This is a genomic window from Paenibacillus sp. IHBB 3054 (assembly GCF_051594305.1).
In the GTDB taxonomy this organism is placed as follows: domain Bacteria; phylum Bacillota; class Bacilli; order Paenibacillales; family Paenibacillaceae; genus Paenibacillus_AQ.
This window is the reverse complement of record NZ_JBOFBG010000002.1, coordinates 57,019-114,689: the sequence shown is the minus strand read 5'-3', so window position 1 is coordinate 114,689 and position 57,671 is coordinate 57,019. Positions and strand designations below refer to the sequence as shown.

Genomic DNA, 57,671 nt, shown 5'->3' with positions numbered 1-57,671 from the left:
GCTTCGCGCATGAAGGATGCAGTCATCATCAGAGCCAGAACGCAATCGCATCCATGGCGGACCCTGCGGGTTGCCCGTTTTCCTTATGAGTCCGGTGTACAAGCGGGACCCTTCGTCTGTGCTCCTACAAGGGCGGGATTAAAGGTTGTCTTTACACGCTGGATAACCACGGGTCCCGATAAAGATGTACATACGGATCCCCCGCTGCTCTAATCCTGCTGCATATTTTTTGAACTCCCAGCCATCCTATAGTTAACAGGATCTAAGAATACTTGGCTTAGGGGGTATCGGATATGAAGCGCTATATTGCGGGATGGCTTGCTGCTGTTTGGACTGTAGGGAGTATGCTGACAGGCACTAACCAGCCTTCACAACATGATGCAGATCAATCATTCACCATCCGGGCAGAGCTGAGAGGCAATACTCCGGACGTATATGGAGCGGTCGCTCCAGGAGAAACGTCTGTGACAGAATCAGAAACGGGCAACAAAGCCGGAATTCCAATTGTGTATACCTCGATGGATAAAGAGAGGGGCAAATATTCTAAAAAGGTAAAAGCGTTCTTTAACGGACTTTGGGGACATATGGGTGCCCATTGAATCTGTGGTGAAATGCAATAAACCTCAAACTGAGGAAGATCCCGCAACGCATAGAAACAGGCCAGCCCGATTCCCGGCTGGCCTGTTTTTATCTGTATTTCTTGTGGTATAAGGTGAGCTAAATCCTTATCCACGTGTAATGCTGCGATAGTATCAAAATAAAGTCCAGTTGCCTTTCATTCTGGCATGTCTTTCTGCCCGGTGCAGCGTGTAGCGGGTGCAGCCGATCAGCGCGAGGCTGCCGATAATCAGGATGACGAGCGACCACCACCAGCCTGTGCCGATGTCGTTATATAGTGCCCCGCGCACCAGAATCAAGCTGTAGGTGACCGGGAACAGTGCAGATAATCCTGTAGCCCAGGCCGGAAAGACCGCAGGCGGTATGCGCACGCCCCCGAACAGCTGCATCGGTGCCTGGAAGATATAGTACAGAAACGAAGATTCCCTGGAGAACAAGGATACCGCGCAGAGCAAGGCTCCCCAGACTATGGCCGCTGCCAGCGTTACCAGGAGGACCATCAGCAGCGCGAGCCAGTTTACAGAGGACATATCCGCTACAAAGATGAAGGTGAGCAGTGAAAAGGAGGCGAACATCCAGATGCCGTGAAGCAGAGAATACAGAGAACGCCCGTACAGAAAACCCATCTTCGAGGACGGGGTCAGGAAGACGGTCTCCACCGTTCCGCCTTTGCGCTCCAATTCGAACAGCCATGCCGATTCTACAGCTGTCCAGAACAGCTGAAAGACCAGATAGCCGCTCAGCAAAAAAAGGGGGATTCTGCCGTCAGGGATAACCTGCGAGAGCATGGAGCCCTCTCCGCTGCGATAAGGCTTCATCGAATAATAGGAAGTCAAGAAGGCGAGCGCCGGCCAAAACAGCAGGGAGAAAAACACAGTCAGGCCCTTCGTACGGTTCTGGTGCTGCTTGCGCAGCTCGGCTGCAACCGTCAGCCTTAAACCGCCGGGCCTCATGACACCCGTCCTTCCGAGAGCAAAATGATCGCATCCTCCAGATTGGGCTTGTCGCAGGAAAAACCGGTGATCACCAGACCGTTTGCTGCGGTCCAGGGCAGCAGCTCCGTAATCAGCCTGTCGGCGGAAGGGGTCTGCACGGAGATGCGGTAGAAGGCATCGCTCCCAAATGAGGATTCATCGCTTCGGCAGCTGCCCGCCAGCTCTGCCGGATGGCCCAGCTGGCCCAGATGCTCCAGCAGTTGCGGGCGCAAGGCTTCATCCCAACCGGTGACATCGAGATGGGCGGTCTGCGATCCGGCAACCTGCCGGACAATCGCCTCCGGCTTGTCGCACAGCAGCAGCTCGCCGCGATTCAGTACATACACCCGGTCACAGAGCTCTTCAACCTCCTGCAAATAATGGCTGGTCAGGAGGATGCCTTTGCCTTGCTCTTTGGCGAGCTGCCGCACAGTGCCGCGCAGCTGCCTGGCAATAGGCGCATCCAGCCCGAGTGTCGGCTCATCGAGAAATAAATATTGCGGGTCATTGATTAGACCGCGGGCAATCTGCAGGCGCTGCTTCATTCCTTTGGAATATTGCTCCACAGGCTGGTCTGCGGCTTCAGTCAGGCCGACTTCAGCAAGCAGTCGATCACTTTCCACACGAATTTTGGAAGCACTGAGACCGTATAATTTGCCGAAATATTGCAGGTTTTCTCTTCCTGTGAGTCTCCAGTAGAGCATCCGTTCTCCACCGGCTATCATGTTGACCTTCTGCTGCACATCACGCCGGTTTCCGGCTAAAGAAACGCCGTCAATCTGAATATCCCCTGAGGTGGGATCAAGCAGGGTGGATAACATACGGATGGTTGTCGTTTTGCCGGCACCATTCAGGCCCAGCAATCCGACAATTTCCCCTTTATCAATGTTCAGCGACAGGTTTTTAACGGCAGTCACTCTCTTTAGCTCGGAGCGGAATAAGCCGGTTCTGTTCCTCGTTTCGTACGTTTTGGTAACCTCATTCATTTGAATCATTTGCTATTCACTCCTTCACTGGCTAAAATCGCTCAAACATTCCACGCTCCACTCGCCGGTTGCACCATAAGCCTACTGCGATGTAAAGGAGCGACAGCAGCAGGACCAGGGGAACATCACGCAGTCCAACTTCCTCCCCGGTAAGCAGACTGCTGCGCAGAAGCTCAAGTGCAGAGGTTAGCGGAAAAATCTCGGCTGCCTGCTGCAGATAACCGGGCAAATATTGCCGCGGGAACTGAAATCCGCAGAGCAGCGTAGTTACCGCGAAAAAAGTGTTTTGTACGATGTATGTATCTCTTGTGTACAGCATGATGCTTCCCAGCACCAGAGCCATCGCATAGCAGGACAGCAAGAAAAGCAGTCCGCTGGTCAATACCGACAACAGATGGGGGGGGGGGAGCCGAAGGCCTGCCAGATATCCGAACAACAGGATCGTGATCAGTTCAAAACCGCTGCGGTACAGCTGCTGGGCGGCGTTGCCCAGAAAATATCCGTTCCGCCTGGAGGGGGAGAGCAGCAGCGCTTCCAGGGTTCCTTCCCGCCATTCTGTCATCAGCGCCCGGGAGACATTCATGATCATGCTGGTGGAGAAAATGCTTAGTGCCCCTCCGATGATTACATAGGCCAGGTAGTTGCTGCTGCCTGCAAAAACAGAGAACTGCGCATCCAGTTCGCCCCGGATCAAATAGTAATACGAGAAATAAGAAATTAGGACAAGATAGCCTCCTTCAATAATATGACCGAAGGTAAAGGTCCAGGGGTAAGCTCTCAGATTGGATTTCTGGTTCCTGACTGCGGTTGCGATTGCGGTTTGCCACACAAAGAAACAACTCCTTTTTCAGTAATCGACGTTATTGTTCGAAAAACTGCCTTTGCAAGTTGATTAGACTGTCAAAGGCTTCCTTGTTGCAGAAGTAGAACAAGTAATTGCCTTTCCGCTCGGAACCCGCCAGTCCGGCCTCAACCAGTTGCTTCAACTGCTTCGATACAGCCGCTTCTGAGATGCCGAGAAGCGGGGCCAGTTGTTTCGTGCAATGCGGAGCCTGCCACAGCAGCTTTAGAATTCGCAGACGGCTTCCATCGCCGAGCGCCTTCAACTGGCGCAGCAGATCCTCCGGAGGTTCTTCACTGTAAGGCAGACCGGGAATATCCACGGCCAGCGGAAGGGTCAGTGTATCCTCGCTCCAGTCCATTAGCAGATGCGGGTGGATGTAGGTTGAAGGCAATACATACACCTGCTGCAGACGATCATAGGGAAAATAGTAGGTGACTGCCTTCTGGGCGGTAACGGTTCCGCTCCCGGCGTGCAGGCGCGGGTGCAGCGAATTCAGTGCCTTTTCGGCCGAGCGGAATACATCTGCCTGAAACTGTGCGGCGGCTGTGCTGATCCACGGGGCGATGTAATCCCATTCCTTGCGGAAATACTCCCTCTCGTAGGTTTCCAGCACAGCAAGCAGCAGGTGGCGGACGTCTTTGAGATTCTTCAGCAGATACAGTCCGGCTTCATCCGGCTGTTCTCCGTGAGGGTTTGCTAACTTGCCCTGCTGCCATTCAAGAATCGTTCCAAGCGAGACCTTGCTGTTCAGCAAAAGGTGCATAAACTCTGCATCGGGCAGACCCTTGAGCAGTGCGATGCCTTCGGAGCATGTCAAGGAGGAGCCGGGACGATCTGGTGTCATCAGAGACAGCCATCCGCCCGATATCCGCCCGATAGTCTGAATCTCCTCGTACAACGAGTGCGGCATTTGCGCTGTAACTTCCCTGGCCCAATGCAGCCGTTTCGGATGATGCTGAGGCTGATGCAGTACATGCAGACTGCACAGCAGTTCATGATACGGACTGATGACGGTTTTGATCTTGCGTTGCAAGATTAAGAGTGAGCTCATCTCGTTCCTTTCCGATTAACCATTTGGTTAATCAAAAACCACTTTCGCGTAAAGTGTTCAATAGTATAAATTTCACAGCCCCGGTTGTCAACGGATTTTTCCACAGCTAAAAAAGGCGAAAGAACACCGCGTGAATAAAGTACACGCATTTGTTCTTTCGCCTTTGAGGGCAGCATTATTGTGATTTGGAAGATCTGTCATCTCTTCTTGCCACGCATGGAGCCGGAGATAGTGCACATCTCATCTCAGACAGAGTAAGTGTAAATATGCTGGGGATTGTTCATTTGTCCATACTCCAGTAAAAATGGGCATTCCATTACTCTGTCCTATTTTTCAGTTACGGCTGTTTATATATTTCACGCATGACATGGCGCAGCTCGGGAATAATCAGCCGTTCCATGGCCAGCTTAATAGCACCGGTGGAACCGGGCATGGAGAAGATAGCCGTGTTGCCGATCGTTCCGGCTATAGCCCGGCTGAGGATCGCAGCGGAGCCGATATCTTCCGTGAAGCTCAGCAGCCGGAAAATCTCCCCGAAGCCCGGCAGCGACTTGTCAAGCAGGGAAGCGACGGCTTCGTAAGTGGTATCCCGCGGGGAAATTCCTGTTCCCCCGGTCAGCAGTACGGCTTCGATGCCGGAGTGCACAGAGCTTTTGTAGACCAGTTCGCGGATATCTTCGTAATCGTCCTTGACGATGTCGCGGCCTGTGACTACAAATCCAGCCTCTTTAAGCATAGATTCTATCAGGGTGCCTCCGGTGTCGGTCTCCAGGGTACGCGTGTCCGAGACCGTTATAATATGGCAGGCCACCGTTTGGGGCGCTTCACGCCGGTGTTCCTCTACAGATGACATGCAGACCAACTCCTTCATCATTCATTATGGCTGACAGCTGTCCAACGAGACGGCGTGGGCTCAGCCTAATCCTTCTTTACCCCATATTAGGGGAAGGATTAGTCAAAGACAAGCTGCGGCCTTGACAGAAGTCGAAATCCCCCGCTCGACTCCGGCCTCCTTGCGTGCATATGGGCACTTGTAGTACACTCGCTACCATAACGGAATTTTGTTGGGAGAGATGAAACTTGGAACAGGCATTGCCAGTTTACATATTGTCAGGATTTCTGGGGAGCGGCAAGACGACTCTGCTGCAAAGGCTGCTGGATCACTGGAAGACACAGGGACTCAGACCGGCAGTTATCATGAACGAGCTTGGCGAGGTGAACCTCGACGGGCTGCTGGTCGAACAATCCGTACCGATGGCAGAAATGCTGGGTGGCTGCATCTGCTGCACAAGCCGCGGTGATCTCAGTACGGAACTGACTACGCTGGTAAAGAAAGAGTCACCCGATGTTGTTATCATTGAAGCGACAGGTGCGGCGAACCCGCTGGAAATCGTTGATGCCGTTACCGAAACCTCGCTGTATCAGCTGGTAGAGCTTAAAGGGCTGATTACCGTTGTGGATACCGCACATTTGCTGGAGCTGTACCGTTCCCAGCAGGGCGCTACCTACAGGCTGATGCAGGAGCAGATCCGCTGCGCGTCCGTGCTGATACTGAACAAAACCGACCGCGTAACCACAGAGGAAGCGGAAGAGATATCCGCCGTGCTGCGCAAATGGAATGCCTACGCCCAGATCATGCCTGCGGTGCGCTGTGAATTGGATCCGGAAGTGCTGCTTGGCAGCGTCGGCGGAGTTCATGCGGAGGCCCGTCCAGAGGAGGATGCAGAGGATGAAGCAGCCGGTCCGGCGGACGGCGGTTTGAGTACGGAGAATGGGGGAGAATCCCATCATACCCATGACCATGTAATGGCATATACCCATTATTTTAAACGTGCGGTGAACAGTGAGGAGTTCGAGCAGTTCGTTAAGGAGCTTCCACGGGATGTTTACCGGGCTAAGGGGATCGTAACTTTTAATGACACTGCGAGCCGCTTTCTGTTCCAATATGCCTACAGGGAAGCCGATTTCATGAAAATAACTCCTCAGGGCGATGTCCCTGATGTTGCTGTATTTATCGGTGAGCACTTCTCATCAAGCGAGCTGCGCAGCAGGCTGCTTCAGCTGGAGAAACGTACATTGATCCGGCCAGGTACGGTGAAGAGGAGCCTTTAATCAAGCTTCCTTTGACAGGGGAATTGGTTCGTTCCTTTTCTTGCAGGTTAATAGATAGGCATACCCTATAATAATTGCAGGAGGTTTTAGGCTATGACCCGAATTCAATATCAGGAGTGCATTGACGCTTGTATAAAATGTATGAACGCCTGTAACTACAGCTATGTCTCAAGCCTGAAAGAATATGATCTAGCATCACTTCGGGAGAGCATCCGGCTTGACCGGGAATGCGCGGATATTTGTTCTTTCGCCGTTCAAGCAATGACCCGCCAAAGTCCATTTGTAGCGGAAATCCTTCGCTTGTGTGCTGAAATCTGTGAACGTTGTGCCGACGAGAGCAGCAGACATGAGCATACTCATTGCCAGGAATGCATTGATTCCTGCCGCAATGCTGCATTAGCTTGCCGTCTAATTAGCGATGTCGTTGAGGTATACGCGTAAATTTAAAATTGCTGTTTTGCAGCAAACTATACAAGACCAGACCAACGCAGTAATTATACTGAGGGTTCTGGTTTTTTTGTATAGAATGGGTCCTCAATCTGTACTTTCTCAAAGGAATTCAGTGCAGTTCCGGCGAATTATAGAGTGGAAGAACCAGTTGTCCATTAGATGCGCTAAGCAAGCTTGGCTTCTGGCTAAGGGGGAAGACAGCCGAATGGCGTTTCGAAGTATTAGTGAACACCGATTGACGGACCGCAGCGGCCCTTTGATTGAACTTACCCGGGCTACCAAGGTTTATGGAGGGCGCCCAGTTTTACATGAAGTATCACTCACGGTGGAAAGCGGAACGGCTCTGGCTTTGATCGGACGTAACGGTTCCGGCAAAAGTACGCTGCTCTCCATTTTAGCTGGACTTACCCAGCTTACTTCCGGGACAATCCAACGCAGCAAGGGGACGATTTCGATTGGTTATGCACCCGAGGCTTTCCCGTGTCTTAAATTTTCTGCTGAACAGTACTTACGCAGTATGGGCCGGATCGGCGGGATGCCGGAGGCAGGACTGAAAGAGCGCATAACAGCGCTACTGGAGGCTTTTCATCTGGAGCAGTTCCGGACGTATCCCATGACGAGCTTTTCTAAAGGAATGCTGCAAAAGGTGAATCTGATTCAAAGTCTGCTTCCGAAGCCAGAATTGCTGCTGCTTGACGAGCCTATGTCCGGCCTGGATCTTCCGGCACAGCATACGCTGATTGAACTTCTTCAAGAGTTGAAGCAAGGCGGTACAGCGATGGTATTCTCCGTTCATGAGCCGCTTTGTGTGGAAACCCTTGCCGATGGCGTACATGTGCTTCAAGCAGGCCAAACGGTCATGAAGGTATCAGAAACAGCGAGTCTGCAGGATAAGCCTTCCACATACATAATGTGCACAGCTATTGCTTCTCCACAAAAATCGGCTTTGGGGGAGATGCCCGGGTTGCTCTCTATAGAAGCGGTTCGGGATGAGTACGGGATGGAGTGTTCCGGTTTAACTGTGGAAAGGGAATGGACAGATCAATGTCTCAGGTATGTGCTTGATGCGGGCGGATCGGTGATTTCTGTAGAACGGCGCCGCGGCTTATCAGGGCTTATGCAATGGATGGACCCGAAGACTGTCCAGGAGGAACAACCTTTATGAGATCGCTGATCGCGTATTTTCTCCGCAGTTATACCTTTTCCCAGCGGTATTTCGCTCCCGTTGCCGGAACTCTGATCGCTGTGCTGATTCTCTACTCCTATAAGCCTAACCCGGTGATGAACAGCTATGCGGCGTCGGCAGTGATGTTATTTGTCGGTTGTGCCTGGCTGGGACTGAGCTTTCTGAATCATGAGCAGGCGGTGCAGCGGCAGGTAGCTGTAGTTCATCTGCAAAGTGCGGTTAAGCACAGCATTGGGGAAATGCTGACAATGGGGGTGCTTACTCTGCTGCTCAGCCTCGTGATTGTGCTGTATCCTATAGTTACGGGGAATTTTAGCGATCCCGTGGGAGGGTACCGTTTATTGCTTGCTTTAGCCGGACATGCGCTGCTCGGGTTCCTGGGAATTGCAATCTCGCTCTATTTGCAGTCCTCCTGGGTTTCCAAAAACAGCTATGCTGCGGGATCAATGCTGATCATCATCACGCTGTCTATAGGGGGTACCAAACTGCAGGAGCTTGTCCCGGGTCCTGTCATGCCGATCCTGCTGCCGCCGGTGTCACCGGTTATGGATGCTTTGATGAACGCGGATGATTTGCCTGCTTCATCACTGCTGGGTTCCTTCGCCCACGCGCTGGCCTACATTTCCGTGCTGACCGGCTTTTATTTGTACCACACCAGCCGAATGGATGTTAACAAAAACTTGTGAGAAACAGACTTGGCGTGAAGCCATTAAAATTCATTTTCTGAAAAACGAAGAGAGAGAAACGGGAGGAAAGATGAAGGATACACAAATACCGGAGAGTGAACAATCCAAAGAGCTATTTGCTTATTTCGGGCTGGCAGTCTATTATTGTCAGGCTCTGGAGCAGCAGTTGACCAATCTGCTGCTGCTTACGAAGCTGTCTCAGGGGAAGACACCTACTGAAGCGGATCTCGCAGATCTGTATCAGCGCAAACTCAGCAATTCACTCGGCCAGCTCATCAAAGAAATCCAGCATCATTTTCCATTCTCGGAAGAGGAGACGGTGCAGCTGCAAGCAGTCTGGAAGCAGCGCAACCATATTGTCCATGACTATTTCAAGGAACGTATTCAGGAGACCTTCACTCCGGCCGGCAGGGCCCACATGATCCGTGAGCTGAAGCGTTTCAAGAACAAGGCCAGAAGACTGGAAATCAAGCTGCAGGGCTACTGCACGGAGATGTACACGAAATTGGGTCTTGAAGAGGAGGATTTAATGTGAATGAAGTTTATAAGCAAATTCCACTGTACAGATACCTTAGTTTCTGTAATGAAAGTGACCTCGAACGCACTGTGCTGGATTGTGGAGCTGGTGGAGACAGCCCTCCACTTGGCTTGTTCGCCCAATATGGGTATGTGGCTAGCGGCATAGACTGTAATCCGGAGCAAATAGATATGGCTCAGACCTGGGCTGCAGAAAAGGGCTATGAACTGGATATACAGCAAGGGGATATGCGGCAGCTTGCCTTTGAAGATGAGTCGTTCAGCTTCGTCTACTCCTATAATTCTATCTTTCATATGAGGAAATTGGAGGTCGCCCAATCCATAGAAGAGATGAAGAGAGTGCTGAAGCCTGGCGGGATCATGTTTGTTAACTTTTTGACGGTGAATGATTTCCGCTGCGGTGAAGGCGGCGATCTTGGACAGAACCAGTACGAGCAGTTTGACGATGATCTGCCGGTGATCCACTCTTACTATACCGCTACAGAACCGGATGAATTGTTCAGCGGGATGAAGTTGCTGTATAAGGAAGACAGGGTGCTGGAGCGAATATATGACGGTCAACTGATCACTCAGGGTTTTGTAGATTATATCGTGCAGAAACCGCTTCGATAACGTGCATACATAGAATGGCAAAGAGACTCTCCCAGATAGCAGAAATGCTGTCCATAGGAGAGTTCTTTTGTGTGTAATTAAGAGCTGGGCTACAGACTTGCAGTCTCCAGTGCTTCAAGTCCACATGTCTTGACTACCTCCGGGGGAAATTGGATAGCGGATGCTCCTGTGCAGCGCGCTAGGCAGGACAAAGCTTGCCGCAGTGCGGGAACCATCTCTGCAGTAAGCACCTCTTCAGGCTCCCACCACCAGCGGGTAATGGTAAGGATGCCGCTTTTTCTGTTCATGACCGGCTCAATCCGGCCGATAAAACGGTCACCGTACAGGAGCGGAAGCACGTAGTAACCATATTCCCGTTCCACCACAGGTTTGTATACCTCCCAGCGGTAATGAAATCCGAACAGCTGCCGGATCAGTTCTCTGTCCCACAACAGATTGTCCAAGGGAGCCAGAGCAGCGGCGAAATTCACCGTAGAATGACTTCTTCCGGAATCTTCTGCCTCTTCCCCCAGCTGCAGCACAGCTTCAAGCTCTGGCGCATCCATTGTCCGCATGTAAAGCGGCAGCTTAATACCCTCCACGTGCACCTCGCGCAGGCTGTCATTCTGCAGCAGACGCTGCACTGCCGCGGTCCGCTCTTTGCTCTTCAGACCGGATATGCCAAGCCATCCGTCACCTGATTTATTCCACTGGAGTCCGATGCTGCCAATGCGCCGCTGCACGTACCAGTCATGGTATTGTTCGGTCGTGGGATTGGGATCGGCTGCTGCAACAACCTGCTCCGGCAGCAGTCGTGACGTAAAATCGTAGTAGCGGCGGGTGTGCACACGGTGATGAATGGACACTTCACCCCGGAAGTACATGGTTTCCAGAGCTGCCCGCGACAACCTGGCAGGGGCCCAGGCCCAGTCAATCTTCTCTTTGCCTTCCAGGTCCAGAGAAGAGAGGGGGCCGCGCTGACTCAGCGCATCACGGACTTGCAGTACCGTTGCTTCCAAAGGTTCATTTCCCTGGTGATGCCCGGAGGCTGCTTCCCTCAGCCGCTGAAAGCAGGGCCAGTCCTCCGTGCAATAGATCGACATGTTCTTGTCCCAGCCGTCGATCAGCAGCCTGTCCTGGTACAGAAGCTCATTGGCTTGAGCGGGAATAAAGCCGGGAACCCGTGCCTGAAGCACAAGCTCATGATTATGCCCGGCAATATTCAGCGGATCATACTGAATACAGCCTACATGGCGTACGAATTCATAAATACCTGTCTTACCGCCAGGAAGACCACCGGAGATCAGCCCCTGATGCTGCAGCAAAAAAAGTCTGGCCTGCTTCTTGCTTATATTGTAAGTAATCATTATCAATCACTCCAATCATATGTATTAGTTCCCATTATATAGAACAAATGTTCTGTGCACAAATACAATTTAGCAGGACTAAGGGAAGTTTAGTGATAGACTGGAGAGTATCATTAAGTTAATATGACAATTGGTGGTAAAGGGGATTTTTCGTGTGAAGACTGGTGGTGTATAAAATGATTCATTTAATAATGCTAATTCAAATAGTAAGCTTCTTTTTTATTTATCAATCGGTTTCCCGCTATCACTTTAGTCTCAAAGAAATTACAATTTGGCTAATGATATTCATAAGCATTGGAGTTGTTTCTACATATTTTATCGGAGTATGGGGGGCCGTTGCTCTATTTTTCTGTTTTGTGGGCATGTCTTATTTTAAAAATCAAAAAACGTTTACCTCTTTAGGTGTGTTTTACGGGGCGTATGCCTTGGTCATGAATTCATTTTTAGGTTATCTCGCAGCAGATCCGATTACAAACTTAATTGAGTTTGTTTTTAGACAATCATCGGCTAATATAGACTATCTTCCTTATCTTTTTACAGCTATGGCGCCCCCCATTATGAATGAAATCGGACTTAGAGTGGTACGCCACTATGTTCCACAGCTCAATAAAGAAATTCTGCGGGAATCCAGCAAAGTGATTCTTTTTCCGGTGATCATTCTTTTAATCATCATCATCCTTTCGGTATATCCGATTTTATCCATTGGTAATAAGACCGGTGATTTTAGCTCATTTCATAGAACATTATTATTAGGGATGTGGCTGCTATTTATCATTGCTTTGCTGTATATGCAGTTTCAATACAATCATATCCGGAAAAGAGAAATTGAAAAATCTAAAAGTGAGCAATTGATACAATTAACGGATTATGCAACGCAGCTCGAAAAAATTTATGATGAATTCAGAAGCTTCCGTCATGACTATGCGAATATCCTATTGACTCTGGAGGAAGGGATTCATCGGGAAGATTGGGATCAAGTCAAGCAGGTATATGAACAAACAGTTAAGCCAACGGGGCAATTGATGCGTAATAATGAGTATAGCTTTGTCAAGCTGCGCAACCTGCATGTATCAGAGATCAAAAGTATCCTAGCCGCCAAAATTTTGATCGCCCAGCAAATGAAAATTGATGTTGCTTTGGAAATTGAAGAACCCGTTCACGCCATTCAAATGGAACTGATTTCATTTACCCGGATTCTCTCCATACTACTGGATAATGCGATTGAAGCAGCAACAGATACGGAAGAATCAAGAATTTGCATTGTGTTATTGGAGGATACGGACATACAACTGATAAGAATTGAAAATAGTTGCGGAGAGGAAGTCAATTTGCGACGGTTGGGAGAACGCGGATATTCCTCAAAAGGCAAGGGACGCGGATTAGGTTTATATAATGTGCAACAAATTTTAAAAGAAAATAACTTTGCGTCATTAGAAACAGCGCTCCAATCTGGCCTATTCTCACAGACGCTTACATTAAGAAAGACTGGGGTACAGAAATGAATATATTTATTTTAGAAGATAATATATTTCAGCAGCAACGTTTAGAACGGCTCATCAAAACATTAGCGCTTAAGCATCAGATTCGTTACCGTAGTTTAATTTCGACCGCAAGACCTGATGATCTGTTATCGCAAATCGAGAAAGTGGCTGATCATCAATTATATTTTCTTGATTTGCAGATCAATCATGAGGATCAGAAGGGGTTGGAGGTTGCTAAGGAGATCCGGAAAAAAGATCCTTTTGGGACGATTGTTATTGTCACCACACATTCCGAATTAGCGCCAATAACTTTTACATATCGAGTGGCTGCTTTAGATTTTATTGAAAAGGATTTACCGGAAGCAGAATTTATTGAAAAGGTTACAGAGTGTCTTTTAATTGCTGATTCGCGCCGGACGGTTCCGGTAAGTTCTGATAACTTTTCATTTGAGAATAAGTATACCAGCTTCCAAATTCCATTTTCGGATATCCTATATTTTGAGACCATGGAAATTGCACATAAAATAAGATTAATAACAAAATCCAAAGTTCTTGATTTTTACGCTGAATTAAATGAAATTGCAGGTTATGATGAACGTCTGTTCCGTTGCCACCGGGCATTTGTAGTTAATTTAGCTAATATTAGATCCGTGGATAAAAAGAACAAACTGGTCTTGTTTGATAATGATGAAAGTTGTTCAGTTTCAAGAAGACTGCAAAAGGAAACCATTGAAAAGATGGAAGTGTTAAGGAAAAATGAGTTTTGAGTTACATACGAAGTGCTGGCAGCTATATCTTATATGGCTGTTAGCGCTTTTTTTGTATGAAAAAGTACCGTCTATGAAGGTTAAAGGACATTTGGTGCGATGAGGCTCTTGAATTGAGGGCAAAAGCCGTATGCTGTAAATGCACAACAACAATAGACCACACTTCATCGTTATCGTGGCTTGGAATTGTGAAATTTTATCAATATAAGTTGAACTAAAGAATACCTAGAGGCAAAAGCAGCGGAGGGGAAGTTTGGAACTGTAGGAGCGGTAGCGACCGCCTTTGTCTACGGATTTCAACCGCTAAGAGCGGTATAGATCAAGAAATCTGTAGACAACAGCGGCCGGAAGTCCAAACATTCACCGCAGTTGCGTTCTATGCCGGCTCGGTAAGCCTAAAGTTCAACTTATATAGAACGAGAGGCGGGAAAAAATGGAGACCATGATACGGATCAACCAACTATCAAAGGTTTATAAGGGAAACGAAATAGTGTCAAATGTAACCATGCATATTGAATCTGGTGAAATCTACGGTTTCTTAGGACCAAACGGTGCGGGAAAAACAACAATTATGAAAATGATTCTTAATTTGGTGAAGCCAACATCCGGCGAGATTTTTGTACTCAATCAACCTGTGTTACAAACCTCTTTTCAATACTTGGGACATATCGGCAGTATCATTGAATATCCCGTTTTTTATGAACGGTTAACGGCTGCCGAAAACTTAAAGTATCATTGTGATTATACGCAGATTCATGCTGAGGACCGGATTCATGAAGTCTTAGAAACGGTTGGCTTAACCGGTGTGGAGGATAAAAAAGTACATGAGTTTTCTCTAGGAATGAAACAGCGATTGGGTATTGCCAGAGCCATCCTCACAAAGCCGGAAATCTTGATTCTGGACGAACCGATTAATGGTTTAGACCCTGTGGGAATTAAGGATATTCGAATGCTTTTGCTGAAGCTTAAGAAGGAGTGCGGTATGACAATTTTAGTCTCCAGCCACATTGTTTCAGAGATTGAATCGATTGCAGATACGATCGGAATCATTAATTATGGACAATTAATTAAGGAAGTTAAGATGAGTGAAATCATCAGCGAAAATGTTGAATACCTGGAGATAAAAGTGACTGACAGTAAGCAGGCTTCACTAGTGCTGGAGAGAAAATTAAACATCCATGACTATGAAGCGGTTGATCTGGAAACCATCCGGGTCTATCAACAAGATGTATCTCAATCGGTCATTAATAAAGAGCTGGTGCTCAATAATATCGTTGTAAATCGTATCGGAACACAGCAAAGCAACTTAGAAGAGTATTTCCTGGATCTTATTCATGGAGGCAGACAACATGCTTAGACTAATGAAGATTGAATGGAAGAGAAATAATCTGGCGGGATATAGTATTAGGGCCGTGATTAGTATGATGATTATATTTGGAATGGTTGCAGGAATGGCTGTCATGTCAAATGCTCAGGATGAACCTATGTTTTTAGATTTTACAGCCTTTATGTCACTGGCTAACATCTTTATTCGCGTTACCTTTGTTGTTTTTTCAGGCATCATTATTTCCAGACTTGTGATTGATGAATATAAGAATAAGACCATTCAATTGTTATTTACCTATCCCATCCAACGCAAAAAAGTGATGCAAGCAAAGTTGATGATCGTATTAGTTTTCTGTTTCACATGTGTAGTGATTTCCACCTTCATCATTGAAGTATTGACAGTGTTATTAAATCCGGCAGCCCATTTTTTTGAAACAACTGCATCAAAAGAAGATGTGTTGGCTACCTTTCCAGCCATTCTTATGGCTTCGGCAATGACAGCTGGTCTAAGTCTTATTCCATTGTCTTTCGGGATGCGTAAAAAATCTACTGCCACAACAATTACTAGTTCAGTAATCTTAGGGATTCTGCTGAATTCTATGATTTCTGATGGGAGCAGTTCTGTATCTATGTTTCAATTTATCGGCATACCTATAGTTTTCTGCTTGTTAGGGTTGGCCGTAGCTTATTTATCCTATCGAAAAATTGACAGAACGGATGTTGCATAAACCATGAAAACAAATAAGTGGATTTGGATATCGATGGCGGTTGTTCTGGTGGGAATCCTTGTTGTTGGCTTGCAAGGTGGAGCTCAAGATTTTGAGTTGACAGAAGACATCCCGGCGAATGAAATTCAGAGCATCGAAATGAATAATGATTCATGGGATCTTGTAGTGAAGGAATCAACAGACAATCAAGTCCATATAGACATTGAGGGTTATCAGACGGACAAGCAGAAGGCTCCTGTTCTAGTGACACGTAATTCTAATAACTTAGTGATACAACAAGATAAGCAAATAGGCGGGGCCTTCTCAGCTTTTTCTTTTCATAAAGAGGGAACTATCACAGTCTTAATTCCCAAAAATACAGTAGAAAGAGTCAGAATGGTCAACAATGATGGAGATATCAATATTCGAACGTTGGCAACCCATAATTTAATCGTTGAAAATAAAGCAGGAAGTGTGAAATTTAACCAAGTTGAAGCAGATTCGGGGGACTTAAATCTAATAGAAGGGGACCTGAATGTAAAGGATAGCACATTTGATAGAATAGACGTAGCTGCCAGGGGGAATGACCTTTATTTTAAAAATATAACCAGTTCTGTTATGAATCTTTATTCTAAAAGTGGCGAAATCGTTCTTGGTGGGGTAGTGGAAAAAGGTGAAATGAGAGTCGAAACATCAACTGGAGATATTCAAGTAGGGTATCAAACCGAGCCATCCAACCTGAAAGTAGCAGTAGAAAATGCAAAAGGAGATACGACGGTTCACTTGAAGAATCTCTTGACTACGAAGAATACAGACAAGAATGTAGATGGAACTATTGGCGATGGGGAGAATTTACTACAGGTCAAAAGTAAATCAGGAAGTATTACTATTAAGTAAATCAAAAAGAGACAGGCTCCTCAATACATGAGGAACTGTCTCTTTTTAAGGAGAAGCAGTTCAAACACTAGCCCTGCTTGAACGAAGGCTGCAGGACTGCGGCAGAGGCGGAAGAAGATGCGGAAGCCGAGTCGGCTGCAGCTCCATTTTCCGCACCGGCACCGAGTTGAAGCTGGTACATGCGGAAGTAGCGACCACCCAGCGCCATGAGTTCATCATGGCTGCCGCGCTCAACGATTTCACCGTGATGCAGGACAAGAATCTGATCCGCACTGCGGATTGTGGATAAGCGGTGAGCGATGATGAAGGTGGTGCGGCCTTTCTTCAGCACCTCCAGCGCTTCCTGAATGATGCTCTCTGTCTCGGTATCGATGTTGGAGGTCGCTTCATCCAGGATAAGAATGGCCGGATCAAAGGACAACGCCCGGGCAAATGAAATCAGCTGACGCTGGCCGGCCGAAAGCGTGCTGCCTTTCTCCACCACCGGTTCATCGAAGCCTTTGGGCAGATGAGACAGCAGCTTATCCGCACCGACTTCCCGCAGTGCCCGTTCCACCCGTTCCCTTGTGATCCGCTCGTCTCCGAGACTGACATTGGAAGCGATGGTCCCTGTGAACAAGTAAGGATCCTGAAGCACAATTCCCATATGGCTTCGCAGCCACTGCTTCGGCAGATCTTTAACTTCTTGACCATCAATGGTAATGCTTCCGCGCTGCGGATCATAGAAGCGGAACAGGAGATTGATGATTGAGCTTTTACCGGAGCCGGTATGTCCTACCAGAGCAACAGTTTCACCAGAACGGGCTTCAAAGGAAATGTCACGCAGGACGAAGTCTTTTTTGTAAGCAAAGGAAACGTCTTTAAACACCACATCTCCCTTGTAACGCGGCATGGAACCATCGGTCACCGGCTCGCCGGGTTCATCCATAAGTGTAAATACGCGGCCGGCAGAGACCATCGAGGAATCCAGATTGGCCAGTTGGTTGACCATTCCGGTAATTGGCTGGAACATCCGTCCGAGCACGTCGACGAAGGCGTACAGCACACCCAGCGACACAAAGGTAGAGCCATCCAGGCTGCCGAATCCAAAGTACCATAATACCAGTACAAAGGAGAGACTGCGCAGCGAGTTCACCAGGTTGTGGGAAGTGAAGGCATTCAGGTTGAGCATTTTATTCTGATATTTCAGATAATCATCGTTCAGGCGCTCGAATTCTTCACTGCTCTGCTTCTGGCGGCGGAAAATGCGGATGATCGACATCCCTTGAATCGATTCATTGATGATGGCGTTGATCTCACTAAGCCGCGAGCGGATGATGGTATTGTATTTGGTGGCAACTTTGCGGTAGAGCACAATCCAGAGAATCACAATCGGGACAATGAACAGACTGACCAGTCCGAGGTGAATATCCAGCAGGAACAGGGCGACATAAACGCCGATAATATTGATAATCCCTGTGCTGAAGTTGGATAATACGGCGATGAACAGATCCTTGACTGCTTCTGTGTCATTCGTAACCCGGGAGACGACCTTACCCGCAGGCAGATTGTCGAAGAAATAAACCGGCAGCCGCTGGATATGGGCGTACACATCGGTCCGCAGCTTGCGGATGACCTGATTGGCCGACGATTGCAGCCAGTAGGTTTTACCGAATTCCGCTATGATCGAGATGACCAGGAATATCGCGTACAGTCCTACCAGTTTATAAATGCCGGGGAATTCAGGTTTGTAAAAAGCGAATAATTCATTTGCCGAGAGCTTCTCGGCAGGATAGACACTCAGAGTGTCTCCGTATTGGATGTGCATCTCTCCGTCACGGAAGGTCCGCTCGCCTTCAGGCTGCGCTACGGCTTCATTGATGAAGTAGAAGCTTTTTCCGACCTGTAGCAGGCGGATTTCCTGGCCTTTGGCTTCGCCTTCGGCAAACCGGTCACCGCGTTTGTAAAAGGAATTATTATATTCAGCGGCATCCTTGGAAGAGTCCGTCTGGAAGAAGGGCTTCTCTATGGCCAGCAGATGATTGTCGATCATGCTCTTGGCGATAAAAGGCCCTGCCAGCTCGGCTGCCACTCCGATAGTAAGCAGCAGTAGTGCTGCGATAAATGTTTTTTTGGCAGTTAATGCGTACTGCAGCAGGCGTTTGCCCGTACTTTGTGTCAACGGTGACACCTCCTAAACGTTTTTAGGGAGCTTCAAAAAGCCTATGCTCATCATTTATTCATTCGTTAAATTGTTCTCCACCTGCTGGCGGTCGAACTGCTCACGATACCAGCCGTTCATGTTCAGCAGCTCCTGATGGGTGCCCCGCTCTGTTATATGTCCGTTATCCAGCACAACGATCAGATCGGCATGCTCAATAGCAGAGAGACGGTGAGTGGAGATCAGCGTGGTTTTGCCGGCACGCTCCGAGCGGATGTTCTCGATAATTTTGGCTTCTGTACGTGCGTCAACGGCAGAAAGTGCATCATCCAGGATCAAAATATCAGGATTTGCGATAAAGGCTCTGGAGATCGAAACGCGTTGTTTCTGGCCTCCGGAAAGAGAGACACCGCGTTCACCCACTAGGGTATCAAGACCGTCAGACAAGGTACCGAGGTCATTCTGAAAAGCCGCTGCCGTGATGGCTTCCATAATCCGTTCGTCGCTGGCGTTATTGTAGCCGAACTGGATGTTCTCACGAACCGATTTGGAGAACAGAATTTGCTCCTGCGGCACATAACCCATCCAGCCGTGCAGGCGGTCGAGGGCGATTTGCCCAATCGGCACACCGGAGATCAGGATGTCGCCTTTACCGGACGGATATTCATGAAGCAGCTGTTTCAGCAATGTCGATTTGCCGCTGCCTGTGCGTCCGACTACCCCGAGCGTCTGTCCCTGGGAGAGGGAGAAGCTGACGCCGCTTAGATTGTCGATGGTCGAAGTGGGGTAACGGAACGTTACATCCTTCAGCTCAATACGGGTCGGGTGTTCAACCGGAACCGGATGTGCAATATCCTCAACATCGGGACGGGAATTCAGCGTCTCATCGATCCGTTCAAGGGATGCTCCGCCGCGCTGCATAATATTGATCAGCTCACCGATCGCGAACATCGGCCACACGATCATCCCTAGATACATATTGAAGGAAACCAAATCTCCGAGTGTAATTTGATTGCGGAATACAAGATAAATGCCGTAGGTAAGCGCGATAATGTAGCTTAGTCCCACACAAAAGCGGATCGTTGGCTCAAAAAAGGCATCAACGCGGGCAACCGCCATATTTTTGCGGTATACATCCTCCGTAATGTCGGAGAATCGTTTCTCGTCCATACGTTCCTGTACGTAAGCCCGGATCACGCGAATACCGGATACGGATTCCAGTACCTGGTCGTTCATATCTCCGAAGGCATCCTGTGCCAGGCTGTAACGGTCATGAATGGCCTTGCCATAGTAAATCATGGCGATGGCGATCAGCGGCAGCGGCAGCACTGCCGCGAGAGTCAGCTTCCAGCTGACCAGAAAGCCCATGGCCAGCAGCACAACGGTAAGGTAAACCGTTGAATCCACCAGAGTTAGCATCCCGAAACCTACGGTTGCCGATACGGCTCGGATATCATTGGTTGCCCGGGCCATAAGGTCACCGGTACGGTTGCGCTCGAAGAAGGAGGGCGTCATCGTCATGAGGTGATTCATAAAGCGGGAGCGGAGCAGACGCTCCACAAGGTTGGAACCCCCGAACAGCTTATGCATCCATATGTAGGTAATCCAATAAATAATTAGAAGCATGAGGACGATCAGGCCAATATACTTCATAAGAGAACCGGCGGTTATCGAGCCGCGTACGATTTCGTCAATGGCATTGCCGAGCAGACGAGGAGGCAGCAGTTCAAGCACACCAACTACAATTAATAAAATCAGGCCTACAGTGTAGCGCCTTTTCTCCCGGCGGAAGAACCAACCGAGATTTCGGAGAACGGAGAACAAGGGAAATCCCTTCCTTTCGTATTGAATTGATTGTCGGCTGTTGGAATGGTGCGAATAGTGGTTCAGCTCTTAACAGCATACAAAAAGGCATATCATCCGAAAACGGATGATATGCCTGTGATATACAGCAGTTATCATGTCCACGGTGCTAAGACAGCACAGAGACATGGAAGAGACTTGCATAACCTGAAATCAAGATGTACGCGTTACATACATGATTCTTCAGGTGCTTTCCACTACTTGGGCTGCTTTGGTATTCAGTTGTGTACAGTTGCCGACAATAGTATAAAAATCAACTTTAACAAGGTTAAACACCGCGCTCACCCTTTCCTTAGTTTTGGTAATAACTTGAAGACGCTTCGTTATGTTCAGAGTTTATCATCCGCCGTTAAGAATTGTCAAATGTAATTTTGAACAAATTTCGAATTAGCAGTATGATAAAATACGTTGCGATAATTTGGAATGTGGACTTTTTTTCAGTATGATAAGAAGAAACGGGAGGAGCTAAAAGACATGAAGACGGTAATCAGCCCAGAAGCCGCCGCCTGGTTTAAGCGGGAATTAGATCTGCAGACAGGGGCGCATATCCGGTTATTTCCCCGTTACAGTTCAGGAGGAGGACTGCATCCAGGGTTTTCACTGGGAATCGCCACCGAACTGCCGGGACGTCCTGCTGTGCAGACTGAGCAGGGAGGCCTGATTTTTTATATGGAAGAGCAAGATTTGTGGTATATGGAGGGATACAGCCTATCCATTGTCTATGTGGAGGCTGAGGATGATATCGACTATCAGTACGAGCTTCTGCCGGTGGCCGGTGGAGTGCAGCAGTAATTCTGCCCTGTGCAACTGGGCATTACAGCACAGGTTACTATCTGAAAAAGCCCTTGCCAAAAGGCAGGGGCTTTTTTAGATAGAGAATTTACGGATACAAGAATCTATAAGGTTGGGCCTATAAATCCTAAAACGTCATTAGTGCGAGCTGCGGAAGGTCTCTTCCTCCATAGCGAAATCAAAGTCATCAATGTCATACACCTGGACGGGGACTCCGCCTTCGATGATGCGCTGAATGAGCTCGAACTGGTCGGTAAGAATCGGTACTTTCTCACGCTGGGAAGAGAGCAGCAGCTCGGTTTCGATCGGATCAAACAGCTCTCCGTATGTAGCATTATCAATGCTGTTAATGATGGTGATCTGTGCCTGCCCTCCGAGCAGAATGCCGGAGCTCTTGGCCCATGGAACAGCCAGACAGCGGTTGATCTTCTTGGAATTGAGCGGTTCTTCGAAATAGGCGATCAGTTCACGGATCTTCAATTTGACGTGCTGATCATCATCCGCCCGGTTCATTAACGGCTCGTCACTGTCCCGCAGTTCATACAATTCCATGATGGTTGTATAAGGCACTATATATTCTACAGGGCTTTGCAGGATGAGAAGCTGGCCATAAATTGCCATCATGACCGCTTCTGTCACAAATTGTCTAGACATCGTTATCCTCCTGAAGTTCAGGTACTGCAATCGTACTTATGGACTTAAAAATATAAAAACACTGTGGAGCGCAAATGTCAACAGTACCCAGTCAACAAGGTGAAGAGAAAGGGCGTAACCATCTGTGAAACAATGGAAATCTTATTTTGTTTTTGTCCGGCCTTATATGAAATGGATTGTGCTGACGCTGATTATCGGCATGATCAAATTTAGCATTCCGCTAACACTGCCGCTGATTCTGAAATATGTGGTGGATGATCTTCTGAGCAACTCCGTACTGACTGTCGCGGAACGTGTCTCGAAACTGATGTATGTCCTCGGAGGCGCATTATTCCTGTTTGTCATTGTCAGAGGTCCTGTTGAGTATTTCCGTCAGTATTTTGCCCAGCTGATCACAAGCAAAGTGCTGTTCGACATGCGCAACAAGCTGTACAGCCACTTGCAGCGCCTGTCACTGCGTTACTATCAGAATACAAAGGTAGGCGAGGCCATATCCAGATTCATCAATGATGTGGAGCAGTCAAAGAATCTCGTGGAAGTCGGGATGATGAACGTGTGGCTGGATATGTTCACGCTCGTCTTTGCACTAGGTTTCATGTTCTACCTCAATCCGGTGCTGGCGCTCGTATCCATAGCCATCCTGCCGCTGTACGGCATTGCCGTGAACACACTTTATAAGCGGCTCAAGCTGCTAACCAAGGACCGTTCCCAGGCGCTGGCAGCGATTCAAGGCTATCTGCATGAGCGGATTCAGGGCATTGCGATTATCCGCAGCTTCACGATGGAGCGGGTGGACCAGAAGCAATTTGAGGCTATCAACGGCAAGTTTCTGGAAAAGGCGATGGCCCAAACGCGCTGGAACGCCGTTACCTTTGCTATTATCAATACCTTAACGGACATCGCCCCGCTGCTTGTGATCGGTTATGGGGGATATCAGGTGATACACGGCAATCTGACGCTGGGTACCTTTGTTGCCTTTTTCGGTTACCTGGACCGGATGTATGCCCCGCTGCGGCGGCTGATCAATTCCTCCACCGTGTTGACTCAGGCCTCCGCATCGCTGGAGCGGGTCATGGAGCTATTGGACGAACCTTACGATATCGTCGATCAGCCTGGAGCAAAGCCGCTGAACAACCCAACAGGAGATATAGAGTTCGATCAGGTATGGTTCAAATATGGCGATGAGAACGAATATGTGCTGAAGGATATTAATCTGCGGATAAATCCCGGACAGATGGTGGCCTTTGTAGGGATGAGCGGCGGGGGAAAGTCCTCCCTAATCAGTCTGATCCCGCGGTTCTATGATATCAGTGAAGGCAATCTGCGTATGGACGGGCATGATATCCGGGGACTGACGCAGGAGAGTCTGCGGCGGACGGTCGGGATGGTACTGCAGGATAATTTCCTGTTCAGCGGTTCGGTGCGCGAGAATATTCTCTTCGGCAATCCGGCTGCTGGTGAGGCGGAAATTGTCTCCGCAGCGCAGGCGGCTAACGCGCATGATTTCATCATGCAGCTTCCTGATGGTTATGATACTGAGGTAGGAGAACGGGGGGTGAAGCTGTCGGGAGGTCAGAAACAGCGCGTGGCGATTGCGCGGGTATTTCTCAAGGACCCGAAGGTGCTTATTCTTGACGAGGCTACCTCGGCATTGGACCTGGAATCGGAGCATCTGATCCAGCAGGCGCTCCAGTCGCTTTCATCCGAGCGCACAACGCTGATTGTCGCCCACAGACTGTCCACGATTACCCACGCAGACCAGATTGTTGTGCTGGAGAATGGAGAGATCACCGAGCGGGGGACCCACGAAGGGCTTATGGCGCTTGACGGAAGTTACGCCCGGCTGTTTAATGTGCAACGGCTGGATGCATGAATAGAGTTTACTACCATGCGGTTCCTTCGGGAATCGCTTTTTCTTTGCATTTGAATTTAAGTTACAGTATACTGTAACTATAACAGCGAAGTGTAACTGATCTCGGAAGTTTAATCATTTTTACGAACGGGAGGGTGGGTGGATGAATACCTATACCGGCAAACAGCTTGCCGAACTTGTTCAGCGGGAAGAGCCGGATATGAATCTAAGAACGATACGGTACTATACGCAAATAGGGCTTCTGCCACCGCTGGAATTATCCGGCAACAAACGAGTCTATACCGACCGGCATCTGGAATATTTGCGGGCGATCCTGACCTTGTCCAAAAGCGGGGAGAGTCTGGCAGATATTCAAGAGAAGCTTGCGGGATTGCCTGCGGAGGAAGTGGCTAAGATTGGCGATCGTCTGCGTTTCTACCAAACGGAGCATATTTTCCGCAATGAGACCCTTGTCATTAGTGAAGATGTGATGCTTACGATTAGTCCGCGCATATCTGCAGCGTTAAAGTCCGAGCTGGTTGAAACGGTGAACCGGCTGCTGAAGGGAGGCAACACCCCATGACTGGAGCAGAAATCACGATCGAGGTGCGTCTTGCAAAATCTGTGCTGGAGAATGAAGAGGGAATGAATCACCTCTGGGTCCATTTGGAGCCACTTGGCGGGGTGAAGCAAGTAGTAGTTGAACTGCAGCTTCCAGCAGGGATCCAGTGGGACGGGAAAGTAAAGGGCTATCCACAAGATAACAGTGGCAGAATCATTATTGAGCAGCCCGAAATGCCAAATGACCTTTTATTGGGGATTTATACAATCCAGCCTATGGATTGCGGCTTAGTCAACTTGAGCATTCATGTGTCACTCATAGATCACAGTGGCATGGAGATCTGTAAAACAGTGCTCGTCCCGCTTAGCATTGTTGATGCAGAAAGTGTGGATGAGGAAACGGTAGAAATAGACGAGGAGGTCATTAGAAGAGTCAAAGAACAGGCCCTAACTGAGCCAACGAGCGCTCATCCGGACGGCAGCGACAGCGGAATGCTCGATTGCTCACTTCCCAAGCTCATTCGCTATGACCCCCATTACCGCTCAGAACTCGAGGAAAAATACCGGGTTGAGGGAACAGGTTTATAAGCTTCATCCGCATCTCGACATACCAAACAGGCAGGCCACTCCGCTCACAGTGAGCAGAGTGGCCTGCCTGTCTCCATCTTTAAACCATTATCCACGTCCAATCAGCAGGGAGAGGATACCTGCCGCGATCAGCGGACCTACGGGTACGCCTTTGAAGAAAGCGACACCGATAACCGTGCCGATCAGCAGGCCGGCAACGATCGTAGGCTGGCTGCCCATAAGCACCGCTCCACGCCCACCCAAATAGGCAACAAGGATACCGATCCCAATGGCAAGCAGCGATTTCCAGTGGTAAAAGGAATGCCAGATCATTTGCAGCGATATTTTACCGCTCGCCAGCGGAGTCATCACGCCGATGGTAAGGATGATGATCCCGACAGTCAGGCCATGCTTTTCGAGCCACGGAAAAGCCTGCTGCAGTCCAAGCACCCTCAGCAGCAGCAGCACAACCATTGCGATCGTTACCGGCGAATTGCTGCTGATAATGCCGAGGGCTGCGAGGCCCAGCAGGAGGAGCGAGGTGATATCCATCGTAACGAAACACTCCTTATCCTAAGTAAGCCGTTTTGAAATGATGTGATCCGCAATCAGCTTCCCGTGGCCCCGTCCGGTTTCGATGAATACCTCATTGGCATTGCGTCCGGAGGCGATAACTCCGGCTACATAAAGTCCAGGGATGTTAGTTTCCATCGTGGACGGGTTATAGGCAGGTTTATCCTGTTCGTCGTCCATTATTGCCCCTGCGGAAGACAGAAGTGTCCTGCTGGGGCGGAAGCCGGTTAAAGCGAGTACAAAATCATTGTCGAGTTCAAGCGTCTCACCGTTTGATTTAGTAACAATGACTGAACCGGGTGTAATTTCGGTTACCCGTGACTCCAGATGGAGCGTTATCTTTTCTTTAGCTACCATGCTTTCAAAGATAGGCCGTACCCACGGTTTGATGTTCTGCGAAATGCTGGCTCCCCGGTAGACCATATCTACGGAAGCACCCACCCGCATTAACTCAAGTGCCGCATCCACAGCAGAATTGCTGCCGCCGATGACAGTAACCTTCATCCCCGTATAGGGATGGGCTTCACCGAAATAGTGCGTGACCTTAGGGAGCTCCTCCCCGGGGATGCCGATCATATTGGGCTGGTCGAAGTAACCGGTGGAGATCACCACGTTTGAGGCTGCATGGGTTAGCTGTTCCCCCCGTTTAGTAATCGTATGTACAGCGAAACTTCCGTCCTCCAGACGTTCGACTGAGAGCGCTTCTTCGTAAGCGGCAATATCGAGTCCATGCTGCTCGGCGGCGCGGCGGTAATAGACGAGTGCTTCATGGCGGTAAGGCTTGTCATTGGGTGAGGTAAAAGGCACATCGCCAATCTCCAATAAAGAGGTTGTACTGAAGAACTGCATGCTGGTCGGATACAGATAAATAGAGTGAACAATAAAGTTTTTTTCAATGATCAGGCTGGACAGCCCTTGGCGCTGGCATTCCATTGCGGCCGAAAGCCCGCAGGGACCTGCCCCGATAATAATGACGTCTTTCATATGGATGGCAACCTCCTGGTGTATACTTTCTTTTCTCTAAATCGTACCTTAAATTTAATGTTTTTGCTATCTGTGCAGCATATTCAGCTAATCGTTATTGCTCTGGAGATTGGATTAGAGTATAATTAGATATATATCTAAACATAGTTTGATCGTAAAAATTGCTTGCAAATGTTATAGGAGAGTGACCCCGATGCAGCTGGAGAAAATTGTGAATTACCATAAAGCTTTATCCGACCCGACACGCCTGCGCATGCTGCTGCTGCTGTCCAAGGGGGAGGTGCACGGACAGGCGCTGGCAGAGAAACTTAATTTATCACAGCCTACCGTAACACATCATGCCGCCAAGCTCCGTGAGGCCGCAATGATCAAGGAACGCAGAGACAAGAATACTGTTTACTTTTCGCTGAACCCTGAGTTTATCAAGGCCGGTTCAGAGGCATCGCTTAGATTTATTTTTGCCAAGGGGGCAGAAGATATGGACGAGTTATCTACGGAAAAGAGTCTGAAGGATTCAGTGCTGCGCAACTTTTTTGCCAAAGACGGCCGGCTGCGCCAGATTCCCGCACAATACAAGAAGAAGCTGATCGCACTGCAATATATGGTTGAGAAGCTTGAACCCGGTGTAGTGTATACAGAAAAAGAAATCAATGAGTTTATCAAACCATTCCATGAGGATTATGCCACGATCCGCCGGGAGTTCATCATGCACCAGTTTATGTACCGGGAAAATGACAAATACGAGCTTAACCCGCCGGAGATGTGGACTCACTGGGAAAATGTCAAATAATGATCTAATATATGGGGATTTTTTGTGACAATTGAAGGTTCGACTGATTAAATGTCCGAATAACGAATAAACTGGAATTGTAAGCGTTATCTGACATATACTTCGAAAGGAGACTTTCAGTATGATATTCAAACGCGCGAAAAAAAATACACCTCCCGTTCATCTCACTTTTACTTTGCCGCAGATCAAGCAAGCTGTTAGGCAATTTGAAGAAGATATGCCTGCTCCGATCAACCGTACCGCACTGATTCTGGAGGATAAAAGCATTGACCTTATCCGGCTCAAGAGATATTTGGGCGGAGTGCCTCATCAGAAGTTTTACATGTCGCGGGAAACGTTCGAAATTTTTGAGGAAGCTGACAAGATGGTGCCTTATTATATTGATATGGTTCAGTCGGCTGTGGATAATTATATCAACGACACCGGCAAGCTGCCGCTGCTTGAGGATGCCTGGCTGCCTGAGGTTCATTACCGCCTGCTCCACACTGAACGTTATTTGAAAGAAACACCGCCCTTTCCCCTGTATATCACGGAGGAAGAGATGATGCTGACCCATCGGCCGGAGCATTTTGAATGAATGAACGATTTACAATTAACACGAGGAAGACTGTTCAGTTGAGGGGCACTGAGGCGCCTGTCAGCAGAACAGTCTTTTCTTTGTTCCGGCAGGCATAGTACAATGAATTTCTGGTAACATGTTCCGGAAGAATTCATAGATTAGGAGAATTATTGCATGAAAAAAGTACAAGCACTTCTGTTTGATCTGGATAACACGCTCATGGACCGCGATTCAACCTTCCGCAGTTTCAGCGAACAATTTGTACGTGATTTCCTCGGGCATTTGCAGCCGGAAGAAGTGCGGCGTGTAGTAGAGGATATTATTGTGCGGGATGCCGACGGGTACCGGGACAAGGACGGTTTTTTTGCCGAGCTCAGCGAGGTGCTGCCATGGGCGAAGGCAGTGTCGGCTGCGGACATCCGGACCTATTATGATGAGACCTACACCGGGCACGGAGCGCTTATGAAGTACGCCGAAGATATTTTGAACTACTGCCGGGAGCAGGGCTATATTCTAGGTCTGGTTACGAACGGCAAGAAACAGATCCAATATGGCAAAATCGATCTTCTTGGACTGCGCGGCTTCTTTAAGACGATAGTCATTTCCGGCGAAGCCGGAATCAGCAAGCCGGATCCGGCTATTTACCGTCTTGCACTGGAGCGTCTGGGCACGACAGCGGAACAGACGCTGTTCATCGGCGATCATCCGGTGAACGATATCTGGGGTGCGGGCAAGGCGGGTATGGAAACAATCTGGCTGAAGCGTAATCATGAATGGGATGAGAAGCTGGATGTGCATCCATGGAAAACCATCCATGAGCTTGATGAGTTGAAGGGGATTCTTTAGCTTTGCTGTTGACAATATGCTGCCTGCAAGTTTATTATTACAGCATATTAGTTCGGAAGGAGACGATGTTATATGACAGTTTATATTGCAATTGCGCGATGGGTAACAACTGTTGTGGATACGTGTCTTCCGGGAACAGCAGCTGCAGTGTAAGTAACACGCAGCTTTGCGGGTAAGCTCTACGATGCCTTTTAGAGCCGCCGGGAACCGTATGTGTTCCGGCGGCTTTTTTGTGTGGATTGGTATGCACGGATACGGTTATTGTATTCGTGCATACCGGGTTCATGCACAGAAATGTGCTGATCCTCCTCTTCGGGGGGAGGAATGGCATGTTCTGAACTTGACTTCACTGAAATTGTCCCTTGCCATAGTGCAGGGGAGAGTTTCTGTGAAGTCCGCCGCCGGAATGAGGATTCCGGCGGCTTTTTGTGTTCCCGTAATACACGTTGGTCAGAAGAAACGAAGTGATTTATTTCCGATGCCGGCTTCTTTCGAAGCCGGGCCGGGAGTGTACGAACTAAACAATCAGGAGGATTTAGATGACAATAGAACAATATGGCTGGAATGAAACCTGGATTAACAAGTGGAATGAACTGCAGCAAAGTCTGGAAAACAAAGCATTTGTACCCGGCAGAATTGTCGGTGATTTCGGCAGCAAGTACAGGGTAATGACAGAAACGGGAGAAACCTGGGGTGAGCTGGCTGGCAGGCTCAGACATACCTTAACCGATTCCGGGGATTATCCGGCAATCGGTGACTGGGTGTCACTGGCGCTATTGGATGGCGGAGAACATGCCGTTATCCATGGCGTGCTGCCCCGGCAAAGTGTGATTTCGCGGAAGGTGGCGGGAAATACAAATGAGGAACAGATTGTGGCCTCCAACGTAGACACCTTATTCCTTGTCAGTGCGTTAAATGACGATTTTAATGTCCGGCGGATGGAAAGATATCTGATCATGGCCTGGAACAGCGGGGCAAATCCGGTGATCCTGCTGACCAAAGCGGATTTGTGTGATGATGCAGAGAGCAAAATTGCAGAGATGGAGCGGGCAGCACCCGGAGTGGCCGTGTACGCAGTCAGCGCCTTGCTCGGAGACGGGCGGGATAAACTGCTGCCCTATATTGGCAGCGGTCAGACAGTGGCCCTGACCGGCTCCTCGGGCTGCGGCAAGTCAACGTTGGTTAACTGGCTTAGCGGAGCAACCCTGCAGCTCACCCAGGATGTCAGGGAAGGGGACAGCCGGGGGCGGCACACGACCACTCACCGGGAACTGTTCATCCTCCCGGACGGCGGTATCATTGTCGATACCCCGGGAATGCGCGAACTGCAGCTGTGGGAGGATGAAGGCGGACTTGATCTCGCGTTCGGGGATATCAGCAGTCTGGCAGCAGATTGCCGCTTTAGCGATTGCAGACATGAACGCGAAGAGGGCTGCGCAGTCCTCACGGCAGTATCGACCGGAGTGCTGGAAGAAAAACGGCTGCTGAATTACCGCAAAACCCAGAAGGAGCTGCTGTACCAGAGCAGCAAAGAGGTGAAGCAGAAGCGGAAAACAGCAGCCGCTGCGACCAAGGCAGCGCCTTCCCGTTCCAGAAATTCCGGCTGGCGCCGGGAGCTGGAGGAATATTGAGGAGCGGTATAACTAAGCAACAGTAAACCAGAACAAGAGGGTCCCTGGAGCCTTAGAATGGCTGTAAGGAGACTCTCTTGTAACGCAAGAGCGCAGCTCCAGAGAAGCTGCGCCCTTGCTATATATAAATAAAAGTCCGGCTAATTGCAATGTATATACCTAATTAAAGTGCGGATGTCTATCTTTAGAACCGGACCTTTAATACTGGCGTGTTATTAGAACGATGCAGCAGCAGTCTTGGCCAGTTGCAAACCGCTCGCGATGATTTCTGCGGATTGTGCAGGGTTCTGGTTGTGGCCTTCAATAATCACTTGAGTAGTATCTTTGAAGCCCCAGAAGTTCAGGTTGCCCATGATGAAGTTAACGGCCATTTCAGCGCTTGCTGCCGGTCCTTCGGAATAGATGCCGCCTCTGGCATTGAGTACAGCTGCTTTTTTGTCAGTCAGCAAGCCAACTGGACCTTCAGCAGTGTATTTGAATGTGGTGCCTGCCTGGTTCAGGTAGTCGATGTAAGTATGAAGTACAGCCGGAACAGTCATGTTCCAGAGCGGGAAAGCAAATACTACTTTGTCAGCGGCAAGGAACTGATTCAGGTATTTCTTAACCAGTGCAGCGCCGGCAGCTTCTTCAGGAGTAGCTTCGTAGCCTTGAGCAGCTTTATAAACACCGGTAATCAGTGTGTTGTCATAATAAGGAAGTTGCTCTGCGAACAAATCCAGTTCAGTGATTTCGTCTTGCGGGTGGGACTCCTTGTAGCTTGCCAGGAATTCGTTGTAAAGCTGAACGCTTACGGATTGATCTGCAGGGCGGTTATTGGCTTTGATGAAAAGTACATTAGACATTATGATTTCTCCTTAGATATATATTTAATACTTACTATCAATAATATAGCATTTAATATTTAGTTTGTAAATAATAGTCGAAACAAATTTTTATTTGCTCGACAGCAAAGGCCTTTTCTTTGCAGGGCTACTACATCTCTTAATGGACGAATTGTTTTTTTGGCAGAACATCAATATGTAGTGAAACCGCTCTGACTCAGGTTTTTTTTCAATTTTGGGCAAAGTTTAAGGAATACAGGACCCGGTTATATAGGTGTTACAAGGATTATAGGAAAAGATTTCCTCACCTCAGGTTGGCAATACAACTTATTGAAGAAGGAGCGATTGACATGTCCATCGACCGTTTTATCATTAAAAAACTGGACAACTGTCACGAAGAGCAGACTCGTCGCAACTTAGTGAAGTTGTTCAAACTGCGGATTCAGAAGGCAGAAAAGGAAGAGAACAGAAATCACCGGATTAGTTGAAGATATGCCGCTGAAGTACAGATACCCGGCCAACATATAGAGCGAGCAGAGCACATCCCATCATAATGAAGGGGTGTGCTTTTTTTCTGCACAAAAAAACTACCCCTCTAATTAATAGAGGGATAGCGCCAATGAATCATTTTCACTATAACTGTGCAATATAGCTTCAGAGCCTTTAATTTCGATACTAATCAGAGAATTTAAGCATTTCTGCAGAGCACTTTTGCCCTTCTGGATTTTGAGCTCCAGTGTGCTGTTCAGCAACCGGATAACCTTCTGGGTGGGCTGTTTGTTTTCTGTAGTGAAGTACACAGGTACAAGCTTGTTCTGAAATGTGATGAGCATTCTCATTTTGAAATCACCTCGCTACAAGTATTTCATGATATAGATCATACCCCTCATTTCTTAATTTTACCTTAAAATTAGCTTATGATAACATAAAGATTACAAGTTTTATAGTTTGGGACTTTTTTTATTGCAGTGTGATTCCAATGTTAGCGGGATCCGGGAAGGATATATCAATGTGAATAAAAAGGATAAGGTATATTTAGCTAATTTTCTGTTCCCTGATAAGCCAGCGGGGAAGGAAATTTCGGATCTGATGCAAATGGCAGCATCCGCAGACCGAATATGCCGGTTAAAATACTGTGAAGGTGATCAAGTACAAGATATCTGCCTGCAGGTACATAAGGATATAACATTGATCGCAGGCATTGAGCCCTCAGATTCCTTCGTCTATAGACTGAGCGATCCACAGAAGGTGCAGCGCGCTTGTTATTATCTGTTTAATTGCTTTGAGCCTGAAGAGTTTAGCGTAGAGGATGTACCGTGTCTGCAACTGTCCAGACGGAGATATGAGGAGCTAAAAGAAAGCGCCGCAACCTACAGCTTGTGTTTTTTGGCAGAATGTCTGACGGCGGAAACAGGGGATTTGCTGCAATCTGCACAGCTTGCGAAGGTCATGAAGAACAAAACGGCTGAAGGAGAGCTTAAGCTGTGTTCACGCAGTAAAGAGGAGTGTAAGCTCCAGCATGCCTTGTTTATTGAAGATACCTCCAGCGGCTGGCTGCTGCGTATGAGCTGCGAAGCCGCGGAGGACTGGATGGTCGCCATTCCGGTTACGAAAGCACAGATGTGCTCTGCTCTCTATGAGTGGGTACTGCAACCATCGCCAGTATCTACTCCAGAATAATTGTGGAATAAGGAGGCAGTGTAAGCATGCTGCCCGCCAGACTTGCTTCTCCCCGGAATGCCTTAAGTATTGAAGAATAAGTAACGGTGTTCGTGCCGGGATGTAGCGGAATGTTCTGTGTCCCGCCAGTTAAATTGTGAACCACCAATACCTGCTCCCGGCAGTGATCCGTTCGAAGGCCATAATGCCACTGTTTCCGGAAGAATATTCGCGAATTCCACCGTCTCTCAGTGCAGGTACTTCATTGCGCAAGGAAATAAGCTGACGGTAATGCTCCAGCAGAGAACCTCTGTTCTGCAGCTGACTCTCCACATCAGCACCGGAATTAGCGGCGTTATTCTTCGCCTGCTCCCAGGTGGTCTGGCCATCTCCTTGACCATCGGCAGTCCATTTCATAGGCTCACGGAGGCCTTCATCGGGCTTCACTCCAAGCATTCCTATCTCTTCCCCATAATAAATAAACGGGTTGCCCGGCAAGGCTTGTATTTCATCTGTTGCGGACCCCTCCAATAAATAGCTTCATTAGTATGTTGATGTGATAAGCGCTTTATTGATATCTTAGTCGAATGCATGATTTTGGTAAAACGTTTGCACAAACGAAAAATTAACGAATTAAGCGATTTATGAAGATTTAGACTGATATATCATTGATTATTGTTTGTATTCTTCTGATATCTCGTGTTTATGCGGAAAATCGTATTTTCATTTAAATAATTTCATGCAAGGAACCAAAATATGCGCCAGTTCTTTCACTTTGAAGTTCTATAATGATGCGCAAACGATACTACACATACTCTTTAACCTTTCCGTAGGCATTCGCATATGCTGCAAGCAAGGGCAAAAGACCCGGGAAGAAAGGAGAATGAAGAATGAAAAACAAGAAAAAGCTGTCACTGTCGCTCATGATTCTCGCCTTGTGTTTTTCAGTGCTCGCCGGCTGCGGCGGAGACTCGGCTGCGGTAAAAGTGAAGATCGGCGAAGTCACCCGATCCGTCTTTTATGCGCCCGAATATGTGGCATTATCCCAGAACTTCTTCAAGGAAGAAGGGCTGGATGTTGAGCTTCAGACCATACCCGGCGGTGACAAAACAATGACCGCATTGCTTTCAGGAGCTATTGACGTGGCGCTTGTTGGTCCAGAAACTTCAATTTATGTCTATCAGCAGGGAGCGGATGATCCCGTTATCACTTTTGCCCAGCTGACCCAGCGGGACGGCACATTCCTGTTCGCCCGCACACCGGATGCGGACTTTAACTGGGATAAAGTAAAGGGGTCGACCTTCCTCGGACAAAGAAAAGGGGGTATGCCGCAAATGGCGGGTGCCTTTACTTTGTTCAACAAAGGGATTGATGCCGAAAAGGATCTCACGCTGATTCAAAATATCGACTTTGCCAATATTGCCGGCGCCTTCGCCTCCGGGACAGGTGATTACGTACAACTGTTTGAGCCGCAGGCTTCCATTTTTGAGAGTGAGGACCGGGGCCAGGTGGTGGCATCCTTTGGGGTGGAGAGCGGTTATCTTCCTTATACGGCTTTTATGTCCAAGGGGAGTTATATCAAAAAAAATAGTGATACTGTGCAGAAATTCACCAATGCAATCCAGAGCGCACAGCTATGGGTGAAGGAGCATAGTCCTGAAGAGATTGCCGATGCGGTACTTCCGTATTTTGATAAAACGGAGCGTGAGATTGTGATCTCCGCGATCAAGCGCTATAAAGAGCAGGACACCTATGCCGTGGATCCGGTCGTGGACGACGAAGAGTGGAACAATCTGCTGGATGTGATGGATAATGCCGGAGAGCTGAAAGAACGGGTTCCGGCGGAGAAAATTGTGAACAACAGCTTTGCGGAAAAAGCGAAAGACAACGTCAAGTAGGCGTTGTCTTCGTCAAATAGATTAAGGGTTAGGAGGAGCTGATATGCTGCCAGTAGTGCAATTGGAGGAAGTGACGCATGCCTATCTGGGTGACCGAGAGGCTTCTCTGGCCATTGAGGACCTCAGCCTCAGTGTAGAACAAGGGGAGTTCGTCAGTCTCGTCGGTCCGAGCGGCTGCGGCAAGACGACACTGCTGTCGATCATTGCCGGGCTGCTTAGTCCATCCCGCGGCGAAGTGTTCGTTAACGGACATCGTATCAAGGGACCCTCCCCGGAGGTAGGGTATATGCTCCAGCAAGATTACCTTTTTCCTTGGCGGACGATCCTGGACAACGCTCTGCTTGGACTGGAGCTCACCGGAAATTTGAACGAAAGCACACGTCAAAAAACGCTGGAGCTGCTGAAGGATATGGGGCTGGAGGGCAAGGAGCAAGCCTATCCGTCACAGCTGTCCGGCGGTATGCGCCAGCGTGTGGCACTGGTACGGACACTGGCCACCGACCCGGGCCTGCTGCTGCTGGATGAGCCGTTCTCTGCGCTTGATTATCAGATCAAGCTGCAGCTCGAGGATTTGGTATCTGAGACGCTACGCCGCCGCGGAACCACGGCGGTTCTGGTTACCCATGATCTGTCAGAGGCGATCGCCGTCAGCAGCAGGGTGATTCTGCTGCAGCGGAACCCGGGAAGAATACGTAAAATATTTACCGTTCCGGAGGAAATCCGCAATACGCCCCCGCTGTATGCGAGGGACTTGCCCGGTTTCGCGGAGCTTTTTCATGGAGTCTGGAAGGAAATGGAGTTGGCTGGGAGGGAAGACGTGTGAAATCAAGTCAGCAAAGCGAAATAACCGCTTCCCGTGCACAATGGCTGGAGCAGAAGCATAACGATTACAGGAAGAAAAAACGGCGTTGGCAGAGCAGGGTCATGGCCGTGCGGGGCAGTCTGCTGCTGCTGTTTTTTCTGCTATGGGAAGCAGGAGCCCGGCTGGGTTGGATTGACGAACTGCTGTTCAGCTATCCGACGAAGGTCTTCCGTCAGATCTGGGAAGACATGATCAGCGGAAGCCTCTGGCCGCATTTGGGGATTACCGTAGGGGAGACCGTGGTCGGCTTTGTACTCGGAACGCTGCTTGGAACATTGCTGGCAGTGATCATCTGGTGGTCGCCTTTTTTATCAGCGGTGCTTGACCCGTACATGGTCGTTTTTAATAGTATGCCTAAGGTAGCGCTGGGGCCTATCTTTATCGTGATGTTCGGTGCCGGATTTACCGCAATCGTGATCACTACTTTATCCATCACTGTTCTCATTACAACACTTGTTGTGTATAACAGCTTTTGCAGCGTAGACCCGAATCTCGTGAAGGTGGTCAGGTCGTTTGGAGCCACCAGGGTACAGGAGTTTTTCAAGGTTATTTTGCCGGCATCCTTTCCTACGGTTGTTTCAACCTTGAAGGTAAACGTTGGCATGTCCTGGGTAGGTGTAATTGTCGGTGAATTTCTAGTCGCGAGGTCGGGGCTTGGATATCTGATCATATATGGTTTTCAGGTGTTCAATTTCACTCTTGTCATGTCCAGTCTGCTGATTATTGCAGCGGTGGCTACGGCGATGTACCAGATGGTCGTCTATGTGGAGAAGCTGTTGTTGTCGAGGCGGTGAGAAACATGTCATATTGTGTCTCCCCGGAAAATCTTGTACCATGTTTATATCTTTACCTGAATGATGAAAAGCCAAGGAGAGGTATTTACATGGGATTTCGAATTATCAAAACAGCGGCGGCAACGCTGCTGTCCATTCTGCTGGCAGCCGCTATAGGCATACCCAACGCGCAAAGCGCGGGCCTGCTTGCGATCCTCGGAGTGGAAACTACGCGTAAAAGGAGTCTCCGAACGATAATGGCGCGTTTCTCAGCCTCGCTTGTGGGACTCTTTTTAGGCTGTATTCTGTTTTTCACCCTGGGCTTTCATTATTGGGTACTTGGCTTGTATGTGCTGTTCGGTTTCCCGCTGATCGTTAAATCGGGCTTTAAGGAGGGCATCGTTACCAGCTCGGTAATCGTGTTCCGTGTGTTCGGACAAGCTGAGCTGTCACTTCATGTTCTGCTGCAGCAGATTGAGCTGCTGGTTGTGGGCCTGGGATCGGCGGGTCTGGTCAATCTGATCTATATGCCGCAGACCGGCGGGGTAATTGCGGGTATCCGCAAGGAGGTCGACAAGTACTTTTCGATCATATTTGTACAAATGGCAAGGACGCTGCGGGACCCGGGTTATGTGTGGGACGGTAAGGAGCTTATCGGTGCGAACGAGGCCGTGCAGCGGGGACTTACGGCTGCGTCTAGAGAAATGGAAAATCATGTGATTCATCCGGATGAAGCCTGGAATATTTATTTCTATATGCGAAAGGAGCAACTGGAGTCGATCCAAAATATGATGCAATTGCTCTCCCAGGTGTACCGGCAGCTGCCGCATGGAGATATGGTTGCCGAATTGTTCGATCAGCTTTCTAATGATGTACTGGCAGAGGAATACACCGGACGGACGGAGCGGCTGCTGGATGCGCTTGAGCAGGAGTTCGAGCGGATGGAGCTGCCGGAAACCCGTGAAGAGTTCGAGGTCCGTTCTGCGATTCTGCAGCTCTGCCGGGAGCTGGCGCTTTATCTAAAAATTGCCAAACGCCATAAGGTTCCGGTTGAAGCCAAACCGCTGAAACGACCGGTCACTTTCCGGGGCCCCTCGTAATCTAAAATATGTAAATGTCGGTGAGGTATTAACATTGCTGCGTAAAATAACGATAAGATATGTAAGAACTAAAAGTGAGCTGGTAATTGTCCCGTCGTTCAGTTTTTGTTCAGGCAACAGGATTAATGTGTTATTCATTAGAAGATGGGGCAGTGAAAGTTCCAATTACTGCAGACAGTTCGCATAGGTGAATTTCTGCTTAGGTAGGTGAGGACTATTGAACAACAGCAATGAACAATATATCGGTAAACAGCTTGTTGAGAATCTCTTCAATCATAATGGCGTGTTTGTTCTGCCCGCACTGACTTTGTTAAGCAGTGATCATATCCGTCTGATCAGTCAGCACAAAATCTTTCTCGAGCCGCATGATGTGGTTCAAGTGGACAGTGCAGCCTTCTATCAGATTGCGGTTGACGAGTGCACGTCTGCGATGGAAAGTATCTTTGAGCAACTACGTTTTAACAAGAGCAAACGGCTGCCCATGATTGAGCTGCGCAATGAAGTCATTCCCTTTATTCAACGGGTTAGTGAGAAGAACGATTTTTACGGAATATTGGCTGCGTTGCAGTCCAAGGATGATTATACATACAGACATAATGTTGCAGTCGGAATTTTGTCTACACTTCTGGGGAAGTGGCTCAAGCTGAAACCGGAAGAACTAAGTATGCTGACCATTGCCGCAACGCTTCATGATATCGGGAAAATTATGATACCTGCTGAAATTTTGTCCAAGCCCGGACCCCTGAATGAAGAAGAGCTTGCGATGATGAAAAAGCATACCACTATTGGATACGAGATGATCAGGGACACGGTAGGCACCAATCATATGCAGGCACTCGTTGCGCTGCAGCATCATGAACGCATGGATGGCAGCGGATATCCTTTCGGTGTTCTGGGCCACCGGATTACTGATTTCAGTAAAATAGTTGCCGTGGTGGATATTTTCCATGCGATGACTTCTGACCGCTACTACCGGAAGGCCTCGCCTTTATATGAGGTTTTGAGGCAGATGGAGGATAATGTCTACGGCAAGCTTGACCCTTATATTTGCAGTGTCTTTATCAATAAGCTGATGCAGTCAATGATAGGCAACGAAGTAGTGCTCTCGGATGGGCGGGTAGGCAAAATCATCATGATTCTCGCGCATGATCCGTTGCGGCCATTGGTTAACATTGATGAGGATTTTATTGATCTCAGCAGGCACCGAGATTTGGGGATTATGCGGGTAATACCGCTATAAAACCTCGTATGAAGACACCCGCAGGCGGTTGCTGCGGGTGTCTTTGCCTTTCTGGTAAGAAGAATAACGGGCTACAATAGCAGGAGTGGAGTCGCGGCTTGACGGAAGTTCTACGGTTGCCTGTGGGCTGTCCGTTTTTTGCTATGTACTCATAACCAGGGGATTATTGCAATAAATTGAACTATGAATCTTATAACGGGGCGCATGGAGGGCTTACCCAAATTTATTTCTACTCTAACAATCAACAAATGCCCAGAACGTGCATACACTTGATAGTGAATGATTGTATGGAGGAGGTTTAAAGATGTCATTAAGTCATAAACGTCAAACAAGGGAGATCATTACGAAGGCAATTTGCGGCAAAGGTCGTAAGTTCTCTACCGCAACTCATACCGTGACTCCGCCACATCATCCGACAAGTATTCTGGGGGCTTGGATTATTAACCACCAGTACGAAGCGGTTGCCGCCGGAAACGGAATCGAAGTAATCGGTACTTACGATGTGAACATCTGGTATTCGTACGACAAAAACAAGCAGACCGAGGTAGCCAAGGAAACGGTCTCCTACGTGGAGCTCATTCCGCTGTCGTATCTGGATCCGAGACACCGTGCTTCCACGGTAGAGGTCTCTGCGGAGGCAACGCAGGAACCAAATTGTGTGGAAGCCGGTGTCTCTCCGGGCGGCGGCAGTGTGACACTTCGCGTAGAGCGGGAATTCGAAGCGGAACTGGTGGCTGAGACCAAGGTTCGCGTGTTTGTCACTGACCAAACGGATGATCCGGAAGACAAGGATTACGATTTCGACGGTGAAAGCTTTGATTTCGATGATCTGGATCCTGACGTCCTGGATGATGAGCTGTAAGGAAGGAATGCGCCGCCGCCAACTGAATATCGGGTGGGTTATAATCCATTATATGTAGTGAGGGCGGCGGCGAGAGGGCGAATGCCCTCCTTTTTATTTTTTATTTATTTTTCAGCCATGGACCTTTTAACAGCAGCCATCGGATGGGAACATCAAGAACTGGAAGATCTAAAGTTAGGGGAACGAACCACTAGGGAGGAGCCAGCGTGAATGAAGGGTTAAAGGAGTACCTGCTGCTAACTCCGGAGCACCAAGAGCTCCGGCTGCGGCGCTGTGGACTGGAGGCTGCTCTGTCTGCCGGTGGGAATCGCTTGGAGAGGGATGCAGGGCAAGCCGGAAGAATAGCTGTTGCAAATGGCCATACATATAAGAAGGGTCCTGATATGGACAGACACAAACAGCAATACTTGGTTAAAATATTCAATCTGGCAGTGCTTGAGATCACACCACTGGGTACCGGCCGGGCCATGAGTGCTGCAGCGGGGAATTCCCGCCCAGTTGCCTCAATCGGTGGGGATAGTGTGTCCGGGGGTACCGGTGTTAGCTTACTTGATGAGGGTGAAATTGATAACCATGGAGATCATGGAGACCCTGGAAATCCCGGAGACTACGGAATATCCGGTGAACAGGCGCATTACAGCCCCGGCCCGGAGCGGCGCGGAACTGCCGGACTGGTGAGGGGAATTGCTGTTAGAGCTTTATACAGCCTGGGGCTGGACAGCGGTGAAGTCAGGCTAAAGGCTATGGGCGGAAGGAGATACCTTGTGGAACAAATCCTCCCGCTCGCGCAACCTGCCGGCAAGCCGCTGCCGGAGCCTTACCGTACAGCGTCGCTGGCGCTGGACCGTGACCTGGCCCGGGAGCTGCCTGGCCGTCCAGGCTTGCTGATGGGCATGGACCCGGAGTTTCTTCTGCTCCGGGAAACCTCCGGCCGCGTCGTGCCCGCGTCGCGGTTCCTGCCCGTAGACGGCGTCGCGGGCTGCGACGCCGGACCTCCGGGAACGCGCGGCATGTTCCCGGTCGCCGAGCTGCGCCCTGCGCCGCGCGGGGAACCGCGCGCACTGCTGGCGCAGCTGATGTCCGCCGCAGCCACGGCGGACCGGATGGTATCCGACCGCTCGCTCCGCTGGCGGGCGGGAGGCATGCCGCTGCGGGGCTGGGCCCTCGGCGGCCACCTGCACTTCAGCGGCGTGCGGCTGACGGCGCCGCTGCTGCGCGCGCTCGACAACTACTTGGCGTTGCCGCTGCTGCTGCTGGAGGACGCCCGGGCTGCGGCGCGGCGTCCGCGTTACGGGGTGCTCGGCGATTTTCGTATTCAGCCGCATGGCGGCTTTGAATACCGGACCTTGCCGAGCTTCCTGGTGTCCCCGGTCATCGCCAAAGGCGCGGTCTTCCTGGCTCACCTGATCGTGAGCCGCTATGAAGACCTGACGCAGCGCCCGCTGGACCGGGAAGAGCTGCATGCCGCCTATTACAGCGGCAGCAAAGATCCGCTGCGCGCCGCCTGGGCTCCATTGCAGGCCCAGCTTCGCGCACTGGACGGCTACGTGCGCGCCGCCCCTTACGTAGAACCGCTGTTCCGCTGCATCTCCGCGGAACAGACCTGGGATGAATCGCGGGATATCCGTCCGCTGTGGACCGGGAAAGAGTCAATGAGGAATCAGCGGTAATCAGGTTGGGAATTCTGTCGCCCTGAGGCTTATGTACCTGTAAGTTGATTTTCTTTATGTAGATAAGTCATGGACCATTTGTCGATATCGCGGAAACCGAGCTTTTTGTAGATTAAACCTGCTTGAGGATTGTTATAGAAAAGGCATAGTGATTTTCCCTCGGCCAGAATATCGGCACAAAGCTGTGCGACCACCCGTGAAGCTAATTTTTGTCCTCTGTATTCCGGATGGGTGGCTACGGCGACTATCATCGCTGACCGCGAATTTTCCGCCGCGGTTGACGCGGTAGCAATTACTTCCCCGTTCTGTTCCACGAAGTAGGTGCGGCCGGTTCCGCTTTCCAGCGTTTTGTGCAGGGTTTTACGCGCGTCCTCCGGACTGCTGGTAAACTCTGTAATAACATCCGTCAATGTACAAATGGCATCCACATCCTGTGTCGTGGCTTTTTGGATGGGCACAGGAGCGGATGCCGCTGTACGGATTTCCTCATTCATCTCTGTCAGCTCGGCGAAAAGCATCTCTTTTTCCTGCCGGATATTCAACCATTTACTGAGCGTCCGCACGACCTCTAAAGAGCCGGAGATCATTTCGGCGTTTTTGTTTCTGCGCAGCAGTTCCGCAAAACCCTCCGCATCAAAAGGCCCCTCTGAATATGGCAAATAACTTCCGTAGAAACGCAGTATCACTGCTTTTAACGGCCCGTCTACAGAGTCACTTTCTCCCCAAAGCTCCATGAAATCCTGCTCGAACCCGAAATTTTCCACGTCTCCGATAATGTATAAATTGATAGCCGGATTTTTACCTACCAGTTCCATCAAATCTTCCCGGTCGGCTTCATTTAGTTTGCGTATCAAGCTTGTACCTCCTTCAGTTTCAGTAATGTATAATAATTCCTTTATAATTTTACAGCAAATTATTGAAAAAGCACATCATATGGTCATGTTGATCTTCAATGGCTATAATTAACAATATCTGTAATGCACCCGATGCAGGCAGCGTTCCAGCTCTGGTGTTCTCTTAGTGTTCTCTTATTGTGACTTCCCGGGGTGACTTTGCCTTGCAGGTTTCTGTTATAATAGAGAACACAGAAGATAGGTATGGAGGTCAATGATGGCAAAATATACGCCGATGATAGAACAGTATTTAAAGGTAAAGGAAGGGGCAGAGGATGCTTTCCTTTTTTTTCGGCTGGGAGATTTTTATGAAATGTTCTTCGAGGATGCGGTTCTGGCTTCGAAAGAGCTTGAGATTACTTTAACCGGCCGTGAGGGTGGGGGCGAAGAGCGCATTCCGATGTGCGGAGTGCCATACCATGCCGCGGAAGGTTACATACAGCGTTTGATCGAAAAGGGCTACAAGGTTGCGATTTGCGAGCAGCTGGATGATCCCGCCGTAACAAAGGGCATGGTGCGCCGGGATATTGTCCGCGTAGTCACACCGGGTACAGTAATGGACGGCAAAATTATTACGGACAAAAGCAACAACTACCTCGTTTGCGTGACCGAGCAGGACGGGATGATGGCTCTGGCTGCCTGCGATTTGACTACGGGTGAGCTGTATGTCACTTCCGTTCTTTCAGGTTCGGAATGGCTGCGTGACGAGATCGGCATTTATGAGCCAGCCGAGATTATCGGAGATGCTAACCTGCTCGAGAGTTTGCGCAGTGAGGCCTCACTGCTGGCGAAGCCGGTCGTGTACACTCCTTGGGAGAAACGCGAAGAGGAATTGGCCCGCCGCCAGTTCGGCGAAGCGGCCTGGGTGCGTCTGGAGAGTGAGCGGGGCAAATGTCTGGCGATGCTGATTTCCTATTTGAGTGAAACCCAGCGGCGTTCCCTGGGACAGCTTAGCCAGATTTCGCCGTATGAACCTGGCAACTATATGATTCTGGATCCGTTCACACGCCGCAATCTGGAACTCACTGAAACGGTGCGCGAGCGCTCCAAAAAAGGTTCACTGCTCTGGCTGCTGGACCGCACCGAAACCTCGATGGGCGGACGCCTCCTTCGCCGCAGAATCGACAAGCCGCTCCTGCAGCGGGCACCGATTGAGCGTCGACTGGAGGCTGTGGACTATCTCTATAACCAGTTTATTGTGCGTGAGGATTTGCGCGGGGCGCTGAAAGAAATCTATGATCTGGAGCGGCTCGTCGGGCGCATCGCCTTCGGCAGTGCCAACGGACGCGACATGAATGCCCTGAAGCAGTCACTGGCGCAAATACCGGCCCTGAAAGATATGTGTCTGACTTCAGGTTCAGAGACCCTGAGAGAGATCGGTTCCACCATGGATGAATGCGCAGAGCTGCGTGAGGATATCGAGCGGGCAATTACCGAGGATGCGCCGGTATCTGTGCGGGACGGGGGAATTATCCGGACAGGCTATCATGAGCGCCTGGACGAGCTGCGGGAAGCGAGCAGCAGCGGCAAACGCTGGATCGCCGAGCTGGAGGCGAAGGAGCGCCAGGCTACAGGCATTAAGTCGCTGAAAATCGGCTACAACAAAATTTTCGGCTATTATATAGAAATTACCCGCTCGAATCTTGCTTCCTTGCCGGAAGGAAGATATGAACGCAAGCAGACCTTGGCGAATGCAGAGCGTTATGTTACCCCTGAGCTGAAAGAGAAAGAAGCGCTGATTCTTGAAGCCCAGGACAAAATGACCGATCTCGAATACAGCCTGTTTACCGAGCTGCGGGACCGTATCGGGTCACAAATTCCCCGGCTGCAGGCCTTGGCGGAGAAGGTAGCGGAAATAGATGTGTATCAATGTCTTGCTGCGGTCAGCGCCGAGCACCGGTTTGTAAAACCCAAGCTATCCGACGGTTATGACCTGCGTCTTACGGGTGGACGGCATCCGGTAGTAGAAGCGGTGCTGAAAGATTCTGCATTTATAGCAAACGGCAGTACACTGAGCAAGAATGACGGCAATATATTGCTCATCACCGGCCCTAACATGGCTGGCAAGAGCACATACATGCGTCAGGTGGCGCTGATCTGCATTCTGGCCCAAATCGGCTGCTTCGTTCCGGCAGAAAGCGCGGAGGTTCCACTGATAGACCGGATCTTTACACGGATTGGAGCGGCGGATGACCTGATCGGCGGGCAGAGCACCTTTATGGTAGAGATGGCCGATATTCAGGTCATGACTGAGAAAGCAACGTCGCGCAGCCTTATAATTATTGACGAGCTGGGCCGGGGCACCTCGACAAGCGAGGGCATGGCCATTGCCCAGGCGGTTATTGAGTACGTGCATGATACCATTGCCTGCAAAGCACTGGTCTCGACGCATTTTCATGAGCTGGCCCATTTGGAGCAGAGCCTGCAAGGCCTGAAGAATTATTCTATGGCCGTGCAAGAGAGCGGAGACAAAGTGAACTTCCTGCGCAAGCTTGTGCCGGGAGCTGCCGACAGCAGCTATGGCATCTATTGCGCCCGGTTGGCCGGATTGCCGGAAGGTATTATTGACCGGGCATATGGTTTGCTCCAGAGCATTGAGCAGTCTGCGCCTCCGGGCTCGCCTGCGCTGCAATACGGGACTGCTTATGAGAGCCGTCACGGTGTGAAGGAACAGGCAAGCGGATTATCTGCAAGCCGAACGCAAGACACGGATGTATCGCCATCCGGAGATGATGCTGCCTACATGCATGCGGGCAATGCAGCCGCCGTGAGCACATCAGGCGGATCAGCTTACACCGAAGCTGCCGTCTCGCTGGCCTCCCTGCCGGATGCAGAAGACGCTGAAGTCGTACAACTGTCGATCTTTGGAGAAGAAGAGCCGCGCAGGAACCGTAAAGGCGGAGCGGGTTCCGCACCTGCACCTGTTAAAGAAAATCCGCTACTGAAAGAGCTGGTTGCCGCTGTTCAGGGTGCAGATCTGATGAATATGACCCCTCTGCAGGCAATGGGCCTGCTGAATGAGCTTAAGCAGAAGGCCAAGGAGCTGTAACTTAGGGTGTTTCCAAGTAAGCGTAATTCTAGCGAAGAACAAACATCACTATTGGCGAGGTGAATACAAAATGGCTAAAATTCATGTACTGGACGAGCATATTGCCAACCAGATTGCAGCGGGTGAGGTTGTGGAGCGGCCGGCTTCCGTTGTGAAGGAGCTGGTGGAGAACGCGATTGATGCCGGCAGCACCCGAATTGAGGTTTCTGTTGAAGAGGGAGGACTGCAGAGCATCCGCGTCAAAGACAATGGCTCAGGCATTGAGCCTGAGGACTGCGAGACCGCCTTCTACCGCCATGCGACCAGCAAGATTGCGAATGGACGCGATCTGTTCCTGATCACGAGCCTTGGCTTCCGCGGCGAGGCTTTGCCCAGTATCGCCGCTGTCTCGAAGGTATCCCTTCTGACTGCCAGCAGTGATGATGGTAAAGGCAGGCTGATTGATATCGAAGGCGGGAAGCTGATCCGCAACGAGGATACACCTTCCGGCAAGGGAAGCGATCTTGCAGTAAGGGAATTATTTTTCAACACACCGGCAAGGCTGAAATATATGAAGAGCATACAGACAGAGCTGGGGCATATTTCGGATGCGATGTACCGGATGGCTTTGGCTCATCCTTCCATCTCCTTTACGTTGCATCACAACGGCAATCAGCTGCTGCATACACTTGGCAACGGCGACCTGCTGCAGGTGATTGCTGCCGTTTACGGTACATCAGCGGCCAAGGCGATGCTGCCGATCTCAGCAGAAGATCCGGATTACCGGATTGCCGGCTTTGTCAGCCGGCCGGAGTGGACCCGCTCCAACCGCAATGCAGTCACCACGATTGTAGGCGGAAGATACATCCGCAGCAACGGGCTGAATGCGGCTATTATGCGGGCTTATCACACGCTGCTGCCGATTAACCGCTATCCGCTGCTCGTATTGCAGCTGGACATGCATCCGTCACTCGTCGACGTCAATGTACACCCGGCGAAATTGGAGGTGCGTTTCAGTAAGGAGATCGAACTGTACGCATTTGTTGAGCAGGAGATCCGCAAGGTTCTACTGGGCCAGAGTCTGATTCCGCGGCCTGGCAAAGAGATAATAGGCGCCAAGGGCAGCAGTTCCTTTATCCAGGAGCAGTTTGCCTTTCCGAAAGGAGCCATTCCTCAGCCTGCCGATGGCTTGCCAGGCATGGCCCGCAATGATCAAGACGGTCCAGACCCGCGGACCGCTGGTCCGCGAAGTGATATGCCCTCCGGTGTTGCTCCGCAAAGTGATCTGCAGCAAGCGGGTACATCGGATGCTAACCGTCCTGCAGAGAGACCGGACGCCTGGAACAGTGGAGTCAGTGGTGCTTCCCCCTTCGGCAACGGGGCTGCAGCAGGAGAACGCTACTCCGGCAACGCACAGCAGCGGACGGGAGAGCATCAGAGCGCAATGCCGGTGGCCCGGGAGACTGCTGCGGCATACAGCGGCAGTACTTCTTCATTGCCGCGTGAAGGGACTGGCGGCAGCTACCGCCAGCCTGCCGGGGCAATGCCGCCCCGGGGAGGGATGCCTTCAGCAGAGGAGCTGTACGCTCCAACCGGCAGTGAAGATCCTGCGCTTCCTCAGTTCCCTGAGCTGAACTACATCGGCCAGCATCATGGGACATATCTTATTGCCCAGAATGACAGCGGGCTCTATCTGATTGACCAGCATGCGGCACATGAACGGATTAATTATGAATATTATTATGAGAAATTCGGGCGTCCCGAGGATGCTTCGCAGGAGCTTCTCCTGCCAATCACCCTGGAGTTCACCCCTTCGGAGAGCCGCCAGCTCAGTGAAAGACTGCATTGGTTCGAACAGGCAGGTGTATTTCTTGAGCATTTCGGAGGACAGACTTTTCTGGTCCGTTCCTTGCCGTACTGGTTCCCTGAGGGAGATGAGAAGGCGGTCATTGAGGAAATGGCGGAATGGGTGCTGAGCGAACGTTACATCGACCTGGCCAAACTGCGTGAGAAATCCTCCATTCTCTGCTCCTGCAAGGCGTCCATCAAGGCCAACCAGAAGCTTACAGAGCAGGAAGTAGAGGCTCTGCTGTCCAGGCTGGCAGCTTGCCGCCAGCCATATACATGTCCGCATGGACGGCCGATCGTGGTTTCTTTCTCTTCCTATGACCTGGAGAAGCTGTTCAAACGTGTCATGTAAGTGCAGCTGCACTGCATATGAGGTAAGCTAGCTCACTTACAGCTCTTGATCTGCAATCTGTTTATTTCTATTTTTAACGCTCTAATGCGTACCAGATCGGAGGCATCATGATTATAACAACGGGCTTTGACCCGATACCGGAAATTGAGCTGCGGGCTCAGCAGCTTGCCGGGCGCACGGGCGCACCTTACGTGCCGAGGGCTAGGTTCTCCATGCCAAAGCTGGCGGAACGTTACGGGGACGAGGAGATTCTGGTAGTTCTGCAGGAGGCGGTACGGCTGATCTCGCCGGGTCTGCCACCGATGGAGTTTCATCCCAGTATGGGCTTTGTCCGGGCGAAACGCATTCTGAAGGGCGAATCTGATCCCATGCTGGAAGCTGCCGGAATGCTGCCGGGAGACAGCGTGTTGGACTGCACGGCGGGTCTTGGCAGCGATTCTCTGCTGTTTGCCGTCCACGGGGGAGAAGATTCCGTGGTGACTGCGCTGGAAAGCTCCTTGCCGCTGTATGCGCTGCTGCTTGAAGGCATGAGCCAGTACATTTCCGGCCAGCAGAAAGTAAACGAAGCGCTGCGCCGCATCCAGGTTGTGTACAGCGAACATCTGGGGTACTTGCGGGAACAGCCGGACAATAGTGTCGATATCGTCTACTTCGACCCGATGTTCCGGGTTCCCTTGACGGACTCTGCGGCGATATCCCCCTTGCGCCGTTTCGCTAACACAGCGGCCTTGACCGGGGAGAGTGTCGCTGAGGCAGTCAGAGTAGCACGCAAGGCTGTCCTGCTCAAAGAGAAGGCCTTAAGCGGCGAATTCTCACGGCTGGGCTTTTACGAACAGCTGCGCAGCAGCTCCAAAACATCGTACGGGGTGATACACATTGACAACTGAGACTAAACATAAGGTTCTGGTACTGCTGGGGCCGACCGCAGTCGGCAAAACAAGGCTTAGCCTGGAGCTCGCGGAGACGTACGGTGCAGAGATCATCTCCGGTGATTCCATGCAGGTCTACCGCGGAATGGATATCGGCACAGCTAAGATCACACCAGCGGAGATGAAGGGGATTCCGCATCATTTAATTGATATCCATGATCCGCAGGAAGCCTATTCTGCCGCTGAATTTCAGGTGCAGGGCGTCCGGCTGATCGAGGAGATCAGCGCCAGGGGAAAGCTTCCATTTATTGTGGGTGGAACGGGACTGTATATTGAATCCCTGTGTTATGGTTTCCGCTTCTCTGAGGCCGTGGCGGATGAGGCGTTCCGCAGCGAGCAGGACGCCTTTGCCGAGGAGCATGGAGCAGAAGCCCTGCACGCCAGACTGGCGGCTGTAGACCCTGCCAGCGCTTCCAGATTGCATCCGAATGACCGCCGCAGAATCATCCGTGCGCTGGAAATTCATCACCAGACAAAGGTTACGCTTTCGGCGTCCCATGAGGCTCAGAAGAAGGAGTCTCCATATGAGTTATGCCTCGTAGGTTTGACAATGGACCGGAAAATACTATATAAACGTATTGAAGACCGAATCGATCAGATGCTGGCGGAAGGTCTCGTCGCCGAGGTGAAAGGACTGCTGGATCACGGCTACAGCAGAACTCTTGTGTCCATGCAGGGATTGGGCTACAAGGAAATGGCTGCTTATCTCGCGGGAGAAACGACGCTGGACGAGGCTGTGACACTGCTGAAACGCGATACCCGCCGATTCGCCAAACGACAATTGTCATGGTTTCGCCACATGAAGGAAATCCAGTGGATCGACGATTTCAACGAGCAAAACTTTTCAGAGAATTTTGCAAAAATACGTGCTATAATAGCAGGAAAGTTTCTCTCAGGTCTTGAATATACTTCTGAACAATCTAATTGAACCATTGGGGGTACGTCATATGAACAAGTCCATTAACATCCAAGATACGTTCTTGAACCAGCTGCGTAAAGAGAATATCCCTGCCACAGTATATTTGACCAACGGCTTTCAAATCCGGGGAATCATCAAAGCATTTGACAATTTCACAATTGTCATCGACAGTGACGGACGCCAGCAAATGGTGTACAAGCACGCTATTTCCACCTTCACGCCACAGCGCAGTGTATCGTTGATGCAGGACAGTGGAAGCGAAGAATAACAATTTTTACAACCTTGCAGTGAAACCTTTTTGTTTATAAAGCGTTTGAATAGAGAGTGCGAGAGAGCAACCTGTGAAGGTTGTTCTTTTCATTCGTGCATACAATTTCAAGATGTTTCCGAAAGGGAGTCAGGAGGCAGCATGTCTAGAGACGATTTTTCCAGGACGAACCGCAATAGAGACAGGGGCACCACCCCTGCGAGTCCCAAAGGGAAGCCTAAGAAAAAGAAGAAGTTTCTAACCAAGAAACGCGTACTGTGGAGTTTATTTTTTGCAACGGCGCTGGCGATTTTTTGTGCGCTTGGCGGCTACCTGTTTATTATGCTGAACGGTCAGAAACTGCTGAATGAGAACCAGGACAAATTAACAGTGAATCCACCGACACAGATTTTTGACCGCAATGCGAATTTGATCGGCGAACTTTCACTTGAAAAGAGTGATCCGGTAGAGTATGAAGATATTCCTGAACAGCTAATCGAGGCTTTTGTTGCTACAGAAGATAAACGTTTTTTTGAACACTCAGGTGTGGATTTATGGTCGATCGGCCGCGCGGCCGTCAAGGATATCGCAGCACGCAGCATGGTGGAAGGCGGCAGTACGATCACCCAGCAGCTTGCGAAGAATATCTTCCTGACACGCGATAAGACGTTTTTCCGTAAAGCGACCGAGGTTTCCATTGCGGTTGCGCTGGAGAATGAGAACACCAAACCGGAGATCCTCAAGATGTACCTGAACCGGATTAACTTTGGTGGCACAGTTTATGGCATTAAGGCAGCGTCTATCCGTTATTTCGGAAAAAGCGATCTGAAGGACCTTGAGCTGTGGCAAATCGCCACTTTGGCTGCCATGCCGAAAGGGCCGTCCCGTTACAATCCGCTGCGCAATCCAGAGCTGTCCAAGGAACGCCGCGGCGTAGTGCTCCAACTGATGTATGAACAGGGGAAAATTACTGAACAGGAGCGGGATGAAGCCGCTGCGGTCAACTACAACTATAAGCCGCCCGAAAACAAACAGCGTTATCAGGCCTTTATTGATTATGCAATAGACGAGGCGGAAGACAAGTTCGGGTTAACCGAAGATGATCTCAACATTGGCGGATACAAGATTTATACAACGATGGATAAAAATGCCCAACAGACGGTAGAAGATGCTTTTGCCGATAGCGACAATTTCGAAAAAAGTGTGGATGAGGAACTGGTGCAGGGTTCGATGACCATCATCAACCAGGAGAATGGCAGCATCGTTGCGCTGATGGGCGGACGGAATTACGAGAAGAAGGGCTACAGCCGTGTTAACGGCAGCCGGCGTTCTCCGGGTTCCTCCTTCAAACCGTTGGTTTCTTACGCTCCTGCTCTGGAGTCGGGGAAATTCTCAAGCTCCTCAATGCTCAGCAATGAAAAGCAGTGCTTCGGCAAATACTGTCCGAGAAATCTGCATGGCTACTCATCAACGATCAGCATGAGTCAGGCGATAACGAAGTCGGAGAACATCCCGGCGGTCTGGCTGCTGAATGAGATTGGTGTGGATACAGGCTTCCAGTTTGCGAAGAAGTTGGGGATCAGCCTCAGCGATGAAGACAAGAACCTGTCACTCGCCCTCGGCGGGATGAGCAAAGGAACCAATACGCTGGAAATGGCTCAGGCATACAGTGCTTTTGCCAGCGGTGGTGAACTGCGTGAGGCGTATTCGATTAAATCGATTGCCAACAGCGAAGGGGACATGGTCTATAAGGCCAATACAAAGCCTGAGCGGGTGATGAGTGAGGATACAGCTTACCAAATGACCCAAATGATGCAGGAAGTTGTACAGGACGGTACAGGTAAAAAAGCGAAAATCAACCGTCCGGTTGCCGGCAAGACCGGTACTACCCAGAGCGGATACGACGGGATCAAATCCAACCGTGACGTGTGGTTTGTCGGATATACACCTGAATGGACCGCAGCAGTGTGGATGGGATATGACAAGCCGAGCAAGACACATCTGCTCAAGAACAGCAGTCCGCTTGCAGCGGCGTTCTGGGGTAAAGTTATGGAGAAGGCTCTGGAGGGGATTCCGGAAAAGTCTTTCCCTAAACCGGAAGGTGCGAGTGCGCCTGAACCAACGGCTACTCCAGAAACGGTACAGCCTGTCACGGGTCTATCCGCTGAATATGATCCTTCAACATTGACTGTGAACCTTGGTTGGGAAGCGGCTCAGGTTGCAGGAGTGGAATACCGGATTTACCGCCGGGAAACCTCGGAGACGGAGTTCACTTCACTTCTCAGCACAAAGTCTCTAACTATGGGTGATATTAGCGCCATGCCTGGACTGACTTATGAATATTATGTAACAGCTTATTATCCCGAACTGGATGTGGAGAGCGAGCCATCGGGGACCGTTATCGTAATGGTTCAGGATGAACTGCAGACACCAGAGCCGGAAGTAACACCTGATCCGAATCTTCCCACAGATGATCAAGGTAACGGACAGGGTAACGGAAACGGCGAAGGCAACGGCAATCCCGGTGGAAATAACGGGAATGGCAACGGGAATGGAAATGGTAATGGGAACGGAAATGGCAACGGAAATGGCAACGGAAATGGTAATGGGAATGGGAACGGCAATGGCAATGGGGGTGGAGTTGTAACCCCTCCGGAAGCAACCACTACTCCGCCTCCGCCAACCCCGCTGCCAACCAATTCTCCTGTTGAAACTTCCGGTTCAGGAAACACAGGTACGGAGAACAGTACTGAGGCGGGAACTGTAACGGATACCGGATTTTCAAATGAGGGCCAATCTCCTCAATAGTAGTGGAGTTTGTCTTTGATCCAAAGGACTATCCTTTACCCATTCAAGGTGGGAAAGGATAGTCTTTTTTTTGAAAGGACCTTTAAATATTTCCTTTAATCCAGAAGCTGCAACCTTTGATTACGTTGCCGTCAGTTCTGTTTTTTTACGGGATGTTTTGAGTGTGTCTCTCAAATGTGTTAAGCTGAAGACACCATTTCTTGAGAGGGTAATTCATATGAAACGTAAATTCGGAGACCGGGCCAACTGGCGCCGGATTACGCGCCGACATTTCGCCTGCCGCTATGTGGAAACCCGGGAATTCAGCGGTTATATCACTCTTTATACGATTTACGGGCTGAAGGAACCACTGTGGAAGAGCTATGGAAGGCATACATACCGCATAGCGGACAAAGGATATTCTTGGCTGCAGTATTTTCCCAAGGACAGCCACTATATTGTGACGGCTATGTTCGACGAACGACAGAATATCGTACAATGGTACATCGACACCTGCAAAGTCCAAGGCGTCACGGATCAAGGCGTTCCATGGTTTGATGATTTGTACCTGGACGTTGTGGTGCTTTGGAACGGAGAGGTATTTTTGCTGGATGAGGATGAACTTGAGGAAGCGCTGGAAAGGGAAGACATTACGGACAGCGACTATAATCTGGCCTGGGCAACAGCCAAGAGCATTCTACGCAGTATTGACGCACACGCCTTTCCTTATTTCTCTCTCTCACTGAAGCATCGTGCCGAATTGTTCCATCACGGAGAATTCAGGAGGAAATAAAAAATGGAATGGTACGTTTACCAAAGAGGTTCATCCCCAATACGCAAAGTGTCCAGAAAACGCCGCTCCCGGCGTAAGCGCAACTTGCTTATTGCAGGTATAACGATTGTGGCAGCAGGCCTCCTATGGTGCGCGGTTGTGTTTAATAACATTAACAGTGCAGCTACAACATCACCTATGACGAAAGCGGATGCAGGTATTATTCTTGGCATGTCCATGTGGGGGGATAAGCCAAGCCCCGGCCTGAAGGAACGGCTGGATTGCGGGCTAAAGCTCTACCGGGAGGGAATGTTCAGCACCTTTATTGTTTCGGGGGGGCTGGACGATCCGGACTACAAATTTACCGAAGGTCAAGGGATGCGGAATTATCTGGTGGAGCAAGGTGTGCCGGAAGAAGATATCCTTATGGAGAACAAATCTACCAGCACGTACGAGAATCTGCTGTTCAGCCAGGAAATTATGAAGCGTGAGGGGATGACGTCTTCGGTTATTATTACGCATACTTTTCATGGACGGCGGGCGCAGGAAATTGCCAGAGAATTGGGCTATGCTGCACCAGAGCTGGGGCTTACCGAGTCAGAGGTAATGTCGATGGCCAAGTATAAATCCCGTGAAATCCTGGCCTACACCAAATGGAAGCTGCAGCAGTTATTTCTGTAAATCATTTGCCAAGTATAAAAATCCTGAAACTGCTAATAAGACCTCATGTACCGGAATAGACTTACTTAGAGCAGTCAGCCCTGGATAATGAGGTGAATAAGGTGAACGGACGCGTAGCGGCAGCAAGCGGGCGGGAGGAAGGCAGACCGTCAAGGCAAATCAATATTGTGCTGCGGAATCAAGATCCCCCTCCGATGAGCAGTGCGGTGAGCGACAGCAGCAGTGGGGCCGCGCTCCCCAAAAATCACGGCCATAGCGGACTGTTCCAGGAGTTAAGCCGGGAACTTGATGGTCTTGTTGGCTTGGATAATATCAAGGAGCTTGTATTTGAGATATATGCGCTTCTGCAGATCGCCCAGATGCGCAGCGAGGCAGGGCTTGCCAGTGGCGGCCAGGCTTATCATATGGTGTTCAAGGGCAATCCCGGAACCGGTAAAACGACGGTAGCGAGGATTGTCGCCAAGCTGTTCCAACGGATGGGTGTATTGAGCAAGGGGCATCTGATCGAGGTAGAGAGAGCGGATCTCGTCGGCGAATATATTGGACATACCGCCCAGAAGACGCGTGACCTGGTAAAAAAGGCGCTCGGAGGCATCCTATTTATTGATGAAGCCTACAGTCTTGCCCGCGGTGGAGATAAGGATTTTGGAAAGGAAGCCATCGATACGCTGGTAAAATCCATGGAAGATCACCGCAGCCAGTTTGTGCTGATCCTGGCCGGGTACTCCGGCGAGATCGATTATTTTCTGATGAGCAATCCGGGGCTGCCTTCAAGGTTTCCTATTCAGGTTGAATTTCCCGACTATACGATTGATCAGCTGCTGCAGATTGCCGAACTTATGGCCAAGGAGCGCGATTATATTTTGATGCCGCAGGCGATACTCAAGTTAAAGCAGCATTTGCTGGTGGAGAAGACGGAGAGCCTTCATGCCTTCAGCAATGCGCGCTTTGTGCGCAATTCGATTGAGAAAGCCGTGCGTGCACAAGCAGTACGCTTGCTGAACCAGTACGAGAGCAACAGCCCCGGTAAGCAGGAGCTGATGACACTGCGGACTGAAGATTTTAAGCTGTAAAACAAAATATGATTAAAGGATGATATACCTCAGTGGGGTATGGAGATAAGGAGCATTGAATGCATGACGACAACACATGATACACAAACAGATATCCAGGACCGGGCAATATTAGTCAGTTTGGTGACGGACAAAATTAAGCGCACCGGCATTGACCCGGAGCTTTCCCTGCAAGAATTGGTGCAGCTGGCGGAGACAGCCGGTGTCGAAGTGCTGGACGTGCTGCGCCAGAACAAGGAAACTCCTGATTCCAAATGGTTCATCGGCAAGGGGAAGGTAGAAGAGCTGCGGATGGCTGCAGATGGTTTCGGTGCGAATACGGCAATCTTTGACCAGGAGCTGTCCGGAGCGCAGGTGCGCAATCTGGAGGAAGCTCTGGATCTGAAAATTATCGACCGCACCCAGCTGATCCTGGATATCTTTGCCGGACGGGCGAAGACGCGGGAAGGTATTATTCAGGTAGAGCTGGCACAGCTCTCCTATCTGCTGCCGCGCCTCTCCGGGCAGGGCAAAAACCTGTCCAGACTCGGCGGCGGTATCGGCACAAGAGGACCAGGGGAAAGTAAACTGGAGACGGACCGCCGGCACATCCGCAACAGGATTGATGAACTGAAACGCCAGCTCGACGAAGTGGTGAAGACCCGTGAGCTGCATCGAGAACGCCGCCGCAAGAGCGGTGCCGTACAGGTGGCCCTTGTCGGATACACAAATGCAGGCAAATCGACGCTATTGAAGCAGCTCACGGATGCAGATGTATATATTGAGAATCAGCTGTTTGCTACACTTGACCCGACTTCACGTGTACTGCAGCTCCCTTCAGGCAAAGAGGTTGTGTTAACAGATACGGTTGGATTCATACAGAATCTGCCGCATGATCTGGTGGCATCCTTCCGTGCCACTCTGGAGGAAGTGAATGAAGCGAATCTGGTGCTGCATGTAGTCGACGCCTCTTCTCCAATGCGTGAGGAACAAATGGAGGTTGTCCAAGCCATTCTCACGGATCTGGGGGCTGCCGGGAAGCCGCAAATTACATTGTTCAACAAAAGCGATATCTGCCAGCCGGAACAGCTGGAGATGCTTCCAGCAGGCCCGGAGCATTTAAAGATCAGTGCTTTTAACCCTGAGGATCTAACCCTGATCCGGGAGATCATCGAAGATTCGCTGGCAGGGGATACTCTGACCTTCCGGATCCCAGGTGACCGTGGCGACCTGTCTTCATTGCTCTACCGTGTGGGCGAGGTGTTGGAGCAGCAGTATGACGAGAACGATGTGCTCTACAATGTCCGCTTAAACAAAGAGGATTATGAGAAATGGGGCTACAAGTTAGCGGAGTTCGTAGTGCAGGAATAAACCATCATTTTGAGCAAGTCTCAAAATAAATTAAGGAATGCATTCAATGTCCCCACAAAGCATGGATATCTCCTTCGGTCTTCGAAGCCGAATCCTACTGTGTGGGGCTAATTCTTGATGTTAAGTAAATGTAATGTAAGGGGAGAACAAGGGGAAATGGCTGTTTTTGCAGAGGATATTTTACATGCGGCAGAGGCTGCAGAACTTGAAATTGAAAGTGCGGTAAAAAAGCTGGACCGGATAGTGGACCACAATCAGTGGAAGGTTATTGAGTCGTTCCAGCGGCAGCAGGTGAGCGATTTTCACTTTGCGGGTTCTACCGGCTATGCCTATAATGACCGGGGCCGTGAAGTGCTGGATCTTGTGTATGCCGAGGTATTCGGTGCGGAGGCGGCGCTGGTTCGGCCTCATTTTGCTTCTGGTACGCATACCATCTCTACGGCGCTTTTTGGCGTACTGCGTCCAGGAGACGAATTGCTGTACATCACAGGACGCCCATACGATACGTTGCATAAAGTAGTTGGCAAGCCCGGTGACGGGACAGGCTCTTTGGCCGATTTTGGGATCGGCTACCGTGAGACCGCTTTAACCGGTGAAGGGAAAGTGGATTGGGACGAAGTAGCGCTCGCTATAAATGACCATACAAAAGTTATCGGAATCCAAAGATCGCGTGGCTATGATTGGCGTTCTTCCTTTACGGTCGCTGAAATCGGCGATATGGTAACAAAAGTGAAAAGGTTGAAACCGGATGTCATCGTGTTCGTAGACAACTGTTATGGAGAATTTTCGGAAGAGCTTGAGCCTCCCCAGGTGGGAGCCGACCTCGTCGCAGGTTCACTGATTAAGAATCCGGGTGGGGGAATCGCTGAGACAGGCGGATATATTTGCGGACGCAGCGATCTTGTCGAGCTGGCGGCCTACAGGCTCACAGCACCGGGGATAGGCGGAGAAGTGGGCGCGATGCTGGGAACGACACGCGGACTCTACCAAGGGCTCTTTATGGCTCCACACACGGTGGGGCAAGCACTCAAAGGCAGTATCTTTGCAGCTGCCGTCTTTCAGCGCTGCGGATTTACGACCAAACCAGCCTGGGATGAACCGCGTACGGACCTGATCCAGGCGGTTGCTTTTGACGGGCCGGAGCACCTGATTGCCTTTGTGCAGGGGATTCAACGTGCTGCAGCCGTTGACAGCCATGTTGTGCCAGAGCCTTGGGATATGCCTGGTTATGAACATCCTGTCATTATGGCGGCAGGAACGTTCATCCAGGGTGGCAGCTTGGAGTTATCTGCGGATGCGCCGATCCGGGCGCCCTATATTGGCTATATGCAAGGCGGATTAACCTATTCTCATGTGAAGTACGGTGTGTTGATGGCGCTGCAAAGTATGCGGGATAGAAATCTTCTGTAAGAAAAACTCACACACCATTGACACGCGAAACCAGGAAATGTACAATGAAATGAGAAAAAGATCATTGGAAGGTTGGATGAGTCATGGGTGATGAAATCCGCAGAA

Annotated in this window: 58 protein-coding genes (2 of these 58 only partly in view); 42 read left to right on the top strand and 16 right to left on the bottom strand. The window is 49.9% G+C overall.

What is annotated here, in order from left to right:
- Window positions 1-213, top strand: the final stretch of a protein-coding gene (locus ACQ76X_RS04215; RefSeq protein ID WP_438491781.1) for a DUF1349 domain-containing protein. 390 nt of this gene lie to the left of the window's left edge; the window shows 213 of its 603 coding nt (coding positions 391-603); its start codon lies beyond the left edge, outside the window; the stop codon is at window positions 211-213.
- Between the two features lie 80 nt (window positions 214-293).
- On the top strand, window positions 294-599 hold the full coding sequence (locus ACQ76X_RS04210) for a hypothetical protein (protein WP_438491779.1): 306 nt from the start codon (window positions 294-296) through the stop codon (window positions 597-599).
- A gap of 153 nt (window positions 600-752) precedes the next feature.
- Here ACQ76X_RS04210 and ACQ76X_RS04205 read toward each other — a convergent pair whose 3' ends face one another.
- From ACQ76X_RS04205 to ACQ76X_RS04185, 5 genes are all read right to left on the bottom strand, one after another.
- Complete coding sequence (locus ACQ76X_RS04205) at window positions 753-1,571, bottom strand: ABC transporter permease (RefSeq protein WP_438491777.1); 819 nt, start codon at window positions 1,569-1,571, stop codon at window positions 753-755.
- A complete protein-coding gene (locus tag ACQ76X_RS04200; RefSeq protein WP_076109463.1) occupies window positions 1,568-2,587 on the bottom strand; it encodes an ABC transporter ATP-binding protein in 1,020 nt (339 codons plus the stop codon). Before ACQ76X_RS04200 ends, ACQ76X_RS04205 begins: the two co-directional genes overlap by 4 nt.
- Window positions 2,588-2,609: 22 nt before the next feature.
- Window positions 2,610-3,407: an ABC transporter permease gene (locus ACQ76X_RS04195; RefSeq protein ID WP_438491775.1), complete on the bottom strand. Its 798-nt coding sequence runs from the start codon at window positions 3,405-3,407 to the stop codon at window positions 2,610-2,612.
- 31 nt (window positions 3,408-3,438) lie between these two features.
- On the bottom strand, window positions 3,439-4,473 hold the full coding sequence (locus ACQ76X_RS04190; protein WP_438491773.1) for a DUF5937 family protein: 1,035 nt from the start codon (window positions 4,471-4,473) through the stop codon (window positions 3,439-3,441).
- Between the two features lie 337 nt (window positions 4,474-4,810).
- A complete protein-coding gene (locus ACQ76X_RS04185; RefSeq protein ID WP_438491771.1) occupies window positions 4,811-5,326 on the bottom strand; it encodes a MogA/MoaB family molybdenum cofactor biosynthesis protein in 516 nt (171 codons plus the stop codon).
- A gap of 227 nt (window positions 5,327-5,553) precedes the next feature.
- On the opposite strand from ACQ76X_RS04185, the gene ACQ76X_RS04180 reads away from it, so the two are divergent.
- The 6 genes from ACQ76X_RS04180 to ACQ76X_RS04155 all read left to right on the top strand — a co-directional run bounded on the left by ACQ76X_RS04180 (window position 5,554) and on the right by ACQ76X_RS04155 (window position 10,056).
- Window positions 5,554-6,585, top strand: a complete 1,032-nt coding sequence (locus tag ACQ76X_RS04180) for a CobW family GTP-binding protein (RefSeq protein WP_438491769.1) — start codon at window positions 5,554-5,556, stop codon at window positions 6,583-6,585.
- A gap of 93 nt (window positions 6,586-6,678) precedes the next feature.
- The gene (locus ACQ76X_RS04175; protein ID WP_038593119.1) at window positions 6,679-7,026 is read left to right on the top strand and encodes a four-helix bundle copper-binding protein; all 348 of its coding nucleotides are present in this window, start codon (window positions 6,679-6,681) and stop codon (window positions 7,024-7,026) included.
- A gap of 214 nt (window positions 7,027-7,240) precedes the next feature.
- On the top strand, window positions 7,241-8,200 hold the full coding sequence (locus tag ACQ76X_RS04170) for an ATP-binding cassette domain-containing protein (protein WP_438491767.1): 960 nt from the start codon (window positions 7,241-7,243) through the stop codon (window positions 8,198-8,200).
- Complete coding sequence (locus ACQ76X_RS04165) at window positions 8,197-8,907, top strand: hypothetical protein (protein ID WP_438491765.1); 711 nt, start codon at window positions 8,197-8,199, stop codon at window positions 8,905-8,907. The genes ACQ76X_RS04170 and ACQ76X_RS04165 overlap by 4 nt, the downstream gene beginning before the upstream one ends.
- 70 nt (window positions 8,908-8,977) lie before the next feature.
- Window positions 8,978-9,442, top strand: coding sequence for a hypothetical protein (locus ACQ76X_RS04160; RefSeq protein WP_038593114.1), 465 nt, complete (start codon window positions 8,978-8,980; stop codon window positions 9,440-9,442).
- Window positions 9,439-10,056 (top strand): class I SAM-dependent methyltransferase, encoded by a 618-nt coding sequence (locus tag ACQ76X_RS04155; RefSeq protein WP_340897885.1) that lies wholly within the window; start codon window positions 9,439-9,441, stop codon window positions 10,054-10,056. The genes ACQ76X_RS04160 and ACQ76X_RS04155 overlap by 4 nt, the downstream gene beginning before the upstream one ends.
- 89 nt (window positions 10,057-10,145) lie before the next feature.
- On the opposite strand, the gene ACQ76X_RS04150 is transcribed toward ACQ76X_RS04155, so the two are convergent.
- The gene (locus tag ACQ76X_RS04150; protein ID WP_438491762.1) at window positions 10,146-11,402 is read right to left on the bottom strand and encodes a winged helix-turn-helix domain-containing protein; all 1,257 of its coding nucleotides are present in this window, start codon (window positions 11,400-11,402) and stop codon (window positions 10,146-10,148) included.
- A 176-nt stretch (window positions 11,403-11,578) separates the two neighbouring features.
- Here ACQ76X_RS04150 and ACQ76X_RS04145 point away from each other — a divergent pair, with 176 nt between their 5' ends.
- The 5 genes from ACQ76X_RS04145 (at window position 11,579) to ACQ76X_RS04125 (ending at window position 16,580) form a co-directional block, all read left to right on the top strand.
- Window positions 11,579-12,904 carry a sensor histidine kinase gene (locus ACQ76X_RS04145; RefSeq protein WP_438491760.1) on the top strand — a complete coding sequence of 442 codons (1,326 nt, stop codon included), beginning with the start codon at window positions 11,579-11,581 and terminating at the stop codon, window positions 12,902-12,904.
- Entirely contained in the window at window positions 12,901-13,650 is a 750-nt protein-coding gene (locus tag ACQ76X_RS04140; protein WP_438491758.1) for a response regulator transcription factor, read from the top strand. Before ACQ76X_RS04145 ends, ACQ76X_RS04140 begins: the two co-directional genes overlap by 4 nt.
- Window positions 13,651-14,083: 433 nt before the next feature.
- Window positions 14,084-15,007: an ABC transporter ATP-binding protein gene (locus ACQ76X_RS04135; protein WP_438491756.1), complete on the top strand. Its 924-nt coding sequence runs from the start codon at window positions 14,084-14,086 to the stop codon at window positions 15,005-15,007.
- Window positions 15,000-15,704 carry an ABC transporter permease gene (locus tag ACQ76X_RS04130; protein ID WP_438491754.1) on the top strand — a complete coding sequence of 235 codons (705 nt, stop codon included), beginning with the start codon at window positions 15,000-15,002 and terminating at the stop codon, window positions 15,702-15,704. Before ACQ76X_RS04135 ends, ACQ76X_RS04130 begins: the two co-directional genes overlap by 8 nt.
- Before the next feature lie 3 nt (window positions 15,705-15,707).
- Window positions 15,708-16,580, top strand: coding sequence for a DUF4097 family beta strand repeat-containing protein (locus ACQ76X_RS04125; RefSeq protein WP_438491752.1), 873 nt, complete (start codon window positions 15,708-15,710; stop codon window positions 16,578-16,580).
- A 67-nt stretch (window positions 16,581-16,647) separates the two neighbouring features.
- On the opposite strand, the gene ACQ76X_RS04120 is transcribed toward ACQ76X_RS04125, so the two are convergent.
- Both ACQ76X_RS04120 and ACQ76X_RS04115 read right to left on the bottom strand, forming a co-directional pair.
- Complete coding sequence (locus ACQ76X_RS04120) at window positions 16,648-18,741, bottom strand: ABC transporter ATP-binding protein (protein WP_438491750.1); 2,094 nt, start codon at window positions 18,739-18,741, stop codon at window positions 16,648-16,650.
- A gap of 54 nt (window positions 18,742-18,795) precedes the next feature.
- Entirely contained in the window at window positions 18,796-20,544 is a 1,749-nt protein-coding gene (locus ACQ76X_RS04115; protein WP_076109476.1) for an ABC transporter ATP-binding protein, read from the bottom strand.
- 513 nt (window positions 20,545-21,057) lie between these two features.
- On the opposite strand from ACQ76X_RS04115, the gene ACQ76X_RS04110 reads away from it, so the two are divergent.
- Window positions 21,058-21,375, top strand: a complete 318-nt coding sequence (locus ACQ76X_RS04110) for a HesB/YadR/YfhF family protein (RefSeq protein WP_438491748.1) — start codon at window positions 21,058-21,060, stop codon at window positions 21,373-21,375.
- A gap of 138 nt (window positions 21,376-21,513) precedes the next feature.
- Here the strand turns inward: ACQ76X_RS04110 and ACQ76X_RS04105 are convergent, their stop codons facing one another.
- Window positions 21,514-22,029 (bottom strand): ADP-heptose synthase, encoded by a 516-nt coding sequence (locus ACQ76X_RS04105; RefSeq protein ID WP_438491747.1) that lies wholly within the window; start codon window positions 22,027-22,029, stop codon window positions 21,514-21,516.
- Window positions 22,030-22,153: 124 nt separating this feature from the next.
- Here ACQ76X_RS04105 and ACQ76X_RS04100 point away from each other — a divergent pair, with 124 nt between their 5' ends.
- The 3 genes from ACQ76X_RS04100 (at window position 22,154) to ACQ76X_RS04090 (ending at window position 25,030) form a co-directional block, all read left to right on the top strand.
- Window positions 22,154-23,902, top strand: a complete 1,749-nt coding sequence (locus ACQ76X_RS04100; RefSeq protein WP_438491745.1) for an ABC transporter ATP-binding protein — start codon at window positions 22,154-22,156, stop codon at window positions 23,900-23,902.
- 142 nt (window positions 23,903-24,044) lie between these two features.
- Window positions 24,045-24,464, top strand: coding sequence for a MerR family transcriptional regulator (locus tag ACQ76X_RS04095; RefSeq protein ID WP_438491743.1), 420 nt, complete (start codon window positions 24,045-24,047; stop codon window positions 24,462-24,464).
- Window positions 24,461-25,030 carry a hypothetical protein gene (locus ACQ76X_RS04090; RefSeq protein ID WP_438491742.1) on the top strand — a complete coding sequence of 190 codons (570 nt, stop codon included), beginning with the start codon at window positions 24,461-24,463 and terminating at the stop codon, window positions 25,028-25,030. Before ACQ76X_RS04095 ends, ACQ76X_RS04090 begins: the two co-directional genes overlap by 4 nt.
- Window positions 25,031-25,117: 87 nt before the next feature.
- Here the strand turns inward: ACQ76X_RS04090 and ACQ76X_RS04085 are convergent, their stop codons facing one another.
- Together ACQ76X_RS04085 and ACQ76X_RS04080 are read right to left on the bottom strand one after the other, a co-directional pair.
- Window positions 25,118-25,561: a DUF441 domain-containing protein gene (locus ACQ76X_RS04085; RefSeq protein WP_438491740.1), complete on the bottom strand. Its 444-nt coding sequence runs from the start codon at window positions 25,559-25,561 to the stop codon at window positions 25,118-25,120.
- A 21-nt stretch (window positions 25,562-25,582) separates the two neighbouring features.
- Window positions 25,583-26,566, bottom strand: a complete 984-nt coding sequence (locus ACQ76X_RS04080) for a YpdA family putative bacillithiol disulfide reductase (RefSeq protein WP_379140199.1) — start codon at window positions 26,564-26,566, stop codon at window positions 25,583-25,585.
- Window positions 26,567-26,759: 193 nt separating this feature from the next.
- On the opposite strand from ACQ76X_RS04080, the gene ACQ76X_RS04075 reads away from it, so the two are divergent.
- The 4 genes from ACQ76X_RS04075 (at window position 26,760) to rsgA (ending at window position 30,392) form a co-directional block, all read left to right on the top strand.
- Complete coding sequence (locus tag ACQ76X_RS04075; protein WP_438491738.1) at window positions 26,760-27,356, top strand: metalloregulator ArsR/SmtB family transcription factor; 597 nt, start codon at window positions 26,760-26,762, stop codon at window positions 27,354-27,356.
- A 121-nt stretch (window positions 27,357-27,477) separates the two neighbouring features.
- On the top strand, window positions 27,478-27,933 hold the full coding sequence (locus ACQ76X_RS04070; protein WP_438491736.1) for a DUF3939 domain-containing protein: 456 nt from the start codon (window positions 27,478-27,480) through the stop codon (window positions 27,931-27,933).
- 156 nt (window positions 27,934-28,089) lie between these two features.
- On the top strand, window positions 28,090-28,761 hold the full coding sequence (locus ACQ76X_RS04065) for an HAD family hydrolase (RefSeq protein ID WP_438491734.1): 672 nt from the start codon (window positions 28,090-28,092) through the stop codon (window positions 28,759-28,761).
- Between the two features lie 539 nt (window positions 28,762-29,300).
- Window positions 29,301-30,392: a ribosome small subunit-dependent GTPase A gene (rsgA, locus tag ACQ76X_RS04060; protein WP_438491732.1), complete on the top strand. Its 1,092-nt coding sequence runs from the start codon at window positions 29,301-29,303 to the stop codon at window positions 30,390-30,392.
- A 215-nt stretch (window positions 30,393-30,607) separates the two neighbouring features.
- Here rsgA and ACQ76X_RS04055 read toward each other — a convergent pair whose 3' ends face one another.
- A complete protein-coding gene (locus ACQ76X_RS04055; RefSeq protein WP_038593055.1) occupies window positions 30,608-31,234 on the bottom strand; it encodes an FMN-dependent NADH-azoreductase in 627 nt (208 codons plus the stop codon).
- Between the two features lie 329 nt (window positions 31,235-31,563).
- Between ACQ76X_RS04055 and ACQ76X_RS04050 the strand changes: the two genes are divergently transcribed.
- The gene (locus ACQ76X_RS04050) at window positions 31,564-31,701 is read left to right on the top strand and encodes a hypothetical protein (RefSeq protein ID WP_179091687.1); all 138 of its coding nucleotides are present in this window, start codon (window positions 31,564-31,566) and stop codon (window positions 31,699-31,701) included.
- A gap of 111 nt (window positions 31,702-31,812) precedes the next feature.
- On the opposite strand, the gene ACQ76X_RS04045 is transcribed toward ACQ76X_RS04050, so the two are convergent.
- The gene (locus tag ACQ76X_RS04045) at window positions 31,813-32,052 is read right to left on the bottom strand and encodes a hypothetical protein (RefSeq protein WP_038593052.1); all 240 of its coding nucleotides are present in this window, start codon (window positions 32,050-32,052) and stop codon (window positions 31,813-31,815) included.
- Window positions 32,053-32,224: 172 nt separating this feature from the next.
- Here ACQ76X_RS04045 and ACQ76X_RS04040 point away from each other — a divergent pair, with 172 nt between their 5' ends.
- Complete coding sequence (locus ACQ76X_RS04040; protein WP_438491730.1) at window positions 32,225-32,893, top strand: hypothetical protein; 669 nt, start codon at window positions 32,225-32,227, stop codon at window positions 32,891-32,893.
- Here the strand turns inward: ACQ76X_RS04040 and ACQ76X_RS04035 are convergent.
- Both ACQ76X_RS04035 and ACQ76X_RS04030 read right to left on the bottom strand, forming a co-directional pair.
- Window positions 32,880-33,038 carry a hypothetical protein gene (locus tag ACQ76X_RS04035; protein WP_438491728.1) on the bottom strand — a complete coding sequence of 53 codons (159 nt, stop codon included), beginning with the start codon at window positions 33,036-33,038 and terminating at the stop codon, window positions 32,880-32,882. The genes ACQ76X_RS04040 and ACQ76X_RS04035 overlap by 14 nt on opposite strands.
- Complete coding sequence (locus tag ACQ76X_RS04030) at window positions 33,023-33,403, bottom strand: alpha-amylase family glycosyl hydrolase (RefSeq protein ID WP_438491726.1); 381 nt, start codon at window positions 33,401-33,403, stop codon at window positions 33,023-33,025. Before ACQ76X_RS04030 ends, ACQ76X_RS04035 begins: the two co-directional genes overlap by 16 nt.
- 359 nt (window positions 33,404-33,762) lie before the next feature.
- Here ACQ76X_RS04030 and ACQ76X_RS04025 point away from each other — a divergent pair, with 359 nt between their 5' ends.
- The 7 genes from ACQ76X_RS04025 (at window position 33,763) to ACQ76X_RS03995 (ending at window position 41,277) form a co-directional block, all read left to right on the top strand.
- Window positions 33,763-34,770 carry an ABC transporter substrate-binding protein gene (locus tag ACQ76X_RS04025; RefSeq protein ID WP_438491724.1) on the top strand — a complete coding sequence of 336 codons (1,008 nt, stop codon included), beginning with the start codon at window positions 33,763-33,765 and terminating at the stop codon, window positions 34,768-34,770.
- 43 nt (window positions 34,771-34,813) lie between these two features.
- Window positions 34,814-35,593 (top strand): ABC transporter ATP-binding protein, encoded by a 780-nt coding sequence (locus tag ACQ76X_RS04020; protein WP_438491722.1) that lies wholly within the window; start codon window positions 34,814-34,816, stop codon window positions 35,591-35,593.
- Window positions 35,594-35,637: 44 nt separating this feature from the next.
- A complete protein-coding gene (locus ACQ76X_RS04015) occupies window positions 35,638-36,426 on the top strand; it encodes an ABC transporter permease (RefSeq protein WP_438492099.1) in 789 nt (262 codons plus the stop codon).
- 89 nt (window positions 36,427-36,515) lie between these two features.
- Window positions 36,516-37,505: an aromatic acid exporter family protein gene (locus ACQ76X_RS04010; protein ID WP_438491720.1), complete on the top strand. Its 990-nt coding sequence runs from the start codon at window positions 36,516-36,518 to the stop codon at window positions 37,503-37,505.
- 217 nt (window positions 37,506-37,722) lie between these two features.
- Window positions 37,723-38,745 (top strand): HD-GYP domain-containing protein, encoded by a 1,023-nt coding sequence (locus tag ACQ76X_RS04005; RefSeq protein WP_438491718.1) that lies wholly within the window; start codon window positions 37,723-37,725, stop codon window positions 38,743-38,745.
- A gap of 304 nt (window positions 38,746-39,049) precedes the next feature.
- Window positions 39,050-39,607, top strand: a complete 558-nt coding sequence (locus tag ACQ76X_RS04000) for an outer spore coat protein CotE (protein ID WP_438491716.1) — start codon at window positions 39,050-39,052, stop codon at window positions 39,605-39,607.
- Window positions 39,608-39,813: 206 nt separating this feature from the next.
- Window positions 39,814-41,277 (top strand): putative amidoligase domain-containing protein, encoded by a 1,464-nt coding sequence (locus ACQ76X_RS03995; protein WP_438491714.1) that lies wholly within the window; start codon window positions 39,814-39,816, stop codon window positions 41,275-41,277.
- A gap of 29 nt (window positions 41,278-41,306) precedes the next feature.
- On the opposite strand, the gene ACQ76X_RS03990 is transcribed toward ACQ76X_RS03995, so the two are convergent.
- Window positions 41,307-42,131, bottom strand: coding sequence for a GNAT family N-acetyltransferase (locus ACQ76X_RS03990; protein ID WP_438491713.1), 825 nt, complete (start codon window positions 42,129-42,131; stop codon window positions 41,307-41,309).
- A gap of 256 nt (window positions 42,132-42,387) precedes the next feature.
- On the opposite strand from ACQ76X_RS03990, the gene mutS reads away from it, so the two are divergent.
- The 12 genes from mutS to ACQ76X_RS03930 all read left to right on the top strand — a co-directional run.
- Window positions 42,388-45,219 (top strand): DNA mismatch repair protein MutS, encoded by a 2,832-nt coding sequence (gene mutS, locus ACQ76X_RS03985; protein ID WP_438492097.1) that lies wholly within the window; start codon window positions 42,388-42,390, stop codon window positions 45,217-45,219.
- Between the two features lie 70 nt (window positions 45,220-45,289).
- A complete protein-coding gene (gene mutL, locus ACQ76X_RS03980; RefSeq protein ID WP_438491711.1) occupies window positions 45,290-47,398 on the top strand; it encodes a DNA mismatch repair endonuclease MutL in 2,109 nt (702 codons plus the stop codon).
- Window positions 47,399-47,505: 107 nt separating this feature from the next.
- Window positions 47,506-48,285: a class I SAM-dependent methyltransferase gene (locus ACQ76X_RS03975; RefSeq protein WP_438491709.1), complete on the top strand. Its 780-nt coding sequence runs from the start codon at window positions 47,506-47,508 to the stop codon at window positions 48,283-48,285.
- Window positions 48,275-49,255, top strand: a complete 981-nt coding sequence (gene miaA, locus ACQ76X_RS03970; protein WP_438491707.1) for a tRNA (adenosine(37)-N6)-dimethylallyltransferase MiaA — start codon at window positions 48,275-48,277, stop codon at window positions 49,253-49,255. The genes ACQ76X_RS03975 and miaA overlap by 11 nt, the downstream gene beginning before the upstream one ends.
- 19 nt (window positions 49,256-49,274) lie before the next feature.
- Window positions 49,275-49,514 carry an RNA chaperone Hfq gene (gene hfq, locus ACQ76X_RS03965; protein ID WP_019910673.1) on the top strand — a complete coding sequence of 80 codons (240 nt, stop codon included), beginning with the start codon at window positions 49,275-49,277 and terminating at the stop codon, window positions 49,512-49,514.
- A gap of 141 nt (window positions 49,515-49,655) precedes the next feature.
- Window positions 49,656-52,301, top strand: a complete 2,646-nt coding sequence (locus ACQ76X_RS03960) for a PBP1A family penicillin-binding protein (protein ID WP_438491705.1) — start codon at window positions 49,656-49,658, stop codon at window positions 52,299-52,301.
- A 217-nt stretch (window positions 52,302-52,518) separates the two neighbouring features.
- The gene (locus ACQ76X_RS03955) at window positions 52,519-53,073 is read left to right on the top strand and encodes a DUF402 domain-containing protein (RefSeq protein ID WP_038593019.1); all 555 of its coding nucleotides are present in this window, start codon (window positions 52,519-52,521) and stop codon (window positions 53,071-53,073) included.
- A gap of 3 nt (window positions 53,074-53,076) precedes the next feature.
- Window positions 53,077-53,733: a YdcF family protein gene (locus ACQ76X_RS03950; protein WP_438491702.1), complete on the top strand. Its 657-nt coding sequence runs from the start codon at window positions 53,077-53,079 to the stop codon at window positions 53,731-53,733.
- 101 nt (window positions 53,734-53,834) lie between these two features.
- Window positions 53,835-54,806: an AAA family ATPase gene (locus ACQ76X_RS03945; RefSeq protein ID WP_038593013.1), complete on the top strand. Its 972-nt coding sequence runs from the start codon at window positions 53,835-53,837 to the stop codon at window positions 54,804-54,806.
- Between the two features lie 63 nt (window positions 54,807-54,869).
- The gene (hflX, locus tag ACQ76X_RS03940; protein WP_438491700.1) at window positions 54,870-56,156 is read left to right on the top strand and encodes a GTPase HflX; all 1,287 of its coding nucleotides are present in this window, start codon (window positions 54,870-54,872) and stop codon (window positions 56,154-56,156) included.
- 156 nt (window positions 56,157-56,312) lie between these two features.
- Complete coding sequence (locus ACQ76X_RS03935; protein WP_438491698.1) at window positions 56,313-57,566, top strand: aminotransferase class I/II-fold pyridoxal phosphate-dependent enzyme; 1,254 nt, start codon at window positions 56,313-56,315, stop codon at window positions 57,564-57,566.
- Between the two features lie 83 nt (window positions 57,567-57,649).
- Window positions 57,650-57,671, top strand: partial view of a MerR family transcriptional regulator gene (locus ACQ76X_RS03930; protein WP_036656080.1) — the 5' end (the start) only. It continues 389 nt past the right edge of the window; the window shows 22 of its 411 coding nt (coding positions 1-22); its start codon is at window positions 57,650-57,652; the stop codon falls past the right edge of the window.

Coding starts and splice junctions, on each gene's coding strand:
- ACQ76X_RS04135 (WP_438491756.1), top strand. CDS start 14,084: ATGGAGACCATGATACGGATCAACCAACTATCAAAGGTTTATAAGGGA.
- mutS (WP_438492097.1), top strand. CDS start 42,388: ATGGCAAAATATACGCCGATGATAGAACAGTATTTAAAGGTAAAGGAA.
- ACQ76X_RS04075 (WP_438491738.1), top strand. CDS start 26,760: ATGCAGCTGGAGAAAATTGTGAATTACCATAAAGCTTTATCCGACCCG.
- ACQ76X_RS04055 (WP_038593055.1), bottom strand. CDS start 31,234: ATGTCTAATGTACTTTTCATCAAAGCCAATAACCGCCCTGCAGATCAA.
- ACQ76X_RS03960 (WP_438491705.1), top strand. CDS start 49,656: ATGTCTAGAGACGATTTTTCCAGGACGAACCGCAATAGAGACAGGGGC.
- ACQ76X_RS04010 (WP_438491720.1), top strand. CDS start 36,516: ATGGGATTTCGAATTATCAAAACAGCGGCGGCAACGCTGCTGTCCATT.
- ACQ76X_RS04185 (WP_438491771.1), bottom strand. CDS start 5,326: ATGTCATCTGTAGAGGAACACCGGCGTGAAGCGCCCCAAACGGTGGCC.
- ACQ76X_RS04175 (WP_038593119.1), top strand. CDS start 6,679: ATGACCCGAATTCAATATCAGGAGTGCATTGACGCTTGTATAAAATGT.
- ACQ76X_RS04000 (WP_438491716.1), top strand. CDS start 39,050: ATGTCATTAAGTCATAAACGTCAAACAAGGGAGATCATTACGAAGGCA.
- ACQ76X_RS04160 (WP_038593114.1), top strand. CDS start 8,978: ATGAAGGATACACAAATACCGGAGAGTGAACAATCCAAAGAGCTATTT.
- ACQ76X_RS04165 (WP_438491765.1), top strand. CDS start 8,197: ATGAGATCGCTGATCGCGTATTTTCTCCGCAGTTATACCTTTTCCCAG.
- ACQ76X_RS04125 (WP_438491752.1), top strand. CDS start 15,708: ATGAAAACAAATAAGTGGATTTGGATATCGATGGCGGTTGTTCTGGTG.
- ACQ76X_RS04140 (WP_438491758.1), top strand. CDS start 12,901: ATGAATATATTTATTTTAGAAGATAATATATTTCAGCAGCAACGTTTA.
- ACQ76X_RS04210 (WP_438491779.1), top strand. CDS start 294: ATGAAGCGCTATATTGCGGGATGGCTTGCTGCTGTTTGGACTGTAGGG.
- ACQ76X_RS04105 (WP_438491747.1), bottom strand. CDS start 22,029: ATGTCTAGACAATTTGTGACAGAAGCGGTCATGATGGCAATTTATGGC.
- ACQ76X_RS04150 (WP_438491762.1), bottom strand. CDS start 11,402: ATGATTACTTACAATATAAGCAAGAAGCAGGCCAGACTTTTTTTGCTG.
- ACQ76X_RS04170 (WP_438491767.1), top strand. CDS start 7,241: ATGGCGTTTCGAAGTATTAGTGAACACCGATTGACGGACCGCAGCGGC.
- ACQ76X_RS03950 (WP_438491702.1), top strand. CDS start 53,077: ATGGAATGGTACGTTTACCAAAGAGGTTCATCCCCAATACGCAAAGTG.
- ACQ76X_RS04095 (WP_438491743.1), top strand. CDS start 24,045: ATGAATACCTATACCGGCAAACAGCTTGCCGAACTTGTTCAGCGGGAA.
- ACQ76X_RS04130 (WP_438491754.1), top strand. CDS start 15,000: ATGCTTAGACTAATGAAGATTGAATGGAAGAGAAATAATCTGGCGGGA.
- ACQ76X_RS04070 (WP_438491736.1), top strand. CDS start 27,478: ATGATATTCAAACGCGCGAAAAAAAATACACCTCCCGTTCATCTCACT.
- mutL (WP_438491711.1), top strand. CDS start 45,290: ATGGCTAAAATTCATGTACTGGACGAGCATATTGCCAACCAGATTGCA.
- ACQ76X_RS04110 (WP_438491748.1), top strand. CDS start 21,058: ATGAAGACGGTAATCAGCCCAGAAGCCGCCGCCTGGTTTAAGCGGGAA.
- ACQ76X_RS04045 (WP_038593052.1), bottom strand. CDS start 32,052: ATGAGAATGCTCATCACATTTCAGAACAAGCTTGTACCTGTGTACTTC.
- ACQ76X_RS04025 (WP_438491724.1), top strand. CDS start 33,763: ATGAAAAACAAGAAAAAGCTGTCACTGTCGCTCATGATTCTCGCCTTG.
- ACQ76X_RS04020 (WP_438491722.1), top strand. CDS start 34,814: ATGCTGCCAGTAGTGCAATTGGAGGAAGTGACGCATGCCTATCTGGGT.
- ACQ76X_RS04080 (WP_379140199.1), bottom strand. CDS start 26,566: ATGAAAGACGTCATTATTATCGGGGCAGGTCCCTGCGGGCTTTCGGCC.
- ACQ76X_RS04050 (WP_179091687.1), top strand. CDS start 31,564: ATGTCCATCGACCGTTTTATCATTAAAAAACTGGACAACTGTCACGAA.
- ACQ76X_RS04200 (WP_076109463.1), bottom strand. CDS start 2,587: ATGATTCAAATGAATGAGGTTACCAAAACGTACGAAACGAGGAACAGA.
- ACQ76X_RS03935 (WP_438491698.1), top strand. CDS start 56,313: ATGGCTGTTTTTGCAGAGGATATTTTACATGCGGCAGAGGCTGCAGAA.
- hflX (WP_438491700.1), top strand. CDS start 54,870: ATGACGACAACACATGATACACAAACAGATATCCAGGACCGGGCAATA.
- ACQ76X_RS04145 (WP_438491760.1), top strand. CDS start 11,579: ATGATTCATTTAATAATGCTAATTCAAATAGTAAGCTTCTTTTTTATT.
- ACQ76X_RS03955 (WP_038593019.1), top strand. CDS start 52,519: ATGAAACGTAAATTCGGAGACCGGGCCAACTGGCGCCGGATTACGCGC.
- ACQ76X_RS03975 (WP_438491709.1), top strand. CDS start 47,506: ATGATTATAACAACGGGCTTTGACCCGATACCGGAAATTGAGCTGCGG.
- ACQ76X_RS04190 (WP_438491773.1), bottom strand. CDS start 4,473: ATGAGCTCACTCTTAATCTTGCAACGCAAGATCAAAACCGTCATCAGT.
- ACQ76X_RS04085 (WP_438491740.1), bottom strand. CDS start 25,561: ATGGATATCACCTCGCTCCTCCTGCTGGGCCTCGCAGCCCTCGGCATT.
- rsgA (WP_438491732.1), top strand. CDS start 29,301: ATGACAATAGAACAATATGGCTGGAATGAAACCTGGATTAACAAGTGG.
- ACQ76X_RS04090 (WP_438491742.1), top strand. CDS start 24,461: ATGACTGGAGCAGAAATCACGATCGAGGTGCGTCTTGCAAAATCTGTG.
- hfq (WP_019910673.1), top strand. CDS start 49,275: ATGAACAAGTCCATTAACATCCAAGATACGTTCTTGAACCAGCTGCGT.
- ACQ76X_RS04065 (WP_438491734.1), top strand. CDS start 28,090: ATGAAAAAAGTACAAGCACTTCTGTTTGATCTGGATAACACGCTCATG.
- ACQ76X_RS04205 (WP_438491777.1), bottom strand. CDS start 1,571: ATGAGGCCCGGCGGTTTAAGGCTGACGGTTGCAGCCGAGCTGCGCAAG.